This window comes from Streptomyces sp. NPDC050988 (genome assembly GCF_044456225.1).
Lineage (GTDB): Bacteria > Actinomycetota > Actinomycetes > Streptomycetales > Streptomycetaceae > Streptomyces.
Window position 1 is genome coordinate 1 of record NZ_JBITFQ010000045.1, and the last position, 55225, is coordinate 55225.

The 55225-nt window shown below is 71.7% G+C and carries 56 protein-coding genes; 13 read left to right on the forward strand and 43 right to left on the reverse strand.

The features are described from left to right. Window positions 1-236: 236 nt before the first annotated feature. The 4 genes from ACIBEI_RS46395 to ACIBEI_RS46410 form a co-directional block, all read right to left on the reverse strand. Window positions 237-1334 (reverse strand): MBL fold metallo-hydrolase, encoded by a 1098-nt coding sequence (locus tag ACIBEI_RS46395; protein ID WP_398897249.1) that lies wholly within the window; start codon window positions 1332-1334, stop codon window positions 237-239. Beyond that, window positions 1331-2572 (reverse strand): aminotransferase class I/II-fold pyridoxal phosphate-dependent enzyme, encoded by a 1242-nt coding sequence (locus ACIBEI_RS46400; protein WP_398897251.1) that lies wholly within the window; start codon window positions 2570-2572, stop codon window positions 1331-1333. The genes ACIBEI_RS46395 and ACIBEI_RS46400 overlap by 4 nt, the downstream gene beginning before the upstream one ends. A 174-nt stretch (window positions 2573-2746) precedes the next feature. After that, window positions 2747-3529, reverse strand: a complete 783-nt coding sequence (locus ACIBEI_RS46405) for a hypothetical protein (RefSeq protein WP_398897253.1) — start codon at window positions 3527-3529, stop codon at window positions 2747-2749. Between the two features lie 239 nt (window positions 3530-3768). Further along, window positions 3769-4485: an ANTAR domain-containing response regulator gene (locus ACIBEI_RS46410; RefSeq protein ID WP_398897255.1), complete on the reverse strand. Its 717-nt coding sequence runs from the start codon at window positions 4483-4485 to the stop codon at window positions 3769-3771. 111 nt (window positions 4486-4596) lie between these two features. On the opposite strand from ACIBEI_RS46410, the gene ACIBEI_RS46415 reads away from it, so the two are divergent. Further along, a complete protein-coding gene (locus ACIBEI_RS46415) occupies window positions 4597-5733 on the forward strand; it encodes a PAS domain-containing protein (protein ID WP_398897257.1) in 1137 nt (378 codons plus the stop codon). Between the two features lie 86 nt (window positions 5734-5819). Here the strand turns inward: ACIBEI_RS46415 and ACIBEI_RS46420 are convergent, their stop codons facing one another. Then, on the reverse strand, window positions 5820-6611 hold the full coding sequence (locus tag ACIBEI_RS46420; RefSeq protein WP_398897259.1) for an RNA polymerase sigma factor SigF: 792 nt from the start codon (window positions 6609-6611) through the stop codon (window positions 5820-5822). A 179-nt stretch (window positions 6612-6790) separates the two neighbouring features. Continuing rightward, on the reverse strand, window positions 6791-6955 hold the full coding sequence (locus ACIBEI_RS46425) for a hypothetical protein (protein ID WP_398897260.1): 165 nt from the start codon (window positions 6953-6955) through the stop codon (window positions 6791-6793). 185 nt (window positions 6956-7140) lie between these two features. On the opposite strand from ACIBEI_RS46425, the gene ACIBEI_RS46430 reads away from it, so the two are divergent. From ACIBEI_RS46430 to ACIBEI_RS46440, 3 genes are all read left to right on the forward strand, one after another. Then, window positions 7141-7560: a DUF2795 domain-containing protein gene (locus ACIBEI_RS46430; RefSeq protein ID WP_398897262.1), complete on the forward strand. Its 420-nt coding sequence runs from the start codon at window positions 7141-7143 to the stop codon at window positions 7558-7560. Window positions 7561-7644: 84 nt separating this feature from the next. Continuing rightward, window positions 7645-8085: a CBS domain-containing protein gene (locus tag ACIBEI_RS46435; protein ID WP_398897264.1), complete on the forward strand. Its 441-nt coding sequence runs from the start codon at window positions 7645-7647 to the stop codon at window positions 8083-8085. 105 nt (window positions 8086-8190) lie between these two features. After that, window positions 8191-8730 carry a type 1 glutamine amidotransferase domain-containing protein gene (locus tag ACIBEI_RS46440; protein WP_398897265.1) on the forward strand — a complete coding sequence of 180 codons (540 nt, stop codon included), beginning with the start codon at window positions 8191-8193 and terminating at the stop codon, window positions 8728-8730. Window positions 8731-8865: 135 nt separating this feature from the next. On the opposite strand, the gene ACIBEI_RS46445 is transcribed toward ACIBEI_RS46440, so the two are convergent. Next, the gene (locus tag ACIBEI_RS46445) at window positions 8866-9102 is read right to left on the reverse strand and encodes a DUF6158 family protein (protein ID WP_189840931.1); all 237 of its coding nucleotides are present in this window, start codon (window positions 9100-9102) and stop codon (window positions 8866-8868) included. A 131-nt stretch (window positions 9103-9233) separates the two neighbouring features. After that, window positions 9234-10853, reverse strand: a complete 1620-nt coding sequence (locus ACIBEI_RS46450) for an ABC-F family ATP-binding cassette domain-containing protein (RefSeq protein WP_398897266.1) — start codon at window positions 10851-10853, stop codon at window positions 9234-9236. Window positions 10854-11055: 202 nt separating this feature from the next. On the opposite strand from ACIBEI_RS46450, the gene ACIBEI_RS46455 reads away from it, so the two are divergent. From ACIBEI_RS46455 to ACIBEI_RS46465, 3 genes are all read left to right on the forward strand, one after another. Next, on the forward strand, window positions 11056-12549 hold the full coding sequence (locus tag ACIBEI_RS46455; protein ID WP_398897268.1) for a bifunctional phosphatase PAP2/diacylglycerol kinase family protein: 1494 nt from the start codon (window positions 11056-11058) through the stop codon (window positions 12547-12549). A 157-nt stretch (window positions 12550-12706) separates the two neighbouring features. Next, window positions 12707-13522 (forward strand): methyltransferase domain-containing protein, encoded by an 816-nt coding sequence (locus ACIBEI_RS46460; protein WP_398897269.1) that lies wholly within the window; start codon window positions 12707-12709, stop codon window positions 13520-13522. Window positions 13523-13565: 43 nt separating this feature from the next. Continuing rightward, a complete protein-coding gene (locus tag ACIBEI_RS46465; protein ID WP_055615376.1) occupies window positions 13566-13736 on the forward strand; it encodes a hypothetical protein in 171 nt (56 codons plus the stop codon). Between the two features lie 32 nt (window positions 13737-13768). Here the strand turns inward: ACIBEI_RS46465 and ACIBEI_RS46470 are convergent, their stop codons facing one another. The 14 genes from ACIBEI_RS46470 to ACIBEI_RS46535 all read right to left on the reverse strand — a co-directional run bounded on the left by ACIBEI_RS46470 (window position 13769) and on the right by ACIBEI_RS46535 (window position 24699). Next, window positions 13769-14080, reverse strand: a complete 312-nt coding sequence (locus tag ACIBEI_RS46470) for a gas vesicle protein K (RefSeq protein WP_398897335.1) — start codon at window positions 14078-14080, stop codon at window positions 13769-13771. Window positions 14081-14085: 5 nt separating this feature from the next. Then, window positions 14086-14274, reverse strand: a complete 189-nt coding sequence (locus ACIBEI_RS46475) for a gas vesicle protein (protein WP_143640948.1) — start codon at window positions 14272-14274, stop codon at window positions 14086-14088. Next, on the reverse strand, window positions 14271-15071 hold the full coding sequence (locus ACIBEI_RS46480) for a GvpL/GvpF family gas vesicle protein (RefSeq protein WP_398897271.1): 801 nt from the start codon (window positions 15069-15071) through the stop codon (window positions 14271-14273). The genes ACIBEI_RS46475 and ACIBEI_RS46480 overlap by 4 nt, the downstream gene beginning before the upstream one ends. Beyond that, complete coding sequence (locus tag ACIBEI_RS46485; protein ID WP_398897273.1) at window positions 15068-15430, reverse strand: gas vesicle protein; 363 nt, start codon at window positions 15428-15430, stop codon at window positions 15068-15070. The genes ACIBEI_RS46480 and ACIBEI_RS46485 overlap by 4 nt, the downstream gene beginning before the upstream one ends. Further along, window positions 15427-16566 (reverse strand): SRPBCC family protein, encoded by a 1140-nt coding sequence (locus ACIBEI_RS46490; protein ID WP_398897275.1) that lies wholly within the window; start codon window positions 16564-16566, stop codon window positions 15427-15429. Before ACIBEI_RS46490 ends, ACIBEI_RS46485 begins: the two co-directional genes overlap by 4 nt. Continuing rightward, entirely contained in the window at window positions 16559-17311 is a 753-nt protein-coding gene (locus ACIBEI_RS46495; RefSeq protein ID WP_398897277.1) for a DNA primase, read from the reverse strand. Before ACIBEI_RS46495 ends, ACIBEI_RS46490 begins: the two co-directional genes overlap by 8 nt. Continuing rightward, the gene (locus tag ACIBEI_RS46500; RefSeq protein WP_398897278.1) at window positions 17308-17574 is read right to left on the reverse strand and encodes a gas vesicle protein GvpG; all 267 of its coding nucleotides are present in this window, start codon (window positions 17572-17574) and stop codon (window positions 17308-17310) included. The genes ACIBEI_RS46495 and ACIBEI_RS46500 overlap by 4 nt, the downstream gene beginning before the upstream one ends. Window positions 17575-17617: 43 nt before the next feature. Then, complete coding sequence (locus ACIBEI_RS46505) at window positions 17618-18367, reverse strand: GvpL/GvpF family gas vesicle protein (protein WP_398897279.1); 750 nt, start codon at window positions 18365-18367, stop codon at window positions 17618-17620. Then, on the reverse strand, window positions 18364-18789 hold the full coding sequence (locus ACIBEI_RS46510; protein WP_307520226.1) for a gas vesicle structural protein GvpA: 426 nt from the start codon (window positions 18787-18789) through the stop codon (window positions 18364-18366). Before ACIBEI_RS46510 ends, ACIBEI_RS46505 begins: the two co-directional genes overlap by 4 nt. 71 nt (window positions 18790-18860) lie before the next feature. Next, window positions 18861-19220 (reverse strand): gas vesicle protein, encoded by a 360-nt coding sequence (locus tag ACIBEI_RS46515; RefSeq protein WP_398897280.1) that lies wholly within the window; start codon window positions 19218-19220, stop codon window positions 18861-18863. A 94-nt stretch (window positions 19221-19314) separates the two neighbouring features. Continuing rightward, window positions 19315-20244 (reverse strand): non-homologous end-joining DNA ligase, encoded by a 930-nt coding sequence (gene ligD, locus ACIBEI_RS46520; protein WP_398897282.1) that lies wholly within the window; start codon window positions 20242-20244, stop codon window positions 19315-19317. Between the two features lie 101 nt (window positions 20245-20345). After that, window positions 20346-22193: a transketolase gene (locus ACIBEI_RS46525; protein WP_398897284.1), complete on the reverse strand. Its 1848-nt coding sequence runs from the start codon at window positions 22191-22193 to the stop codon at window positions 20346-20348. Next, window positions 22190-23860 (reverse strand): FAD-dependent oxidoreductase, encoded by a 1671-nt coding sequence (locus ACIBEI_RS46530; RefSeq protein WP_398897286.1) that lies wholly within the window; start codon window positions 23858-23860, stop codon window positions 22190-22192. Before ACIBEI_RS46530 ends, ACIBEI_RS46525 begins: the two co-directional genes overlap by 4 nt. Window positions 23861-24120: 260 nt before the next feature. Further along, window positions 24121-24699 carry a phage holin family protein gene (locus ACIBEI_RS46535; RefSeq protein WP_398897336.1) on the reverse strand — a complete coding sequence of 193 codons (579 nt, stop codon included), beginning with the start codon at window positions 24697-24699 and terminating at the stop codon, window positions 24121-24123. A gap of 156 nt (window positions 24700-24855) precedes the next feature. On the opposite strand from ACIBEI_RS46535, the gene ACIBEI_RS46540 reads away from it, so the two are divergent. Further along, entirely contained in the window at window positions 24856-25209 is a 354-nt protein-coding gene (locus tag ACIBEI_RS46540; protein ID WP_398897287.1) for a VOC family protein, read from the forward strand. A 1-nt stretch (window position 25210) separates the two neighbouring features. On the opposite strand, the gene ACIBEI_RS46545 is transcribed toward ACIBEI_RS46540, so the two are convergent. The 19 genes from ACIBEI_RS46545 to ACIBEI_RS46635 all read right to left on the reverse strand — a co-directional run bounded on the left by ACIBEI_RS46545 (window position 25211) and on the right by ACIBEI_RS46635 (window position 48805). Continuing rightward, window positions 25211-27196 carry a DUF5107 domain-containing protein gene (locus ACIBEI_RS46545; RefSeq protein ID WP_398897288.1) on the reverse strand — a complete coding sequence of 662 codons (1986 nt, stop codon included), beginning with the start codon at window positions 27194-27196 and terminating at the stop codon, window positions 25211-25213. Window positions 27197-27236: 40 nt separating this feature from the next. Further along, window positions 27237-28136, reverse strand: a complete 900-nt coding sequence (locus ACIBEI_RS46550; RefSeq protein WP_398897337.1) for an arginase family protein — start codon at window positions 28134-28136, stop codon at window positions 27237-27239. A gap of 5 nt (window positions 28137-28141) precedes the next feature. After that, on the reverse strand, window positions 28142-28687 hold the full coding sequence (locus tag ACIBEI_RS46555; protein ID WP_398897290.1) for a GNAT family N-acetyltransferase: 546 nt from the start codon (window positions 28685-28687) through the stop codon (window positions 28142-28144). A 113-nt stretch (window positions 28688-28800) separates the two neighbouring features. Beyond that, window positions 28801-29049, reverse strand: a complete 249-nt coding sequence (locus tag ACIBEI_RS46560; protein WP_398897292.1) for a DUF1049 domain-containing protein — start codon at window positions 29047-29049, stop codon at window positions 28801-28803. Between the two features lie 156 nt (window positions 29050-29205). Next, window positions 29206-30129 carry an LD-carboxypeptidase gene (locus ACIBEI_RS46565; protein ID WP_398897293.1) on the reverse strand — a complete coding sequence of 308 codons (924 nt, stop codon included), beginning with the start codon at window positions 30127-30129 and terminating at the stop codon, window positions 29206-29208. After that, window positions 30126-32105, reverse strand: coding sequence for a prolyl oligopeptidase family serine peptidase (locus ACIBEI_RS46570; RefSeq protein WP_398897294.1), 1980 nt, complete (start codon window positions 32103-32105; stop codon window positions 30126-30128). The genes ACIBEI_RS46565 and ACIBEI_RS46570 overlap by 4 nt, the downstream gene beginning before the upstream one ends. A 6-nt stretch (window positions 32106-32111) precedes the next feature. Continuing rightward, window positions 32112-33464: a M20/M25/M40 family metallo-hydrolase gene (locus tag ACIBEI_RS46575; RefSeq protein WP_398897296.1), complete on the reverse strand. Its 1353-nt coding sequence runs from the start codon at window positions 33462-33464 to the stop codon at window positions 32112-32114. Then, a complete protein-coding gene (locus ACIBEI_RS46580) occupies window positions 33457-34293 on the reverse strand; it encodes a M55 family metallopeptidase (RefSeq protein WP_189840910.1) in 837 nt (278 codons plus the stop codon). Before ACIBEI_RS46580 ends, ACIBEI_RS46575 begins: the two co-directional genes overlap by 8 nt. A 46-nt stretch (window positions 34294-34339) precedes the next feature. Continuing rightward, complete coding sequence (locus ACIBEI_RS46585; protein ID WP_398897298.1) at window positions 34340-36157, reverse strand: immune inhibitor A domain-containing protein; 1818 nt, start codon at window positions 36155-36157, stop codon at window positions 34340-34342. Window positions 36158-36248: 91 nt separating this feature from the next. Next, window positions 36249-36926, reverse strand: coding sequence for a GntR family transcriptional regulator (locus tag ACIBEI_RS46590; RefSeq protein ID WP_398897300.1), 678 nt, complete (start codon window positions 36924-36926; stop codon window positions 36249-36251). An 86-nt stretch (window positions 36927-37012) separates the two neighbouring features. Then, complete coding sequence (locus ACIBEI_RS46595) at window positions 37013-38014, reverse strand: proline racemase family protein (protein WP_398897301.1); 1002 nt, start codon at window positions 38012-38014, stop codon at window positions 37013-37015. An 85-nt stretch (window positions 38015-38099) separates the two neighbouring features. Beyond that, entirely contained in the window at window positions 38100-39005 is a 906-nt protein-coding gene (locus ACIBEI_RS46600) for a dihydrodipicolinate synthase family protein (protein WP_398897303.1), read from the reverse strand. A 64-nt stretch (window positions 39006-39069) separates the two neighbouring features. Next, window positions 39070-40515 (reverse strand): NAD(P)/FAD-dependent oxidoreductase, encoded by a 1446-nt coding sequence (locus ACIBEI_RS46605; protein ID WP_398897304.1) that lies wholly within the window; start codon window positions 40513-40515, stop codon window positions 39070-39072. Then, a complete protein-coding gene (locus ACIBEI_RS46610; protein ID WP_398897305.1) occupies window positions 40508-40816 on the reverse strand; it encodes a (2Fe-2S)-binding protein in 309 nt (102 codons plus the stop codon). Before ACIBEI_RS46610 ends, ACIBEI_RS46605 begins: the two co-directional genes overlap by 8 nt. Then, window positions 40813-41991: an NAD(P)/FAD-dependent oxidoreductase gene (locus ACIBEI_RS46615; RefSeq protein WP_398897306.1), complete on the reverse strand. Its 1179-nt coding sequence runs from the start codon at window positions 41989-41991 to the stop codon at window positions 40813-40815. Before ACIBEI_RS46615 ends, ACIBEI_RS46610 begins: the two co-directional genes overlap by 4 nt. A 207-nt stretch (window positions 41992-42198) precedes the next feature. Next, window positions 42199-42921 (reverse strand): class I SAM-dependent methyltransferase, encoded by a 723-nt coding sequence (locus tag ACIBEI_RS46620; RefSeq protein WP_398897308.1) that lies wholly within the window; start codon window positions 42919-42921, stop codon window positions 42199-42201. 182 nt (window positions 42922-43103) lie between these two features. After that, window positions 43104-45551: a SpoIIE family protein phosphatase gene (locus tag ACIBEI_RS46625; protein WP_398897310.1), complete on the reverse strand. Its 2448-nt coding sequence runs from the start codon at window positions 45549-45551 to the stop codon at window positions 43104-43106. Between the two features lie 193 nt (window positions 45552-45744). Next, window positions 45745-48141 carry an MFS transporter gene (locus ACIBEI_RS46630; protein ID WP_398897311.1) on the reverse strand — a complete coding sequence of 799 codons (2397 nt, stop codon included), beginning with the start codon at window positions 48139-48141 and terminating at the stop codon, window positions 45745-45747. A 220-nt stretch (window positions 48142-48361) separates the two neighbouring features. After that, window positions 48362-48805, reverse strand: coding sequence for an SRPBCC family protein (locus ACIBEI_RS46635; RefSeq protein WP_398897313.1), 444 nt, complete (start codon window positions 48803-48805; stop codon window positions 48362-48364). Window positions 48806-48988: 183 nt separating this feature from the next. Here ACIBEI_RS46635 and ACIBEI_RS46640 point away from each other — a divergent pair, with 183 nt between their 5' ends. Then, window positions 48989-50023 (forward strand): Rv2578c family radical SAM protein, encoded by a 1035-nt coding sequence (locus tag ACIBEI_RS46640; protein WP_398897314.1) that lies wholly within the window; start codon window positions 48989-48991, stop codon window positions 50021-50023. Here ACIBEI_RS46640 and ACIBEI_RS46645 read toward each other — a convergent pair. Then, window positions 50010-50138 (reverse strand): hypothetical protein, encoded by a 129-nt coding sequence (locus tag ACIBEI_RS46645; protein WP_398897315.1) that lies wholly within the window; start codon window positions 50136-50138, stop codon window positions 50010-50012. The two genes, ACIBEI_RS46640 and ACIBEI_RS46645, sit on opposite strands and share 14 nt — an antisense overlap. A 205-nt stretch (window positions 50139-50343) precedes the next feature. Between ACIBEI_RS46645 and ACIBEI_RS46650 the strand changes: the two genes are divergently transcribed. The 3 genes from ACIBEI_RS46650 to ACIBEI_RS46660 all read left to right on the forward strand — a co-directional run bounded on the left by ACIBEI_RS46650 (window position 50344) and on the right by ACIBEI_RS46660 (window position 53077). Further along, entirely contained in the window at window positions 50344-51936 is a 1593-nt protein-coding gene (locus tag ACIBEI_RS46650) for an alpha/beta hydrolase (protein WP_398897316.1), read from the forward strand. Between the two features lie 66 nt (window positions 51937-52002). Beyond that, window positions 52003-52401 carry a RidA family protein gene (locus ACIBEI_RS46655; RefSeq protein ID WP_398897318.1) on the forward strand — a complete coding sequence of 133 codons (399 nt, stop codon included), beginning with the start codon at window positions 52003-52005 and terminating at the stop codon, window positions 52399-52401. Window positions 52402-52525: 124 nt separating this feature from the next. Continuing rightward, window positions 52526-53077 (forward strand): GNAT family N-acetyltransferase, encoded by a 552-nt coding sequence (locus ACIBEI_RS46660; RefSeq protein ID WP_398897319.1) that lies wholly within the window; start codon window positions 52526-52528, stop codon window positions 53075-53077. Here ACIBEI_RS46660 and ACIBEI_RS46665 read toward each other — a convergent pair. Beyond that, window positions 53050-54066, reverse strand: a complete 1017-nt coding sequence (locus ACIBEI_RS46665; protein WP_398897322.1) for an ATP-binding protein — start codon at window positions 54064-54066, stop codon at window positions 53050-53052. The two genes, ACIBEI_RS46660 and ACIBEI_RS46665, sit on opposite strands and share 28 nt — an antisense overlap. 373 nt (window positions 54067-54439) lie before the next feature. Here ACIBEI_RS46665 and ACIBEI_RS46670 point away from each other — a divergent pair, with 373 nt between their 5' ends. Further along, window positions 54440-55069 (forward strand): response regulator, encoded by a 630-nt coding sequence (locus tag ACIBEI_RS46670; RefSeq protein ID WP_398897323.1) that lies wholly within the window; start codon window positions 54440-54442, stop codon window positions 55067-55069. The last annotated feature ends 156 nt before the right edge of the window (window positions 55070-55225 follow it).

Consider the following 55225-nt stretch of genomic DNA (forward strand, 5'->3'; position numbering starts at 1 on the left):
CTTCCGCCGCGCCATGGTCACACCCCACAGAAGACGGGATCACATACCTCTCCACCGTGCCACAACACGATCTTTCTGCAAGGACCCCTAAAAGCCTGCGGGTCACCGTGCGCCTGAAGGGCCCTCCGCTCCCCGCGCGCCCAAAAGACCAGCAGGGCACCGCCGCCTGAAAGGCCCGCCACTCCCCCGCGCGCCCAAAAGACCAGCTGCTCACCGTGTCCCAGGAGACGGGGGCCTCAGTCGAGGACCCTTGAAGCGCCCACCGGCAGGTCCCACAGGTTCTCCCTCGCCAGACCTGCCTTCTCCCATGCCGTGCGTACGCGGGTCAGGGGTTCCAGGACCGGTTCTGCCGAGAGGACGAAGGTGGCCCAGTGCATGGGGGCCATGCGGTGGGCGCCCAGGTCCTGGGTGGCTCGGACCGCGTCCTCGGGGTCGCAGTGGACGTCGCTGAGCCACCAGCGGGGGTCGTACGCGCCGATGGGGAGGAGGGCGAGGTCGATACCGGGGTAGCGGGCGCCGATGCGGGAGAACCAGTGGCCGTAGCCCGTGTCGCCGGCGAAGTACACGCGTCGGCCGTCGGACGCGGTCAGGACCCAGCCGCCCCACAGGGTGCGGCAGGTGTCGTGGAGGCTGCGCTTGGACCAGTGGTGGGCCGGTACGAGGTCGAAGCGGACCCCACCCAGTTCGGCCGCCTCCCACCAGTCCAGCTCGGTGACGTGCGAGAAGCGGCGGCGCCGGAACCAGCGGCCGAGCCCGGCCGGGACGAACACCGGGGTGTCGCGCGGGAGTCGGCGCAGCGTCGGCGCGTCCAGGTGGTCGTAGTGGTTGTGGCTGATGACGACCGCGTCGATGCGCGGCAGCGCGCTCCAGGCCACGCCGACGGGCGTGATCCGGGCGGGAGTTCCGAGGATCTTGCGGGACCACACCGGGTCGGTGAGCACGGTGAGACCACCGATCCGGACCACCCAACTGGCGTGTCCCGCCCAGGAGACGGCGACGGTGCCCGCGTCCACCCGGGGCAACGGACCCGGCTCGTACGGAAGTCGGGGAATGTCGGCGAGTCCCTCGGGCCCGGGCCGCAGCGCGCCCTCGCGGGCGAACCGGGCGAAGCCGCTCAGGCCAGGCAGCGGGGCGGTCAGCCGGTCCGCGAACGAGCGGGGCCAGACGCGGCGTTCGCCGAGCGGACGGGGTTCGGTGACAGGGGTTTCGACGGCGGGCGCGAACGAGGCTGGGGGCAGTGAGGAGGAAAGGGGCGAGGGCGGAGGGGAGGTCGACGCCGGATCTTCGGCGTCCGTGGTCGTGGTGGTCGTGGTCGACTCGGACTGCTGCGTCATCGAGGGGACTCCCGTCGCCGAGCGTCATCGTCATCGCGGAGATCGGCGAGTACCGAGCCCAGCAGACTCAACGCGCGTTCCACATGCGGCAATTCCAGAGGTTCCGGTGACGAGAGAGACGCCATCCGCTCCTCGTGGGTTGTGCCGAGGAACGGGCCGGTGGCCAGGCGCACGCGCAGCGCGCCGAGGTCGTCGCCGAAGCGGTGGCCGCCGGGCACGGGCATGCCGAGGCGGTCGGTGAGGAGGTCCTCCAGTTCCTGGGCGTCGCCGACACCGCGCGCGGTGAGCGCGGAGCGCAGCGGGCCGAGGTCCGCGTACACGTGGCGGCCCGCGCGCGGGGGCCGGGCGAGGGCGCCCGCGGCCACGAGGGCCTGGTGCGCGGCGGTGGCCACGCGCGCGTGCAGGCGTACCGACGCGGCGAGGCGGTGCGTGATGTCGTCGGGCTCGGCGAGCGCGTACGCGGCCGCCGCGGCGACCGGGGCCGCGATCCGGGCGTCGAGCGCGGTCAGCACGTCGAGGACGCGGTCCCGCAGCCGGACGCCCATGTCGTTGGCGGGGAAGCGGGCGATCGCGGCGGGCCAGCCGGGCGGCAGGAAGGGGCCGGCGAGGTCGGCCAGGACCGTGACGTGCTCCGGCAGCATCTCGGCGGGGCTCAGGAACACGGTGTCGTGCGGGTCGTGCAGGGTGTCGCGCCAGGTCTCGTCGCTGACCACGTGCAGCCCCTCGCCCACGGCCGCCTCGATGGCCTCGTGGACCACCTCGGGCGGCGCGACGGTGGCGGTGGGGTCGTCGGCGACGGACAGGACGACCAGTCGTGGGTCGCCGCCTTCGGCGCGTACTCGGCGCACTGTCTCCAGGAGGGCGTACGGGTCCGGGACGCCTCCGCACTCGGCCGGTGTCCCCACGTGGAAGACGGATCTGCCCAGCAGACGTGCCTGCGGCGCCCACCAGGCCGCGCAGGGGCGCGGGACGAGGACGTCGCCGCCGAGCGCGGCGGTCAGCGCGAGGAGGAGTGCGGGGGCGCCGGGCGCCGCGGCCGTCCGGTGGCGGTCGGCGGACAGTCCGCGCCGGGCCCAGTGGGCGAGGGCGGCGTCCAGGAGCGCGGGTCCCCCGCCGGTCGGTTCGGTGTGCGCGCCCGTCGCGGCGGCGGCGAGTCCGGGCGGCACCGGCAGGTCCTGGCCGGGGAGCGGTGGGCCGTAACGGACGGGGCCGTGGCCTTCCGGATCGGTCCGCCGCATACGTGCCTCCGCGCAGTGATCCGTGGACCGGCCGTCGTTCCGTGGACCGGGCCTCCGTGGATCGCGGATCCGTGGACGCCGGTCCGTGGTCCGTCGTGGTTCCCACGGTGCCTGTCGTGCCCCTGTGCTTCGAGTACCCAAGGCTCTGCGTACCCAGTGGATCGCGTGGCCAACTCAGCCTTTCGAGGACGACTCCCGGCGGCGCAGTCTGTGGACGGCGGCACCGGCCGCGCCCGCGATGAGGACACCGCCCGTGACCAGGGCGAGGGTGGAGTCGGTGAAGGTGCCGCCCTCACCCGCGTGCACCCCGTGCTGGACCGCGGCACCTTCGTCACGGGATCCGCCGTCACGGGACGGCTCTCCACGGGACGCGTCTTCACGGGATCCGCCATCACGAGGACCCTCTTCGCGGGAACCCTCATCGCGGGAACCGTCGTGGGAGTCCTTGCGGGAGGAGCCCGCGCCGGAGGAGTCCTCGCCGGAGGAGTCCTCACGGGACGCCGAGAAGGACGCGCTCCACTGCTTTCCCTGGCCACCGGGCGCGGCCGGGCACGTGCCGTCGACGCTCCAGTCGGAGCCCTTGCCGACCGCGTCGTCCATGCCGGTCCCACCGTCCTTGTCGACCGAATCGGGCCCGCCCTCCTCGAAGTTCGCGGCGGGCGCGATTCGAGCGGTGCCGGTGTAGGCAGGGCCGCCCTCGGCGTCCTCCTTGCCGTCGTCGCCGCCGTCCTTGTTCAGCTGGACGGTCCCGTGCTCGAAGGCCCGCGAGGTGGCGTCGATGGTCTCGGGTGCGGGACCGCCCGTCGGTTCGCAGGCCACGGAGACGGTGACCGTGCCGCCCGGGGCCACGGTGCGGGGGCTGACCTCCGCCCCCGGGTTCTCGGCGGCCGCCACGGTGGTGCCCAGGGCGACGGCGGTGAGGGCGGTGGCGGACAGGACGCGGACGGTACGGCGCATGGGCTCGGGCTCCTTCGGCCGGCGGCTGGGGACCCCCACGCCCATGGACGGCGGCGGAGGCGGGGCACGACCGACATGCCCCGCAGCCCATCAGAGCCCGGCCGCCGCCCGGGCGCGCGCGGCCGGACACCATTCGTGCCACGCGGACGCCCGAGCGGGTGACACCGACGGACGCCGCACCGGTTCGGTCCGGCTTCGGTCCGGCTTCGGTCCGGCTTCGGTCCGGCTTCGGTCCGGCTTCAGTTCGACAGCGAGACCAGCTCCTGTTCCAGGCCGCGGCCGCGTGAGTCCACGAGGGCCGAGGCGACCTCGGAGAGTTTGCGGTTGGTTCCCTGCGAGATGCGGCGCAGGACCTTGAAGGCCGCGTCCGCGTCGCAGGCCAGCACATGCATGACGATGCCGCACGCCTGGTCGACGACGGGGCGGGTGCGCAGCGCGGCGCCGAGCTGGTCGAGTTCGGTGAGCGCGGCGCGGTAGGAACGGTCCCGTACGAGACAGGTCGCGGCGAGATCACCGAGGGCGCGGGCGGGTCCGTGCGGGGCGTCCTCCAGGCCGCCCGCGCGGAAGCTGTAGAGGCTGAGCGTGACCGTCAGACCGGCCCGGCGGAAGGGAAGGGTGACGCTGGAGCGCACGCCCGAGTCGAGCGCCATGGCCCGGTACTGCGGCCAGCGCTCCTCGCGCAGCAGGTCGCCCGACTCGACGGGCTCACCGCGTTCCAGTGCGGCCGGGATCGGGCCCTCGCCGGAGCGGAGCTGCATCGACACGAGCGCGGCGAGGTCCGGGTGGGTCACCGAGGCCGGCCGCTCCGTGCCACCGTCGGAGACCGTGGTGCCCGCGCCGCAGCAGTCGGTGGTGCAGCGGACGGCCTGCTCGGCGAGTTCCGACAGCCGACGACCCGGAAGTGCAGATTCCGGGGATGCCGACCCCCGGGGGCCCAGATGTTCCGTATCCGGCATACTTCGCGCCTCCTCTTTCCTCCGCCTTCCCGGTCACCTGCGGAGAAAACGGGATCGAGGCGTCCCGCCACGGCCTCCCCGGACGCGGGCGTGAGAAGCTACGTTCGTCGCATGGCGCAGACAGAGGAATTCGGTGAGGAACTTGCGGATTTCGTGCGCCGTGTCGCGGAGCTGAAGGCGGCACGATCCGTGCCCCACGACGATCTGCCCACCGTGCTGGACACGGCGATCTTCGAACTCGACCACGTGGCCGACCAGTTGTGGCCGTGGTACGAGCGGCTGACGGCCACCGGCGCCGCGAACACGTCCTCCGTCGACCGTCAGGAGCAGCAACTCCTCAAGGCGATCTTCCAACGGCTGCCGCTGCCCGTCGCCCTGATCGACCGTGAGACGGTGGTCCGCAGGCTGAACTTCGCGGGAACCAACTTCACGGGCGTCAGGGCGGGTTACGCGACGGGCCGCCCGCTCAGCGGCTTCCTCGCGCACGCGGACCGGGCCGCGTTCCGCTCACAGACCGCGGCGGTGGCACGCGGTGACGGCGACCGCAGCCTCACGGTCCATCTCCAGCAGCGCCCCGCCGCTCCCGTCAGGGCGACGCTCACCGCGCTGCGCCCGAGCGGCGAGCCGCGTACCACCGTACTCGTGGTGCTCCAGTCCGCCGGGTCACGGGCACCGTCGGCCGGGGGCGGGCCGGGCCCCGTGCCGGACCTCGGCGAGACGACACGGCACGCGGCGCTGATGGACCTGCTGGACGCGATGACCACGGCACTGCTGAGCGAGCCCGCCGGCACCCGGGCCGCCGTGCTGGAGCGGGCGGCCCGGGTGCTGCACGGGCGGTTCGCGGACTGGGTGGTGGCCGACGAGGGGGCCGCACGGCTACGCCGTACGACCGTCCTCGGACCACCGGACCAACAGGACGTACGAGTTGAGGACCTGGAGGCGCAGGACCCCGCCGCGTGCCCCCTCGTCGTCGAGGCGGCACGCGGCGGTTCCACGGCCCTCCAGGTACGCCCGGAGGACCCGGACGCCTTCGGCCGTGACGCCTCCGACGCCCCCGTCCTGGTCCGCGCGAACGTCACGTCCCTCCTCTGCGTCCCCCTCACCCTCGACCTCGACGGTACGGTCCAGGGCGTCCTCACCCTCTTCCGCACCGGGCCCCGCCTGGCCTTCTCCATGGCGGAGGCCCAGACGATGGACATGATGTCCCGTCACATGGCCCTGGCGCTGAGCAACTTGGGGCGCCCCTGAAAGGGGGGCGGGGAACTGCGCGACCAGCCACGACCGGCCCGCAGCCGTCCACGACGCCCAGTACCCCGCCCCCAACCGCCGGGGGTCTACCCGACGTCGTGCAGAACCTGCTCCCGCAACCGGCTGCAGCACCGGCTGATCAGCCGAGAGACATGCATCTGCGAGATCCCGAGCTGCTCCGCGATCCGGCTCTGCGTCATGTCCGCGAAGAACCGCATGTACAGGATGGCCCGTTCACGCTCGGGCAGCGCCTCCAACCGAGGCTTGACCGCCTCACGGTCGATGACGATGTCGAGCGCCGGATCGGCCGAGCCGAGCGCGTCGCTCAGCGAGTATCCGTCCTCGCTGCCCGGGAGTTCGGCGTCGAGCGAGAGCGCGGTGAAGCTCTCCAGGGCCTCCAGACCGTCGCGTACGTCCTCCTCGCTCATCTGCGCGTGCTCGGCGACCTCGGCGACGGTGGGCTGTCGGCCCGGGATGGTCTGGGAGAGGTCCTGGCGGGCGAAGCGGACGCGGTTGCGCAGGTCCTGGACCCGGCGAGGCACGTGCAGGGTCCACATGTGGTCACGGAAGTGACGCTTGATCTCACCCGTGATGGTGGGTACGGCATAGCTCTCGAAGGCGTTGCCGAGTTCGGGGTCGTAGCGGTCCACGGCCTTGACCAGGCCCATGGCCGCCACTTGCCGCAGGTCGTCGTAGTTCTCGCCACGGTTGCGGAAACGGCCTGCCAGGCGGTTCGCCATGGGCAGCCAGGCCTCGATGATCTGTTCCCGGAGGGTGTCGCGCAGCTGGCCCGGAGGCAACGAAGCGAGCCTACGGAAGTCCTCCGCGGTGTCCGGGGCGTCGTCGTGGGGGTGCTTGGCGCTCGCGTGAGTTCGCATGGTGCGTGCAACTCCCTTGAGTGGTGCCTTGGTTGGGCGGTCACCGTGGGAGCGCACCCCGAACCGGACGGGCACACCCGTGGTGGGGGGATACACCACTCCCACGGACGTGCCTCCTGTCCGAAGCACTGTGTCTTCGCCTGCCCCTCGACTTCCCGGGCAAACGCGCCTTGTCCGGCTCAGTGGCTCAGCGTGGCGCCGTCGGTCGCGCCGGGCCGCTGAGCGGGCGCGGGCGGAGCCGGAAGCGGCCAGTCCTCGTTCGGGAGCAGCCATTCCTCGTAGCGGCCGAGTGCCAGGACGACGCCGAGCATCAGGACCGGAATGATCACAGCGAGCACCGCCATGGTCCTGTCCTTCCCCAAGGGGATCACAGTGGAGGGCGGAGACCGGGTCTCCCGCTCTCGGGCGGACAAACCCCCTGCGCACGAGCCGGTGCCCGCGCCACTGCGAACCCCCGGCGCAAACCCTCCGTGTCGATGTTCGACAGACGGGTACGCGAGGGTCCACCCCCGAACATCTGGAGGGACACATGGAGCGAGGCAGCAACCGCCTCAGCGTCCACCGGGACGAGGAGATGAAGCACGAACTGCAGGGCCTGCTGAGGTCCGGCCGTCCGACCCGCATGGAGGACTGGCACGATCCGGAGCCGATCGCCGACGACGATCCGCCGGTCGCCGGCGGCCCGGTGACACCGGGCTCGGGCCGGGGCTCGGTGGCCGCCGTACGCCTCGATCTGGCGCGTCACCTGGGCCGTACGTCGTTCCCCGCGGGTCCCCGTGAGCTGATCGGGGTCCTGCGGGCCCAGTACGCGCCGGACACGCTCGTCGCCGCGGTGGAGCGGCTGCCGGGCGGCACGCGCTACGCCAACGCCCAGGAACTGGCCGACGCCGTCGTGCGCTCCGCCGAGAGCGGGGCCGAGGCGCCCGAAGGGCCGGCGCCGGACGCATGACCTGCCGTCTCAGGGGTACTGCGGGCGACATCACGCCGGCGTAGCCGTACCCCTTCGCCGGGGAACGCAGGAAGGCCCACAGCCATGGCTGTTTTCGTGAGGGAAGTCATGACGCCAGGCGTCGTCTCGGTCCGCCCGGACGCCTCGCTCGTCGAAGCCGCCCAGCTCATGCGGGCCCAGGACATCGGCGATGTCCTGGTGGCGGGCGACCACGCTCTCATCGGCGTCCTGACCGACCGCGATATCGCGCTGCGCGCGGTCGCGAACGGTGTCGACCCGCTGACGGTGAGCGCGCAGTCGGTGTGCACGCCCGATCCGGTCGTGGTGGGCCCGGACGACGGAGTGGCGGCGGCGGTCGCGCTGATGCGCGACCACGCCGTACGCCGGCTGCCGGTCGTCGAGGACGGACAGGCGATCGGCATGGTCAGCCTGGGCGACCTGGCCATCTCCGAGAACCCGGAGTCGGCCCTCGCTGAGATCAGCCGCGCCGCCCCGGACGGTCACCGGGGCACGGCCCCCGCGTGACCCGGACAGACCCCGTGCCCCGAACGGACCGCCAGAACCCGCGGCCGGAGACGAGAGCACAGGCCGCGTGACGGACCGCGCGGCCGGAAAGGACGTGGAGGACCCATGCGCATCGCGTTCCTGATGGCGCCGGAGGGCGTCGAGCAGATCGAACTCACCGACCCCTGGCACGCCGTCCACGACGCGGGCGGCGAACCCGTGCTGCTGTCGACGAAGCCGGGGCAGATCCAGGCGTACGACCACCTCGACAAGGCGGACGTGTTCCCCGTGCAGCAGGTCGTGGGCGACGCCTCGGCCGACGCCTTCGCCGGTCTGGTGCTGCCGGGCGGCGTGGCCAATCCGGACGCGCTGCGCATGGACGAGCAGGCCGTGTCGTTCGTCCGGGACTTCTTCCGGCAGGGCCGTCCGGTCGCCGCGATCTGTCACGCCCCGTGGACGCTCATCGAGGCCGACGTGGTCCGCGGCCGCACCCTCACCTCGTGGCCGAGCCTGCGTACGGACATCCGCAACGCGGGCGGCACCTGGGTCGACGAACAGGTGGTCGTCTGCGAGGCCGGACCCGCGACACTCGTCACCAGCCGCAAACCGGACGACCTCAAGGCCTTCACCGAGGCGTTCCTGCCGGAGTTCCTGAAACGGCGCTGACCACAGCCCGTGGAGGTGCCGCGACCACGGCCTGTAGAGAGGGCAGACGCCCGGGAACCAGGGCCTATGCCCGTTCAGCAGAGCCGGCACCCTTTCGGCGAGGCCGCCGTCCCTCAGCAGGGCCGGCCGCGGGCGTCACCGGCTCGCGTCCGGATGCCTCTCCCGCGCCCCCGCCCGTGTCCGGCCCAGGGCGACCGGGCGGCGCGGGTTGCGGCGCAGATACTCGCCCTCCAGTTCCGCCATCCGGACGTTGTGCGTGCGCAGCGCGTCGTTCGAGCCGTGCAGCAACGTGTCGTGGCGGGTGCGATGGATCGTCTCCAGCTCTTTCATCAGCTGCTGATCGTCCAGGCTGCCCGGGTCGACTCCGGTCATGGCGCTACCCCGATCGTCGTGTCTCCCTCCACACTACGAACACCCGGGGCACAACGCGCCCCAAAGGGGCGCGGGGAACTGCGCGACCAGCCCCATCCGACCCGCGGACAACGAACGCCCCCCCCAGTCGCCTAGCGAACCCGTTCCACCCGCCGCTCGTCCCACACCGGCTCCGCCGACTCCCGCACCCGCCCATCGCTGCCGAACACCAGATACCGATCGAACGAACGAGCGAACCAGCGGTCATGAGTGACCGCGAGAACCGTGCCCTGGAAAGCCTCAAGACCCTCCTGAAGCGCCTCGGCCGACTCCAGGTCGAGGTTGTCCGTGGGCTCGTCCAGAAGCAGCGCCGTGCAGCCCTCCAGCTCCAGGAGGAGAATCTGGAAGCGAGCCTGCTGGCCACCCGAGAGCCGGTCGAACCGCTGCTCGGCCTGGGCCGTCAGCTCGTACCGCCGCAGCCGCGACATCGCCGCCCCACGGTCCTGGGAGTGCTCGGTCCACAGGATGTCGAGCAGGGGACGCCCCTCCAGCTCGGGATGGGCGTGGGTCTGCGCGAAGTGGCCGGGCACGACGCGCGCGCCGAGCTTCCACTCCCCCGTGTGCGTGACGTCGCCGCCCGCGAGGAGCCGCAGGAAGTGCGACTTGCCGGAGCCGTTCGAGCCGAGCACGGCGACCCGCTCGCCGTAGAAGACCTCCAAGTCGAAGGGTTTCATCAGCCCGGTGAGTTCGAGCCCCTCGCAGGTCACGGCCCGTACGCCGGTGCGGCCGCCGTGCAGGCGCATGGTGATGTCCTGCTCGCGCGGCGGCTCGGGCGGCGGTCCCGCCTCCTCGAACTTGCGGAGCCTGGTCTGCGCGGCCTGGTAGCGGGAGGCCAGCTCATGGCTGATGGAGGCCGCCTGCCGCAGGTTGAGCACCAGCTTCTTCAGCTGGGCGTGCTTCTCGTCCCAGCGCCGCCGCAGCTCCTCGAAGCGGGCGAAGCGTTCGCGCCGTGCCTCGTGGTACGTGTCGAAGCCACCGCCGTGCACCCAGGCGTCGGCGCCGGCCGGCCCGGGCTCGACGCTCACGATCTTCTCGGCGGAGCGGGCGAGCAGCTCCCGGTCGTGGGAGACGAACAGGACCGTCTTACGGGTCTCCCGCAGCCGCTCCTCCAGCCAGCGCTTGCCGGGGACGTCGAGGTAGTTGTCCGGCTCGTCGAGCAGCAGCACCTCGTCGGTGCCGCGCAGCAGTGCCTCCAGGACGAGCCGCTTCTGCTCACCGCCGGAGAGCGTGCGCACCTCGCGGAACTGCGCCTTGTCGTACGGGATGCCGAGCGCGGCCGTGGTGCACATGTCCCAGAGGGTCTCGGCCTCGTACCCCTGCACCTCCGCCCAGTCGGAGAGCGCCTGCGCGTAACTCATCTGGGCGGCCTCGTCGTCGACGGTCATGATGAGGTGCTCGGCGCGGTCGACGGCCTGGGCGGCCTCCCGGATCCGCGGCTGGGCGACCGACACGAGCAGGTCCCGTACGGTCGACTCGTCCCGTACGGATCCCACGAACTGGCGCATCACGCCGAGCCCGCCGCTCACCGTGACGGTGCCGCCGTGCGGCTTCAGCTCGCCGGAGATCAGCCGCAGCAGTGTCGTCTTCCCGGCTCCGTTCGGCCCGACCAGCGCGACCGCGGCCCCCTCGCCCACCCGGAAGGACACATCGCCGAGCAGCGCCCTCCCGTCGGGAAGGTAGTACTCCAGGTGCGCGGCTTCCAGATGTCCCATGGTTGGGCATTGTCCGGGGTGTGCGGGGCGCGCGGCAAACGGGTTACGCGACCGACGGACCGGAGCGGCCGACCGGAGGTGCGGTCGAAGCGGCGGTCGGAGCGGCGGACCCTCGCGACGGCCGGAGGACAGACAGGTCACACAACCTGATCTCGTCGGACCGACATGCGCGGCAGAGCCGTGTCTGGGTACACGATGGTGCATGACCGCAGACCTGGATCTCACCGTCACCGGACCCGGCCACGCCCTGCGCGACCGGCTGCTGGCCCTCGACTGCCGCATGTTCGAAGCCGTTGCGGCGCGGCACTGGCCGGGCGCCGACCCGCTGCTGCCGAAGCTGAGCCACAGCGCGAACCACGGTCTGCTGTGGTTCGGCACGGCTGCGGCGCTCGCGGCGACGCGTTCACCGCGGGCCCGCCGCGCGGCCGTCCGCGGTGTCGCCTCGCTGGCTCTGGCCTCGGCCACCATCAACACCCTCGGCAAGCGCTCGGTGCGCCGCCCGCGCCCCCTGCTGGACGCGGTGCCGATCGTCCGGCAGCTGAAGCGTCAGCCGATCACCACCTCGTTCCCGTCGGGGCACTCGGCGTCGGCGGCGGCCTTCGCGACGGGCGTCGCGCTGGAGTCCCGTCCCCTGGGCGCGGTGGTGGCCCCCGTGGCCGCCGCGGTCGCCCTCTCCCGTATCTACACGGGCGCGCACTTCCCGAGCGACGTGCTCGTGGGGGCGGCGTTCGGCGCGGGCGCCGCCTTCGCCGTGCGCGGCCTGGTGCCGACCCGCGACCAGCTGCCCCCGCCCGGCCGTCCGCGCGCGGACGCGCCCGCGCTGCCGGACGGGGAGGGCCTGGTCATGGTGGTCAACAAGGCGGCGGGCAGCTCGGACCGCGTCCGCGCCCTCGGTGACGCCCTGCCGCGCGCCGAGCTGGTGGAGTGCGAACCGGCCGATCTCCGGGCCGAGTTGGAGAAGGCGGCGGCCCGCGCCGAGGTGCTGGGCGTCTGCGGCGGCGACGGCACGGTGAACGCCGCCGCCACGGTGGCCCTGCGCCACCGCCTCCCGCTCGCCGTGCTGCCCGGCGGCACGCTCAACCACTTCGCGCAGGACCTGGGCGTGGAGGACGTACGCGATCTGAGCCAGGCCCTGCAGGAAGGCGATGCCGTACGGGTCGATGTGGGCCTGTTCTCCGCCGCCGGCACGGAGGGCTACTTCCTCAACACCTGCAGCCTCGGCGTCTATCCGGAGCTGGTGCGCGAGCGGGACCGCTGGTCGAAGCGGATCGGCGGCTGGCCGGCCGGAGTGGTCGCGACCCTGCGCGTGCTGCGCGCCGACCGGCACCCCCTCAAGGCCGAACTCAGCGGCAAGGAGCACCCGTTGTGGCTCCTGTTCGCCGGAAACGGCACGTACCACCGGATGGGTCCGGTGCCCGCCCGCCGCTACGACCTCGCGGACGGCCGCCTGGACGTCCGGGTCGTGCACGGGGGGCGTTTCCCTGCCGTACGCCTTCTCGCGGCGGCCGTCGCCGGGCCGCTCACCCGCTCCCCCGCCCACGCGGCGGTCCGCGTCGGCGCGCTCCGCGTGGAGGGCGTCGAGCCCGGCACCCTGCTGGCGTACGACGGTGAAGTCACCACGGTGGAGGGCGAGGTGACGCTGCGGAAGCTCCCCGAGGCACTGACGGTGTACCGCCCGCTCCAGCAGCGACGCTGACCACGCGCCACCCGCCCCCCATTTCCACCATCCGGCATCGAGTCCATATATCAAGACGCGGGTCTCATCATTCGACATGGCGGCGTACGGTGACACGTATCGCTCGCGGAGCAGCTCCGCAGGCCCGGTCCGAGGGTTACGAGGGAATGGGGACGCCATGTCGAAGGAGACCGCCGTCTACACGCACGGCCACCACGAGTCCGTGCTGCGCTCGCACACCTGGCGCACGGCAGTGAACTCGGCGGCCTACCTCCTCCCCTCGCTGAAGCCGCACATGAAGATCCTGGACATCGGCTGCGGGCCCGGGACCATCACCGCCGACCTGGCGGAACTTGTCCCGGACGGGCACGTCACCGCCGTCGACCACGCGCCGGGCATCCTGGACCGGGCCCGGGCCACGGCCGCCGAACGGGGCCTGGAGAACGTCGAGTTCGCGGTCGCGGACGTCCATGCGCTGGAGTATCCGGACGACACCTTCTGCGTCGTCCACGCACACCAGGTGCTGCAGCACGTGGGCGACCCGGTGCGGGCGCTGCGCGAGATGTACCGGGTCACGAAACCGGGCGGCTTCGTGGCCGTCCGGGACTCGGACTACGCGGCGATGACCTGGTACCCGCTGTCGCAGGGCATGGACGACTGGCTGGACCTCTACCGGCGGGTGGCGCGCGCGAATGGCGGCGAGCCGGACGCCGGGCGGCGCCTGAGGTCCTGGGCGCTGGCGGCCGACTTCACCGACGTCACCAGCTCGTCGAGCACTTGGTGCTACGCCACCGCCGAGGAGCGCGCCTGGTGGAGCGGCCTGTGGGCGGACCGTACGGTCGCCTCCGCGTACGCGGACCGCGCCGTCGAGGGCGGCCACGCGACGGCGGAGCAGCTGAACGCGGTCTCGGAGGCATGGCGGGAGTGGGGCCGGCAGGAGGATTCCTGGTTCTCCGTCCTGCACGGGGAAATTCTCTGCCGGAAACCGGCCTGAATTCCTTGATTCGGGAAACCCGGCCAGCAGGAGGTAATAAACTATGGTTCCCATCCTGCTGGTACTGCTTCTGGCGCTCATCCTTTTCGGCGCCGGATTCGCGTTGAAAATCCTTTGGTGGATCGCACTGATAGTGATCGTGGTGTGGCTACTGGGATTCCTGGTGCGCGGCACGAGCGCGAGCGGTTCCAGGGGCCGCTGGTATCGCTGGTAGTTCTGCCGGCATTTCCGTACCCACCGGTGGTTCTACTCCCTGGGAAGTAGCGGTCCGAGCGGCCCGAGGTCCAGATTCAGGTCCTCGGGCCGCAACCCGTAGCGGTCGCGCAGTTCGGCCATGCGGTCGTCCAGGAGCATCAGCGTGAGACCGATCCGCTCCTCCTGGTCCTCCGCGAGATCCCCCGTGTCGAACCGGCGCAGCGCCTGCCGCTCCATCAGCTGCCGCAGCAGCTCGACCACGGTCAGCACCAGCTTGACCAGGTCCTGCTCCACGGTGTCCGGATCGAGATCCAGCCGGTTCCGCGGGGCACTCCCGGCGGTGTCGCCGCTCAAGTCGCTCAAGTCGCTCACTCCAACTCCCTCCAGGGCGAGGGGACCTGTTCGTTCACCGAGCTGATGAGCGCGTTCAGATCGATGCGTACGAGATCGACGTCCGCGATCCGCAGCGTGAGGTCGCCGGTGATGACGACCCCGCCCGCGAGCAGCCGGTCGAGCAGGTCGACGAGAGCTATCTCCCGGCGTTCCACGACGGTCACGAGTCCTCCCCGCTGAACGAGTACGCCGCCCACGGCCCGGTGAGTTCGACACGGAGTCCGGGAGAGTCGTCCTTCGTGCGGTCCACCAGTTCCACGAACGCCTCGGATTCCGAACGCGGCACCAGATAGGCGGCGTTGAGCACGTTCCGGCCGGACGCTTGGGAGAGCGCCGCGTTCTGCGGCGCGTGGATCCGGGTGTCCTCCGCGTACCCGGAAAGGGTTTCGTGCAGTCGGCGCGAGAATTCCTCGGCCTGTTCCCATTTCTCCTCGTGCGCCCTGTGCCGGCCGCGCCGCTGTCGCAGATAGTCGCGCCCCGAAACGGGTTTGGCAGGAGAGGGTGCCGGCCGGGCCGCCGAATTCCCGGCGGATTCCGTGCTCTCAGAAGACTCCGGGGATGCAGGCGATTCCACGTAGACTTTCACTCCCCATTCGACCCGCCCGTCGAGCCGGTCGAGCGTGCGCAGGAAGGTCTCCTCGCGCTGTTCCATCATCGTGCGGACGCCGCTGTCGTCCAGGAACACGGTGGCGAGCCGGAGCGGCAGCGGCGAGGTGACGACGGTGAGCGCGTCGATCACGTTCTGGTGCGCCCGCGCGGTCGCACTGAGCCAGTCCAGGTCCTCCAGATGGGCCCGCAGCGGCCTCTCGGCGAAGTCCTCCTCCGGCACATGACCCACCACGGCGACGAGGCCGTGGTGGGTCAACTGCTTGGGCGGGACACCCGCGACGCCCGTCAGCTGCGCCGACAGTGGCGTGCCGAAGGGGCGGCAGACGGCGTAGACGTAGCGCAGACCACTCATCCCTGAGCTTCCTCCTCCGTGGGTTCGCGCTCGCGCGCGGGGGCGACCTCACGACCGCGTTCCAGTTCGGCGACGTGCGCGCGCAACTCGGCGTTCTCCCGTGAGAGTTCGTTGCGGCGCGCGTTCGAGGACAGCTCCGGGTCGGACTCCCACCAGTCGATGCCCATCTCCTTCGCCTTGTCGACGGAGCACACGATGAGCCTCAGTTTGATGGTGACCAGCTCGATGTCGAGCAGGTTGATGCGGATGTCTCCCGCGATCACGATGCCCTTGTCGAGCACCCGTTCGAGGATGTCGGCGAGGTTGGCACTGCTGCCCTGCTGGCCGTAGGGGTCGGGGAAGCGCTGGGCCGTGGTCATCGGCGGCTCCGGGGTTCGGCGGCCTCGGCCTCCTCTTCGTCCGCTTCCTCCTCGGGCACGTCCTCGTCCTCCGCGTACGCGTCGTGCTCGTCGTCGTACGCCTCCTCGTCCTCCTCCTCGTACTCGCCCTCCGGGGCCTCCTCGTCCTCGGGAACCTCCTCGTCCTCGGGGAGTTCGTCGGCCGCCTCGGTCTCGTCGGCGGCTTCGGTCTCCTCGCCGTCGTCGAGTTCCTCGGACGCCCCGGTGTCGTCGGCCTCCTCCTCCGCGAGCGCGTCCTCGTGGGTGACGACCACTTCGCCGTCGCGGATCTCGCCGCGCCAGCTGTCGCTCGCCTCGCCCTTGAGCGTGATGAAGCGGGCGAAGTTCTTGAGGTCGAGCCGGGCCCTGCGGCCCTGGGCGCGCCAGATGTTGCCGGTCTTCTCGAACAGGCCCTTGGGGTAGTACTCGATGATCAGCAGGACCCGGGTGAGGTTGTCGGCAAGGGAGTGGAAGGAGACGACACCCTTCGTCGTGCCCTTGGCGCCCTCGGACGTCCAGGAGATGCGGTCGTCCGGCACCTGGTCGGTGGTCTTCGCCTTCCAGCTCCGGTTGGACCAGAAGATCTTCATCTGCCAGTCGGAGGTGGTGTCGTCGGCGCGGTTCGCGCTCTTGACGCCCTTCGCGAAGGTGCTGAAGTCCTGGAACTGGGTCCACTGGTCGTAGGCCGTACGCAGCGGCACACCGACGTCGACGTACTCGAGGATGACCGTGGGCTTCTTGCCCGCGCCGCCCTTGCGCTTGCCCTTGCCGCCGGTCAGGTTCTTGAACGCGCCGACGACGCTGTCCTTGGCCCGGCCCGCGCCGAGTTCCACGGCGGACCTCAGCGGCCCCTTGCCATCGGCCAGCTTGCGGCCGCCGTCGAGGGCCAGCTTGGCGAAGCCCGGGCTGTTGCCCTCGGCGATGTCGTTGAGCTTGCCCGTCGTCTCGCCGAGCTTGTGCCCGACGCCGACCAGCAGCCGCTGGGCCTGGGCGGCCAGATACGCCTGGACCTCTTCCTTGAGCCGGTCGGCCGCCGCGCTCTGGGCGACGGAGGTGAGCGGGTTGTCCTTCGCGTGCTTGGTCGCGTGCTTGGTCGCGGATCCGAGGGTGTCAGTCATTGTCTCCGCCTCCCCTCGGCAGCCGGCCCCGCGAGGCGCTGCGCCCGGCGGTCTTCGCCGCGGCCGTCTTCTTCGCGGGAGCCTTCTTCGCGGCCCTGGCCGCTGTCTTCTTGGCCGCCGTCTTCTTGGCCGGGGCCTCCTTGCGGGGGCTCCGCTTCTCGGCGGCCTTCTTGGCGGGCGCCTTCTTCGCGGCCTTCTTGGCCGGGGCCCTCTTGCGCGGCCGCGGCCGTTCCTCGTCGCCGACGTCCTCGGCCCTCTCGGCGGACTCCCGCTCCGCGCCGTCGTCCTCCGTGGGCTCCGTGGACTCCGAGGGCTCCGAGGGCTCCGGGTCGCGTTCGTCGTACTCGTCGTAGTCCTCGTACTCGTCCTCGGGCTCGTCCTCCCGGTCGCCACGGGACGTGCCGCCGACGCCGGGCACATCCGGAACCACGCCCGAGAGCTGGTCCCGTACCTGCGCGGTCCGTCCGTGCAGCCGGTCGGCGAGACCCTCGATCTGCCGCTCGACGAGAGCTCCGGACGCGGCCTTGCCCACGCCTCGCAGGTCCTCGCGCAGCTGGTCCCCGATCTCCTTGAACTGCGGGTTGTTCTGCAGCTGCCCGGACACCAGATCCGCGAGCGCCCGCGGGCTCAGGTGCATCCGCTTGCCGGCCACCATCGTGCCGACGGCGAACGCCAGTTTCATCTTCTTGGTACGCCCGAGGACGTATCCGGCCCCTACCGCGAGGCCCAGTCCCAGTCGATTCATCGTGTAGTCCCGTTGTTGCCTGTTCCGGTGCCCCTGGTCATGGCGATCTCCAGCCTGTCCAGGAGCTCGTCCTCCATGCGGTCGAACTCCGCGTCGTCGATCTCGCCCGCCTCAAGGCGCTGCTCGAGGCGAGCGAGATCGGCGCGGACCGCCGCCGGGTCGTAGTACTGGCGCTCTGCCTCCGCCACTACCTGTTGGATGGCCCAGAGGCTGCCGCGAACGGGGGCGAACGGCAGCAGCAGGACCTCTCCGATCAGCCCCATGTCCTCGGCTCCTTTGTCTCGGCTCTCTCGGCTCTCTCGGCCCTCAGTGGTGTGTCTCTGCGGGCTCGGACGGCCCGGGTTCGACGAAGCTGTAGGGCGGCAGCGGCCCGTGGAGCCGCACCTCCAGATGCGGTTGCGCCTTGCGGAACTCCTCGACCGCGGCGATGAAGTCCTCGGCCGACGCGCGCTCCACGAGGAACGACAGGTTGGCCAGCCACCCCGTGGACTCCGGTCCGACACTCACCGCGGCGGCGACCGGTTCCAGGGCGCGCTGAAGCTCGGCGGCGTCCTCCGCCTCGCGGTGCTGCACTGCGGCGACCACGACCTCGCCGAGCCGCAGCTTGTCGTCGTAACTGCCGCCGCCCGCCTGACGGTTGGCCTCGGTGAGCGACCGGACCTCGGGATTCTCGGACATCACCCGGTGCAGTACGGCCTCTTCGTCGTGCGTGGCCTTGACGTTGTACTCGACCTTGCCCGACAGCGCCTCCAGGCGCTCCTTGAAGTGGTCGGCGCGCTCGGCGAGCACCCCGGCCACGGCCGCGTCGTCCGGTGAGACGCTGCCGAACCGCATGGGCAGCACCGCGGCTGCCGCGCCGGTCTCGGCCAGCACGTTCTGGTGGGCGAGCAGGTCCCTGCGCTTGGGCCGCAGCCCTTCGGGCGCGTCGCTGACGACCGCGGCGAGGTCGCCCTCCTTGATGATGCGCACCTGCCGGGCCGGCTCGCCGACGCCTTCCATGCCGTCGGGGAGCGAAGGATGCGAGCCGGACGTGATGCCGTAGACGTACGTACTCACTCCTGCTCCTCCTTCCGGCGTGCCGCGGTGGACTTGCGGGCGCGCGGCCTGGACTCGGTCTGGCCTTCCTCGCGGGCCTCCTTGAAGGCACCGGAGATCGTCTCGGCGGCGCCGGACAGCGCCCCCTTCGACTTGCCGCGCGCGCCGGACTCGGTGATCTCGCCGACCAGGTCGGGGAGTCCGGGGCTGCGCTTGGGGCCGGCCTCCAGGTCGAGCCGGTTGCACGCCTCCGCGAAGCGTAGATAGGTGTCGACGCTGGCGATGACGACGCGCACGTCGATCTTCAGGATCTCGATTCCGACCAGGGAAACCCGGATGAATGCGTCGATGACGATCCCTCGGTCCAAGACGAGTTCCAGGACGTCGTAGAGGCCGCTGGTGCCGCCTCCGCCGCCACTCTGTTGTGCCGGGACAACGGTCATGCCGACCGTGCCTCCTTGTCTGTTGTGGGTGTGTGGACGAAGCGCCGAACGACCGGGGACGGGGCCGTTGCCTACCGGCCGCCCGGCCTGTTGCTGTCGGCCCTTCCGCGTTCGTAGCGGCGGACACGCCGATATCCGGTGAGCTCGCCGTCGGGGTCGCAGGTCGCCTCGTAGCTCGCGAGCAGGCTCATCGTGTCGGGGACCCTTTCCAGTTCCAGGACCTCGATCTGCAACGTCCAGCCGTCCTCTGCGCGTTCGAAGGACGACACGGACTCGGCCACCATTCCGGTCAGCTCAGAGAGCTGGGTGCGCGCCTTGCGCAGCACCTCCATGGGGCCCGGTACGTCCTGTTCGTCCGCCGCGTCTTTCGCCTTGCCCTTGGATGAGTTCGATGAACTCTGTGAACCTGATGTGTTGGATGTGTTCGACATGGCCACCTCGGACTCCGAGTGGCCCGGCGGACGTTGGCCAAACCTCCAACGGTACGTTCCTCGGCCGGTTGTTCGTCCCCGGCCGGTACGGGCCTCAGCCCCGCAGCGCGTTCAGCCGGCGCCGGGCCGGACCGAGCGCGCGCCCTCTGCGGAGCAGCCCCGCCCAGGGGTCGGTGCGGGCCTGCTCGACGGCGTCCGCGAGGGTCCATCGGCGGGGGCCGGTTCCGGGGTCGTCGAGCTGCTCCCAGGTGAGCGGTGTGGCGACCGGAGCACCGGGCTTGGCGCGGACGCTGAAGGGGGCCACCGAGGTCTGGGCGTAGGCGTTGCGCTGGATGTCCAGGTAGAGGCGGTCGCCGCGGTCCTTCTTGCGGGCGGCCGTGGTGAGCCGCTCGGGGTGTGCCTCGGTGAGGGTGTCGGCGACGGCCTTGGCGAACTCCCGTACCTCGTCGAAATCGTGCCGTCCGTCGAGCGGCACGACGACGTGCAGTCCGCGGGAGCCGGTGGTCATCAGGGCGGACGGCAGCCGGAGTTCGTCGAGCAGCTCGCCGAGCAGCCGGGCCGCCTCGCGCACCGGCTCGAAGTCGTCGCCGGAGGGATCGAGGTCGAAGACCAGCCGGTCGGGACGGCCGACCCGGCCGTCCTGGGAGACCCGGGACAGCCATCGGTGCAGGGTCAGACAGGCCTGGTCGGCGACGTAGACGAGGGTCGCGGTGTCATCGCACACGGGGTGCACGACGGTGCCGCCCTCCTTGGGCACCTCGACCCGCCTGACCCAGTCCGGGTCGTGGTCCTGGACGTTCTTCTGCATGAACCGGGGCCCGCCGAGCCCGTCCGGGTACCGCTCCAGCATCAGCGGCCGCCCCCGCAGGTGCGGCAGCATGTACGGGGCGACCTCCCGGTAGTACGCGACCAGGTCGGCCTTCGTGTACTCCTTCGCCGCCCCGTCGCCGGGGAACAGCACCTTGTCGGGCCGGTGGACCTCGACGGTCCGCCGCCCGGCCCGTACGGACCGTGTGCCGGCCATGGTCACTCCTTCCGGACGTCCGTGTCCCGTACGGACCGGGCGGGACGCGTCATCGCATGTACCGGTCGGGACGCGTCATCCCATGTACCGGTCGGGACGGGTCATCGCACGATCGCGTTCTCCACCAGCAGCTTCGCCGAGGCCGCGATCGACTCGGCGTCGATTCCGGCGGCGTGCAGCTGCTCCTCGGGCGAGGCCGAGCCGGGCATGGTGCGCACGGCGAGCCGGACCAGCCGGGGCACGGGGCGTCCGTCGAGGAAGGCGTCGAGGACCGCGTCGCCGAGGCCGCCCTCCTCGTGGTGGTCCTCCACGGTCAGCAGGCAGCCGGTGCGCTCGGCGGCCTCGCGCAGGGTGCGACGGTCCACGGGCTTGACCGAGTACAGGTCGATGACCTGCACGGAGATGCCGTCGGCGGCCAGCGCGTCCGCGGCCTTCAGCGCCTCGTGCACGGTCGCTCCGGCGGCGACGACGGTGAGCCGGTCCTGCGGGGAGACCCGAAGCACCTTGCTGCCGCCGACCGGGAACTCCTCGTTCGGGCCGTACAGGACCGGCATCTCGCCGCGCGAGGTGCGCAGATAGCGGACGCCCTCGCAGCCCGCCATCTCGGCGACGAGCTTGGCGGTCTGGTTGGCGTCGCACGGGTAGAGCACGGTCGAGCCGTGTACCGCCCGGAACATCGCCAGATCTTCGAGACCCATCTGCGAGGGTCCGTCCTGCCCGATCGCGACACCCGCGTGGGAGCCGACGAGGTTGATGCCCGCCCCGCTGACGGACGCCATCCGGACGAAGTCGTGGGCGCGCGTGAGGAAGGCGGCGAAGGTCGACACGTACGGCACCCAGTCCCGCGCGGCGAGCCCGACGGCGGCCGCGACGAGCTGCTGTTCGGCGATGTAGCACTCGAAGAAACGGTCGGGGTGCTCCTTCGCGAAGAACTCGGCGCGCGTCGAGTCGCTCACCTCTCCGTCGAGGGCGACCACGTCTCCGCGCGCGGTGCCGAGCGCGGCGAGCGCCTGCCCGTAGGCGTTGCGGGTGGCGACCTCGTCACCGGTCTCGTAGCGCGGCAGTTCCAGGTGCCCGGCGCGTACGGCGTGGAGCATGCGCGCGGCGGGCGGCTGCCGGACCTCGATGCGGAGGTCGCGCTTTCCGCCGAGCTCCTGGATCGCCTCCTCGGCGTCGGGCAGCGGCTTGCCGTGCAGGCCCTCGCGGTCCTGGACGGACGCGACGCCCTTGCCCTTCAGGGTGCGGGCGATGATCGCGGTCGGCTGTCCGGCGGTGGAGACCGCCTCGCCGTACGCGCGGTCGATCGCGTCCACGTCGTGGCCGTCGACCTCGACGGTGTGCCAGCCGAAGGCCCGGAAGCGGCGGGCGTACGCGCCGAGGTCGTGGCCGTGCCGAGTGGGGCCGCGCTGGCCCAGCCGGTTGACGTCCACGATCGCGACGAGGTTGTCGAGGTGCTCGTAGCCGGCGTGCTCGGCCGCCTCCCACACGGAGCCCTCGGCCATCTCGCTGTCGCCGCACAGCACCCACACCCGGTAGCCGACCCGGTCGAGCCGCTTGCCCGACAGCGCGATGCCCACGCCGACGGGCAGGCCCTGCCCGAGCGATCCGGTGGCCGTCTCGACCCACGGCAGCCGGCGCGGTGTCGGGTGCCCTTCGAGGCGGCTGCCGAACTTGCGGAACGTCATCAGCTCGGTGTCGTTGATCGCCCCGGCCGCCTTGTACGCGGCGTACAGCAGCGGCGAGGCGTGCCCCTTGGACAGGACGAAGCGGTCGTTGCCGGGGTGGGCGGGGCGGTCGAAGTCGTAGCGCAGATGGTTGGCGAACAGGACCGCCACGAGGTCGGCGGCGGACATCGAGGAGGTGGGATGCCCGGATCCCGCCGCGGCGGCCGCGCGGACACTGTCCACGCGCAACTGCTGCCCCAGTTCGGTGAGTTGACGGGTGTTCATGACTCTCCTTCGTCGGGGCGTACGGGGCTGGGGGCGGCGGGCTTGTCGGTGTCGGTGCCCGCCTGGTCGGCGGGGCCGCGAGACGTCGGGCTGTCGGGGGCCGCGCCTGCCGGGCGGGCGGAAGCACTGCCCGCCGGGCGGCTCCCGGCCGGGCCCGCGGGACGGCCGGGAGCCGGAGGCCGGGGGGCGTCGGGATCCCGGGCCGCGAGGGCGTCCGGATCCGGGGCCGGGCGGTTGCCCGGGTCACGCACCGCGGACGCCTCGGCCTTGGGCACCCGGGCCGCCCCGGACCCACCGGGGCCGCCCGCCCCGGAGTCCGCGGGGCTCCCGTCACCGCCCGCGGCGCCCGCCGGCTTCTCCGGGCCGCCCGCCACCCTCGCCAGCTCCGGTGAAGCGGATTCCAGCGGTACCGACCAGGAGCGGACCAGGCCCAACTGGACGCCCTGGCGCGGGAGTACGGCGTCCAGGAGCCAGTCGGCGGCGACCCGGACACGGTTGCCGGGCATCGCGGCGAGGTGGTAGCCGCGGGCGACGGCTCCGGCGAGCGGCCCGGACAGCGGGACGCCGAGCGGGTTGGCGGCGGCCTTCACCCCGCCGAGGTCGACGACGAAGCCGAGGTCGCGGTGGCGGTAGACACGCCGGGTGCCGACGCCGAACGAGGCGGCGACGTTGTGGCCCGCGACCTTGCCGTGCCGCCAGGCGTGCTGCGCGGTCATCGCCGTGTACTCCCCGGGCTTCTCCAGATCGGGCACGGCGGCCGCGTCACCACAGGCGAACACCTCGGGATGGCCCGGGACTTGGAGGTACGGGTCGACGAGCAGCCGGCCTCGCTCCATCGGCCGCCCGACCCCTGCCACCAGTGGATCGGGCCGCACACCCACGCACCACACGAGGGTCCGGGTGTCGACGAACTCCCCGTCGCTCAGCCGCACTCCCGTCGACGTGGCCTCCTCGACGGACGTACCGGTGCGCACGTCGACACCACGCTCGCGCAGCACGCGGTCGGCGGTGCTCGACAGCCGTTCGTCGAGTTCGGGCAGCACGCGCGGGGCGATGTCGAGCAGCAGCCACCGCGGCCGCATCCCTTCCCTGAGCGGCCGCTTGCGCACCAGCTGGTCGGTGAACAGCTGCCCCTGCGCGGCGACTTCGGTGCCGGTGTATCCCGCGCCGACCACCACGAAGGTGCAGCGCGAGGAACAGTTCTTGGAGTCGTCGGCGGCGGCCGCGAGTTCGATCTGCCGGGTCACGTGGTCACGCAGGTACAGCGCCTCGGGCAGTCCGCGGAAGCCGTGCGCGTGCTCGGCGACACCGGGTACGGGCAGCAGTTTGTTGACGCTGCCGACGGCCAGCACGAGCCGGTCGTACGACAGGGTGCCGCCGTCGCCCTCGGGGTCGGTGTAGTGCACGGTCCGCGCTTCGAGGTCGATGCCGTCGGCCTCGCCCAGCACCAGCCGTACGCGCGGCAGGGTGCCCGTCAGCGAGACGGTGACGCGGCGCGGCTCCAGGACACCCGCGGCGACCTGGGGCAGCAGGGGAAGATAGAGAAAGTAGTCCGTGGGGTTCAGCAAGACGATGTCGGCCTTGTTCCGGGTCAGCCGGGAGAGGGTGCGCGCCGTCTGGTATCCGGCGAATCCTGCTCCGACGATCACGACACGAGGTCGGCTCATGGGGCGCCTCCGGCGGAGTCATCCTTCAGGGCCTTCCGCGTCCCCCCGGCAGGGACGCCGAAACGTCGAGATCCACGCGATCCCCGCGCGAGGGCGTTTCGCGCCGGGTGCCGGGCAGACCGGAGGGCCGGCGGGACCCGTCGGGCTCGGTTCCGGCCGTGCGGGGCCGCGGACGGTGTCTCCTCCCGATTGTCCGGGGCGCGGCCCGTCACCGCATCCCGCGCGACGGAGGCGCACCGGTTCGGTACGCCTCCGTGGGGTCACCGGGCCGGGTGATGCGGTCCCTCGGAATCCGTCGCGCCCGCTACCGGGGGCGTGCCCGCACCGGAGGGTCCGGGCGCCGCGCTCACGCCGCCGGGGGCGACGGGCGCAACGGAGGGGGCGGGCGGGGCAGGCGGGGCGGAGGGCCCGGCGAGCCCGCCGGGCGGCGTGCCGGGAGCCGTGCTGCCGGCGACCCTCGTACTCTGCTCCTCGGCGGCCTGCGCCGCGGCGGCCCGCCCCTCAGCGGTGCGTCCCTCGGCGGCCTGCGTCGGCGCGGGCCGGGGTGCCGTCGGCCTCGCCGCGTTCCGCAGCGCGTAGGCCCCGGCCCCGAGCAGGACGGCGGTGATCAGCGCGGCCACCCAGTCGGGCAGCCCGAGCGCCAGGACGAGGCCCACGGTCAGCGCGAGGGCCGCGCCCGCGTACAGGGCGACGGCGCCGGACGCCGCGTACAGCGAGGCCGTACGGCGCTGCTTGAGGGTCTGCTCCCGCAGTTCCTCGCGTATGGCGTCGCGGGCCACCTGTGCCATTTCGTCGACCAGGTGTTTGTCCAGATGTTCCAGATGTTCCAGATGTTCCATGTGTTCGATGCGGTCCATGGCGGCCGGGTACCCGCGCCCCTTCGCCCGTAACGCCGGGCGCCTCCGGCTCCGTTCGCCCGGCAGGACCCCGGCCCGCGTCCCGGGATCCGTACGAAACGATCTCGTTCCCGGCCGGCCCCAACTAGGCTCGTCCGCATGGACATTCTGGGAGCCACGCTGCGCATCTGCGTCGACGACCTGGAGACTGCGGTCCCCTTCTACGAGAAGCTGGCGGGCGGACCGGCGCTCCGCTTCGAGCGCGGCGGGGTCTCCGTCGCCGCCGTCGGCTGCTTCTTGTTGATGAGCGGACCGGAGTCGGAGTTGGAGGTGCTCCGCAAGGTCTCGGCGACCATCGCCGTGACGGACGTCGACGAAGCCCACCGGGTGCTCACCGACTCGGGCGCCCACGTTGTGGCGGGCCCGGTGGCGACACCGGTGGGCCGCAACCTGATCGCGATGCACCCGGACGGCTATATCTACGAGTACGTGGACCGCCGCGCGGCCGAGTAGGTCACCCGGCGCCGTCGGAGCCGGGCGGCCGCATCCGGAAGTCGTAGCGCGCGGGCAGCGGTTCGTCGGTGATCCGGGACCAGAGCACCCCGATCGCCTCGGCCCCTTCACGCAGGTCGGCGACCTCGAACCCCGCGTCGAAGACGGCGCGTGCCGCGCCCCTGTCGCCCTCGGCGAGCAGCAACTCCGCCTCGATCAGCCGGAACCGGCCGCGTTCGCGGGTCGCCGGGCGCAGCCGCTCCCACACGGAGCGCGCGTCCGCCGTCCGCCGCACCGCGAGCAGCGCGGCGATCGCCTCCCGCCCGAGCGCGGCCGTGGCGGCCGTCCAGACCTCCCCGTCGTCGCGCCGCTCCCGGCACAGGTCGTCGAAGGCTTCCGTGTACCGGTCGGCGGCCCGTTCCCGGTTGCCCGCCTCCTGGTCGGCGACGGCGAGGCAGCGCAGCAACGGCCAGAGGGACGGGGCGAGTTCCAGGGCCCGCTCCCAGCTGCGCACGGCCTGTGCGCGGTCGTCGGCGTGCCACTGGGCGACGCCCAGGTGGTACTCGGAGAGCGGCTTCGCGGGTGCCGTCTCCAGCATGTCCCGCCAGTGCCGGGCGACGAGCGTCTCCCCGGGCGGTGCCACCCGGCGCGGCTCCGGGAAGGCCCCGGAGCGGAGCAGCTCCAGCCAGGGCGCCTGCGCGTCTCCGAGCGTGTCCTCCTCGAAGGGTGTGCCGGGCAACTTGAGGTCGCCGCGCAGGACTTCGAGCGCGCCCCAGCCGGATCCGACGGCCAGCACCTCACCGGGTTCGGTGTCGGCGGACGCCCGCCAGTTCTCGTACGCCGTCTCGAACTCCCCACGTGGCAGGACCTGTTGGAGCCGTTCCTCGACTCCCGAGCGGGCCGCGGCCCAGTCAGGGCCGTGCACGGTCTCCGCGTCGGCCGTCAGCGGTCCGTACGCCTCCAGCCATGCCACCTCGCTCTCGGCGTCGAGGCGGAGGTGCTCCAGCTGGGTGCGGGCGAGCCCGGCCTGGATCTCGCAGTAGCCTCCGGTGCCGGGCTCGGTGAGCCACTCCTGCCAGCGCCGGCCGCCGGTGCCCGACCCCCACACGAAGAGCTTGCGTCCGCGGAGCGCGTCGGTGGACGTCTGCACGAGCCCCTGCCCCGTCTCGTCCAGGGCGGCGATCCAGCGCCGCTGCCCGTCGGGCACCTCGTAGAAGTAGTCGGCCGGGTGCTCGCCGCGCAGCGGGTACGTCCGGTCGGCGCCCTCGCACTCCGGAACCGGCACCCGGCGCAGCCGCCGCTCGTAGCCGAAGTGCCAGGCCTCCTCGGCGGGCGCGAGCACCCGGCGCTCCTCGGGGACGGCGGTGTTGGACCACCAGTAGAGCGGCGCGGCCTTCTCGTGCGGATTGCGGACGCGTACGCCGACGTACAGGAAGTCGGAGCCCTCGGGCAGCCACAGGTCGACCTGGAACGGCAGGTCGCGCAGCCGTTCCCACTCCCACAGGCGCAGCATCTCGCCTCCGTCGGGAGCGGTGACGCGGGCCGCGTGCAGGGGTGCGCAGGCGAGGGTCGAGTGGCCGGTGGCGCCGATGTTCCATTCGATGCCGCCGGAGAACCAGGCGCCGTTGAGCGCGAAGTCGGCGGGCTGCAACACCGGGTTGCGGTAGAGGAGTTCACGGTCGGACGGCTTGTGGAAGAGGGACACGACACGGCCGCCGTGGCCGGGCAGCACGGTCGCGCGCAGCCGGTCGTTCTCGATGACGAGCGCCTCGACCTCGCGGGGTGCCCGCGTTCTCCCGTATCCGTCGCGGACCCGTTCGGGCAGGAGGCTGCGCAGTGGCTCGTAGCCGATCTGGCGGGCCATGTCGCGGGGCAGGCCGTCACGTTCCCGCTCGTCCACGTGGTGCGTCTCGTCGAGCGGACGCAACGGAGGGAGCGGGTTGGTGGGGCCCAACTCCGCGACCGGCAGCGTCAGTACGTCACGTCGGATGGTCGTCACGTCGACCATGGAACAGCGTGGACGGCGAGCCGACCAGGGGCACTCCCGGTCAGGATTGCGCAAAGGCCGCGACGACGATGTCGGCGAGCAGTGCGCCGGCGGTCCCGTCCGGGTCCAGGTCGGGGTCGTAGATGGTGACGTTGAAGCCGACGCAGTGCGGTGAGTTCACCAACGGCCGCAGCAGCGCGGTGAGTTCGTCGGGCAGCAGTCCGCCGGGGTCGGGGCTGTCGACGGCGGGCATCACGGACGGGTCGAGCACATCGGCGTCGAGGTGCACCCAGAAGCCGTCCAGCTCGGGCACGTCGAAGGCTTGGGCGGTGGCCCGGGCCAGGGCGTCGGCGCCCCACTCGCGCACATCGCCGACGGTCACCGTGGGGATCTTCAGCGCGGCGAGTTCGGCCCGGTCCTCCTCGAACTCGTCCCGGATACCGAAGAACCGCACGTCCTCGTCCCGCAGATAGGGCTTCAGCCCCTCCAGATCCGTCAGGTCGTCCTGCCCGCGCCCGGTCGCCAGGGCCACCTCCTCGCCGCCCGCCGCGCCGACCCTCTCGGAGTTGCCCGGGTGCCGGAAGTCGTGGGAGGCGTCCACCGCAACGAGCCCGTACCGGCCGATCCGCCGCAGCGCGAGCGAGGCGCCGAGCTGGATGGAACAGTCGCCGCCGAGGACGACGGGCAGTTCCCCGGCCCGTACATGCCCTTCGATGCGGTCGGCGAGCTTGCGGGTGTAGGTGGCGATCGCGGCGGCGTTGAAGACTCCGTCGCCCTCCTGCCAGTCGCCCCGGTCGTAGCGCGGCGGTACGACCACGCCGCCCTCCAGGGCGCCCAGCCTCCGCACGATCCGCTGCTCGCGCAGGGCTCCGGCAAGCTTGTAGCAGCCGGGGACGGTGCCCGGGGCCGGTGGGCGAAGGCCCAGGTTCGACGGGGCGTCCAGGACGACAAGGCTCCGGATGGGACTCATGTTCGAATCATATCGGCGGTGACGGCCCATCGTTCGTGGTCCCGCCAGGCCCCGTCGATGAAGAGGAACTCCGGCGAGAAGCCCTCCAGACGGAAGCCGCAGCGGCGGGCCAGGGCGATCGAGGCGGCGTTGTCCGGCTGCACGTTGATCTCCAGCCGGTGCAGTCCGAGCCCGCCGAACGCGTACCGCACCACCAGGTCGAGCCCCTCCCCCATCAGTCCGCGTCCGGCCGCGTGCGCGAAGGCCCCGTAGCCGAGCGCCCCGCACTGGAAGGCGCCCTCGACGATGTTGTTGATGTTGATGAACCCGGCGATCCCTCCGCCGTCCCTCTCACAGACCAGGAACCCGGCCTTCGTCGGGTCCTCGATCAGCCGCCCCGCGTACGAGGCGTAGGCGGTCGCGTTGGCCGGCGGGAACAGCCAGGGCTGGTGCAGCGCCTTGCTCTCGCGGGCCCGGGCGACGAACTCGGCACCGTCCTCGGGGGTGTAGTGACGTATGCCCACGCGGGTGCCTTCGGCGAGGTATGGGGTCGTGCCGTCCATCCCACCACGGTACGCGCCGGGATGGAGAACCTGCGGGTCCGGTGGGGGCTGGGCGCGCAGTTCCCCGCGCCCCTTGAAGGGGCGAGGCCCCCTTCAAGGGGCGCCCCGGGCGGTCAGCTTCGGCGCTTCATGAAATACGCCCCGCACAGCGCGCCGATCACCGTCGTGCCGAGGAGTGCCATCCACAGGGGCATGGTGACCTCGGGGATCAGCAGGCGGATCTTGGTGGCGCGGGTGTTCTCGAAGATGAAGATCAGCGCGAGCACGGCCAGCGCGATGACGGACACCCGCCCGGGCGTCATCAGGGTCCCGCCGCCTGCCTTGCCGCCGCCACCGCTGCTCTCCGAGGTCTTCGGGCTCATGCGCCCAGGATGGGCCGGGGAGCGGGACTCACGCGCGGTGAGAGGTTCCTCCGGGTGAGGCAGGGGGCCACAGGGGTGACTCGACCGCCAGACCGTCATGGCCCTCACGGTCGTCTCCGGCATCACGGCACGGCCGTTCACCCGCGTCAGGCCACGTCAGGCCAGCGCCGGCACGTCCAGTGTCAGCGTCCCGGCCTCGGCGTCCAGCTCCGCCGGTACCCCGAAGGGGACCGTCAGCGCCCCCTCGCAGTGTCCGAAGCCGAACTCCTCGGCGATCGGCACCCCGAGCCCGCCGAGCCGGTCGAGGACGAGGGCCCTGATCCGGTCGTACGGGTCGCATCGCTCCCAGGAGCCGAGCAGGATCCCGGTGACGCCGTCGAGCCAGCCGGCGCGCAGGAGTTGGGTCAGATAGCGGTCCAGGCGGTAGGTCTCCTCGTTCACGTCCTCCAGGCAGAGGAGGCCGCCGCGCGCCGAGGGCCGGGCGTGGGGTGTGCCGAGGTCCGCGGCGAGCAGGCTGAGGCAGCCGCCGAGGAGGACGCCCCTGGCCCGCCCCGGCACCAGCGCGCCCCCGCGCGAGTGCAGGGTCCGCACCGACTCCGGTTCGAAGAGCGTCGCCCTCAGATGTTCCTGGGCGCGGGCGTTCTTGACGAAGTCGATGCCCGCTGCCATCGGGCCGTGCAGTGTCACGAGCCCCAGCCGGGTCGCGAAGGCCTCGTGCAGGGCCGTGATGTCGCTGAAGCCGAGGAACACCTTGGGGCCGACGGCCCGCAGCGCGTCCCAGTCGAGCAGCGCGGCCATGCGCTGCACGCCGTAGCCGCCGCGGGCGCACAGCACCGCGTCCACGCTCGGGTCGCACCAGGCGGCCTGGAGGTCGGCGGCCCGGTCGGCGTCGGTGCCCGCCAGGTAGTCGAACGTGCCGTGCCGGTCGAGGACATGGGGTGCCACGACCGGTTCCAGGTCCCAGCCGCGCAGGATGTCGAGGCCCGCCTGCAGCCGCTCCTCGGGCACGGGACCGCTCGGCGCGACGACGGCGACACGGGCTCCGGGAGCCAGCCGCCGAGGTCGCACAAGTGCCTTCACTTGGCGAGTTCCAGGGTGGGGACGCCGGGCGGATTCAGGCCGAACACCTGGGCGTACAGGGAGAGTTCGGACTCCAGGGCGCGCACCATCGTGTCGGCCCGCCGGAAGCCGTGGCCCTCGCCCTCGAAAGCGATGTAGGCGTGCGGCAGCGGCCGCGCCCGCTCCTCCATCCTCGCCAGGAACCGCTCGCACTGCGCGGGCGGGCAGATCACGTCGTCGAGGCCCTGGAGGAGAAGGAAGGGCACGGTGACGCGGTCGGCGTGCTCGGTGGGCGAGCGCTCGGCGTACCGCCCGGGGACCTCGGCGAGCGGTCCGACCAGGGTCTCCAGGTACTGGGACTCGAAGTCGTGGGTCTCGCCCGTGCCCCAGCCCGCCAGGTCGAGGATGGGGTAGATGATGGTCCCGCAGGCGTACACGTCGGTGCTCACCAGGGACGCGGCCGTCGTCCAGCCGCCCGCGCTGCCGCCGCGGACGGCGAGCCGGTCGCGGTCGGCGGTGCCCTCCTCGGCCAGGGCGAGCGCGACAGCCGCGCAGTCCTCGACGTCCACGACACCCCACTGCTCGCGCAGCCGGTTGCGGTACTCGCGGCCGTACCCGGTGGATCCGCCGTAGTTGACCTCGGCGACGCCGATGCCGCGCGAGGTGAAGTACGCGATCTGCAGGTCGAGAACGAGCGGGGCACGGCCGGTGGGGCCGCCGTGCGCCCAGACGACGTACGGCGGGAGTTCGTCGCCGGGGGCGACATGGCCGGGGTGGTGCGGCGGGTAGATGTGCGCGTGGATCTCGCGCCCGGCGGGCCCGCTGAACGTACGGATCTGCGGTTCCGGGTAATAGGCGGGGTCCACCGGGTCGTCGTGCGGGGCGCCGACGACCCGTGCCCGGCCGGTTCGGGCGTCCAGTTCGACGACCTCGTAGGCGCTTCTCGGGCTGGCCGCGACGGCGGCGACCCGGCTGCCGTCGGCGGCGAGCGTGGCCGCGTACTCGGTCCAGGGTCCGGCCGCGTCGACGACCTCGCCGGTCTCGGGGTCGAGGATGCCGAGCGCGGTGGCGCCCCGGCCGTGCACGACGGCGATCAGTCCGCTGTCCAGCGGCGCGAACCAGCGGCGGCCGACCGTCCACAGCGGCCCGGCGAACTCCTCATCGCGGGTGCAGATCGGCTCGCCGTCGCGGTAGAGGTTCCACCAGCCGGAGCGGTCGCTCGCGTACAGCAGGGTGCCGTCGGCGGACCAGTCGGCCTGGGCGATCGACTCGTCGGGGCCGCCTGCGGCCTTCCGGGCCCCCCGGAACGTGCCGTCGGAGCCGACCTCGGCCACCATCAGTTCTGTCCCGTCCCACGGCATCCGCGGGTGGTCCCAGGCCAGCCAGGCCGCGCGCCGCCCGTCGGGCGAGATACGCGGTCCGGTGACGAACCGGTGCTGCCCGTCGGTGAGTTCACGTACCGCGTCCTGGTCCTGCGCGGCCGAACCGTCCAGCGGCACCGCGGCGACGACCCGGCGCACGTCGGTCGGCCCGTCGCCGGTGAACTCCTCCAGTACGCACCAGACTTCGCCCAGTTCGAGACGCATCCGCAGATCCACCCACCGCAGTCCGCCGCCCACCGGCGACACGGGGGTCAGGGGGCGCGGCTCCTTGTCGGGGCGGGCGGGCTCGTACGCGTACAGCCGCTGGTCGGCGAAGTTGACGAAGACCACCAGCGGGCCGTCCTCGCCGACCGCCCCGGCCCAGGGGTGTCCGCCGTACTCCATGACGCGGCTGCGCACGTTCCACGGGGCGGCCAGGACCGATTCCTCGGTGCCGTCGGCGCGGCGGCGCACCAGGGTGCGGCGGCCGCCCTCGGTGGGCCGGGGCTCGGTCCACCAGATCTCGTCGCCGACGAAGCCGACGAAGTCGGGGTGTCCGTCGTGCGCGGCGGCGAGCGACGCGTCGATGGGCGAGGGCCAGGAACCGTAGGCCAGGGTCTGCACGATGTCCCCCATTTTTCCCTAGGCCGTGCGCAGAAAGCGGTCGAGTACCCGGACGCCGAAGTGCAGCGCCTCGACGGGCACACGTTCGTCGACCCCGTGGAAGAGGGCCTGGTAGTCGAAGCCCGGCGGGAGCTTCAGCGGCGCGAATCCGTATCCGGTGATGCCGAGGCGCGAGAACTGCTTAGCGTCTGTGCCGCCCGACATGCAGTACGGCACGACATGCCCCTCGGGCGCGAACTCCTCCACAGCGGCACGCATGTTGGCGTACGTCGTCGAGTCCACCGGTGCCTGCAGAGCCACCTCACGGTGGTGGAACTCCCACTCCACGTCCGGACCGGTGAGATGGTCAAGGGTCGCGCGGAACTCGTCCTCGGTGCCGGGCAGATAGCGCCCGTCGACGAACGCGACGGCCTCCCCCGGAATCACGTTGACCTTGTAACCGGCGTTCAGCATGGTCGGGTTGGCGCTGTTGCGGACGGTCGCCTCGACTAGCGAGGCGGCAGGACCGAGCTTGTGCAGCAGAACATCCACATCGTCGAGGTCGGGCGCGATGCCGTACACCGCGGCCATCTCGGTGAGCGCGGCGCGGACCGTCGGGGTGAGCCGTACGGGCCACTCGTGGGCGCCGATCCGGGCGATCGCCGCGGTGAGCCGGGTCACCGAGTTCTCCCGGTTCACCTTGGAGCCGTGACCGGCCCGGCCGCGTGCGGTGAGCTTCAGCCAGCCGGTACCGCGCTCGCCCGCCGCGACGGGATACAGCTCGCGGCCCGAGCCGTCGTGGAAGGTGAAGGCGCCGGACTCGCTGATGCCCTCGGTGCACCCCTCGAAGAGCCCGGGATGCTCGTCGGCGAGGAAGCCCGAGCCGTCCTCGGCGCTGGCCTCCTCGTCGGCGGTGAAGGCGATCACGATGTCACGCCGGGGGCGCACGCCCGCGCGGGCCCACTGCCGTACGACCGCGAGGATCATCGCGTCCATGTTCTTCATGTCGACCGCGCCCCGGCCCCAGACGACCCCGTCACGGACCTCCCCGGAGAACGGGTGCACGCTCCAGTCCTCCGCCTGCGCCGGTACGACGTCCAGGTGACCGTGGACGAGCAGGGCGTCGGCGGACGGGTCGGTGCCCTCCAGGCGCGCGACGACGTTCGCACGCCCCTTCGTGCGCTCCAGGAGTGTCGGCTCCAGGCCGGCCTCGGCGAGCAGCGCGGCCGCGTACTCGGCGGCCGGCCGCTCCTGGCAGTCCCCGCCGCCGCGGTTGGTCGTGTCGATCCGGATGAGGTCGGAGGTGAACCGGACGACCTCGTCGAGGGCCTGCCCGTCGACCGCTCCGCCCTTGGCCGTGTGCTCGTCGGTCACGCCCCTGCTGTCAGCCATAGGTCTCCTCCACGGCGGCCGAGACGATCGTGGTGACCGCCTTGAAGGTACGAATGCCCTCGTACATGGTCGGGCTGGTGTACGCGACCTTCCGCTCCCCGATGCGCTCGACGCCCGGGACGACGGTGGCCGCCATCGCGAGGTGCTCGGCGTCGAACTCCAGCGCCACGGTGAACGGGCCGCCGTCCACGGGCTCGTGCCGCACCGCGAGCCGCGTGGCCTCCTTGGCGGCGGCGCGGATGTCGGACGCCGTACGCGCCGGTGTGCGGCACACGGCCGCGTACCGCGAGACATGGTCCTTGACGGCGACCTTCAGCGCCTCGGGGGCGTAACCGAGCGCGTCCTCGCAGGCCACGTCGTCGCCGGTGACGAGGACGACGGGGACGCCGTACTCGGCGACGACGTGCGCGTTGAGCAGGCCCTCGCTGGCGCGTACGTCGTTGATCCAGACGCCGGTGATGGAGTTGGCGAGGTAGGTGTGGGCGAGGACGCCCTCCATGCCCGCTCCCGCGTGGTAGCCGACGAAGGCGATGCCGTCGACGTCGCCGTGCTGCACGCCCTCCACCATGGACAGCGACTTGTGCCGCCCGGTGAGCATCTGCGCCCGCTCGTCCAGCTGCTCCAGGAGCAGGTTGCGCATGGTCCAGTGGGCCTCGTTGATGAGGACCTCGTCGGCGCCGCCGTCGAGGAAGCCGAGGACCGCCGCGTTCACGTCCGAGGTGAACATCGACCGGCACCGCTCCCACTGCGGTGTGCCCGGCAGGACGTCCGCCGGCCAGGTCACCCCGGTGGCGCCCTCCATGTCGGCGCTGATGAGGATCTTTGCCATGCTCCAGTTGTATCGCAGTCGGGAGGAGCCCCACAGGGGAGGGCGGTCAGCCGGACGAACCGACCGAAACCTTCACTCGGCCGTCGGTGTACTCCTCGTCCACGGTGACCGTGGTGCCGTCGGGTCCCGCGAGGACCGGGACACCCGGCCGGGACGGGATCGTCGTCTCCACGCCGTTCTGGTGGAAGGTGAGCGGAAGGGTGGGCCGGCGGCCGAAGGGGGCGTCGTACGTCTGGAGGCGGCCCCGGATCACGGACCCTGAGGTGTCCAGGGCGGGCTCGGCGTGTGCGTCGACCGGCAGGATCTGACCGTGGCCCCCGTTCGCCTTGGTCCTGTTGTCCCGGTACTTGGTGTTCCAGTACCAGATCAGCGTGCCGCTCTCGTAGTGCAGGCGTTCCTTGAGCCTGGGAAGTGTTGAGCGCCAACCCAGTTGGAACGGACCGGACTTGAGGTACGTGTCCTCGCCGACGTACTGCCGGTTCTCGACGACGTAGTAGCGCGCGTTGCCCTCCGCGTCCGCGGGGAGCTTCACCAGGAGGGCCTCCTTGCCCTGCGTGGAGGAGTGGACCGACAGCGGGTTCAGGACGACGGTCGAGGCCGTACCGGCCTGCGCGGTCGCATGGTCTAGCCAGCCGAGCCGCAGTTTGGCCCAGGCGCCCAAGTCGGCGGGGTGGACGGACAGTTCGGCCTCCTCCGACAGCAGTGAGCCGTGCGACATGACCGACCAGAAGCCCGTCGAGTTCTCGCCGCCGGAGGTGTCGTACAGATCGGGCAGCCCCAGGTCGTGGCCGTACTCGTGGGCCAGCGTGCCAAGTCCCCTGTTCTCGTTGGTCATTGTGTAGTCGTTGACCCAGATGCCCGAGTCGCCGACCTGACTGCCGCCGTCCCTGTTTCCGTTGGCGGGGCCCAACTTGCCCGCACCGGACTGGAGATAGCTGACGGAGCCGCGGTGGGAGCCGATGGCATCGGTGCCGTTGACACCGCCTCCATTGGCCTGCGACTCCCCCGCGAACGTGACCATCACGCGGTCGAGATAGCCGTCGGGTTCGTTGAAGATCCCGTCCCGGTCGTGGTCGTTGCGGTCCCAGGTGTCGTACGTGGCAAGGTACTTGGCCAGCGACGCCACGGTCCGGCCCCTCGCGCGCTGGTCCTCGTACCAGCTGTTGAGGCCGTCGGTGACGAGCTGCTCGTTGCAGTAGTACGTCGAGACGGCGACGCCGTTCTTCCGGCAGGTGTCGGTGCCGTAGCGCGCGAGGGGGTGGTCGACGCGGGTCCAGTCGTGGACGGTGCCGGTGATCGAGTAGACGCCGCTGGACTGTCGCTGGAGGTACGACCTGAGGGTGTCGCCCGCGGTCTCGTCCGCCGTGCCGAAGATCTGCCGCTGGTAGTAGGCACGGCTGTAGTCCCGGGTCCACACCGTGGCGTTGTCGGTGGTGCGGTCGGGCTGGGGGATCCGGTTGTGCGTGTAGTCGCCGAACTCCACCGGCAGCACGAAGATCCGGTCCGCGGTGCGGGCCGTCTCCGCGTACGAGCCCTCGCGGTACTCGATCCGCTGCGAGGAACCGCGCGTCTCGGGCGTCGCCTCCCCGGCTGCGACCTTGGCGACGGCGAGAGCCTGGGCGCGCTGCGTCCGTTCGCCCCTCTCGCTCAGCAGATCGTGGTTGGGGGCCTCCGCGGCGGCCCCGGACTCCGGGGAGGCGGCCGCGACGGGGTCGGCGGCGAACGCGGCGGAGGCGCCCGGGGCGGGGACGGCCAGGGCGGCGACAGCGGCTGCGGTGGCGACCAGGGACCCTCGGAGGCGCGGGGATCCGCGGAGGAACGCGGATCTGCGGAGGAGCGGAGACCTGCGGATGCGCTTGCTCAACGTGCGTCCTTCTCGCGGCTGCCGGGGCGCACTCAGGAGAGCATGGAGGTGCGGATGAGGCGGGTTGCCCGGCAGCGTGTCGCCGCCGAGGTCACTCGGCCGCCCACAACCCCCGTACGTGTCCGAGGTGACGGGTCATGACGTCCCGTACCGCCTCCTCGTCGCGGGCGATGAGCGCGTCGAGGATGTCCAGGTGCTCCGCGGCGGAGGCCTCCAGGCGGCCCGCCTTCACCAGCGCGTGCAGCCCGTAGAGGCGGGAGCGCTTGCGGAGGTCGCGGACCACCTCGACCAGGTGGTCGTTGCCCGCGAGGGCGAGGAGGCCGAGGTGGAAGCGCATGTCCGCCTCGACGTGCGCGATCAGGTCACCGGTCGCGGCCGCCGTGACGCTCTCCTCGGCGGCCGGGCGCAGCGCCTCCAGGGCGACGGGGTCGGCGGTGGCGGCGAGCGCGACGGTCGTGGGGATCTCGATGAGCGAGCGGATGTGCGTGTACTCGTCGAGCTGCTTCTCGGACACGGCCGTGACCCGGAAGCCCTTGTTCGGCACGGTGTCGACCAGGCCCTCCTTGGCGAGGTCGAGCATGGCCTCGCGGACGGGAGTGGCCGAGACACCGAAGCGGGCGGCGAGGCCCGGTGCGGAGTACACCTCGCCCGGACGCAGTTCCCCGGCGATGAGGGCGGCCCGCAGCGCGTCCGCGACTCTCTCGCGGTAGCTGGGCTTCTTGCCGCCCAGCGTGGGCAGGGCGGGGGCGCTGGCGCGCTGGGCGGGCATCGGGGGGTCTCCTTGGAACGGGCGGTGCGTGAGGTGGAGCGGCGGTGCGTGGGGCTGGGTGGGAATCTCGCGAGGTTCCGGGGGCTTCAGAGGACGAAGCCCGCCGGGAACGGGTCGCTGGGGTCGAGCAGATACTGGGCCGTGCCGGTCACCCAGGCACGCCCGGTGAAGCTTGGCAGCACGGCCGGGATCCCTGCGACCTCGGTGGTGTCGAGGAGCCGGCCGGTGAAGTGGGTGCCGATGAAGGACTCGTTCAAGAACTCGGTGTTCAGGGGGAGTTCGCCGCGTGCGTGCAGCTGCGCCATGCGCGCGGAGGTGCCCGTACCGCAGGGTGAGCGGTCGAACCAGCCGGGGTGGATGGCCATCGCGTGCCGCGAGTGCTGGGCCGTCGAGCCCGGCGCGGTGAGCTGCACATGGTGACAGCCCCGGATGGACGGATCCTCTGGGTGGACGGGCTCCGCCTCGGCGTTGATGGCGTCCATCAGCGAGAGCCCGGCCACCAGGATGTCGTCCTTGCGGGCCCGGTCGAAGGGCAGCCCGAACTGGTCGAGCGGCAGGATCGCGTAGAAGTTTCCGCCGTACGCCAGGTCGTACGTCACAGTCCGCCCGTCGGCGAGCTGAATCTTGCGGTCCAGGGCGACGGAGAAGGACGGCACGTTCTTGAGCGTGACCGCCTTGGCGGCGCCGTCCTCCACCGCCACCTCGGCGACGACGAGCCCCGCCGGGGTGTCGAGGCGGATGGTGGTCACCGGTTCGACGACCTCGACCATGCCGGTCTCCACGAGGACGGTCGCGACCCCGATGGTCCCGTGCCCGCACATCGGGAGGTAGCCCGACACCTCGATGTAGATGACGCCGTAGTCGCAGTCCGGACGGGTCGGCGGCTGGAGGATCGCACCGCTCATCGCCGCGTGGCCGCGCGGCTCGTTCATCAGCAACTGCTTGATGTCGTCGCGGTGTTCACGGAAGTACAGCCGTCGCTCGTTCATGGTCGAACCCGGGACCGTGCCGATGCCTCCGGTGATCACCCGGGTCGGCATGCCCTCGGTGTGCGAGTCGACGGCGTGCAGGACGAGTTTGCTGCGCATGGGGCTCCCTGGGTGAGGTCTCCTACGAGGCAGAGATCGAGGCCGCGAGCCTTCGGGCCGACGTCCGGGATTGCAGGACAGCGGCTCAGGCGAGCCCGGCAGCGACAGCCCTCTCGGTGGCCTCGCGCACGGCCTGCTCCTGCTCGGGAAGGAGCGGCACGCGCGGCGCCCGTACCGGACCGCCGTGCCGCCCCACGATGTCCATCGACAACTTGATGGCCTGCACGAACTCGGTCTTCGAGTCCCAGCGCAGCAAGGGGTGCAGCTGGCGGTAGAGCTTGCCCGCGGTGTCCAGGTCTCCCGCGACGGCGGCGCGGTACAGCGCGACGGACGCGGAGGGCAGCGCGTTCGGGTAGCCGGCCACCCAGCCCTTGGCCCCGGCGACCGCCAGTTCCAGCAGTACGTCGTCGGCGCCGATCAACAGGTCGAGTTCCGGGGCGAGTTCGGCGATGCGGTAGGCACGGCGTACGTCACCGGAGAACTCCTTCACCCCGTGGATGTACCCCTCGCCGTGCAGCTTCGCGAGCAGCTCGGGCACGAGGTCGACCTTGGTGTCGATGGGGTTGTTGTACGCGACGACCGGCACGCCCGCCTTGGCCACCTCCGCGTAGTGGGCGAGGACCGAGCGCTCGTCGGCGCGGTAGGCGTTCGGCGGCAGCAGCATCACGGAGGCGCAGCCCGCGTCGCGCGCCTGCTCTGCCCAGCGGCGGGCCTCGGCGGACCCGTACGCGGCCACGCCCGGCATCACGCGCCGCCCGCCGATCGCGGCCACCGCGGTCTCGACGACCTGTGCCCGCTCCTCGGGGGTGAGCACCTGGTACTCACCGAGCGAGCCGTTCGGTACGACCCCGTCACAGCCGTTCTCGACGAGCCACGTGCAGTGCTCCGCGTACTTGTCGAGGTTGACGGAGAGGTCGTCGTTCAGCGGGAGGGCGGTGGCGACGAGGACGCCGCGCCAGGGGCGGTTGTCGGTGACGTTGTCATCGGTCATGAGGGGTCCCATCCGGTTTCGGTAGACGGATTTCAGTGGACGGTTTTCGGTGGAGGGTGACGCGTCATGAGGGTTCGCCGGGCTCTCGAGCCAGCACCCCGAGGGGCACCGGCCGGGCGAACGGCCGTCGGGAGGGTGTCTCCGGACAGCGCGCGAGCCCTGCCACGGCAGGCCCGCACATCCGTCCCTGGCACCAGCCCATCCCGGCCCTGGTCAGCAGTTTCACGGTGCGTACGTCCCCGGCGCCCAGCTCGTCCACGGCCTCCCGGATCGCGGAGGCCGGCACCTCCTCGCACCGGCACACGACGGTGTCGTCGGTGACCTGCTCGGTCCAATGGGCGGGCGGGGCACAGACCGTGTCGACAGCGGCGAAGAACTCCCGCAGCCCAGCACGCGCCTTGGCCGCCGACGCGTACGAACTCCTTTCGGGAGTACGGGAGTCGAGCCGCGCCGCGATGGACAGTCCGGCGATCCGGCCCTCGGCCGAGGCGAGGGCCGCGCCGCCGATCCCCGTAGCCTCGCCGGCGGCCCAGACGCCGTGCACGTCGGTGCGCTGTTCGTCGTCCACGGCGACGGCGACCCCGTCGAGACGGCAGCCGAGCGCTTCGGCGAGGTCGGTGTGCGGGAGCATGCCGTGGCCGACGGCGAGGGTGTCGCAGGGGACCCGCCGCCCCGTTCCCGGCCGGACCCGTCCGTCACGGTCGAGGGCGGCGACGGTGACGGCTTCGAGCCGGCCGGTGCCGTGCGCGGCGACGACGGTGCTGCTGACCTGGGCCCTGACGCGGTGGCGTGCCAACTCGGCCGCGTACCGGGCGCCTTCGGCGAGTTTCGCGGGATGGGCGGCGAGCACGCGGGCCTGCCGGGCGAGGTTCCGGGGATCGGCGGACTCCACGAGGGCCGCGACCTTCGCCCCGGCCGAGGCGAGCCCGACGGCCACGGGCAGCAGCAAGGGCCCTGTCCCGGCCACCACGGCGGTACGCCCCGGCAGCACGAGCCCGCCCTTGAGCATGGCCTGCGCCCCACCCGCGGTGACCACTCCGGGGAGGGTCCAGCCGGGAAAGGGGAGCACCTTCTCGTACCCACCGGTGGCGAGCAGTACGGCGTCCGCGTGAACGGTGACGGGCTCCTCCTGCTCGGGCCCGAGCAGAGCGTGGACGGTGAAGGAGTCCTGGCCGGTGTCATCGGCAGTGCTCGGTGGCTCCGGTCGCCGGGAGGTGCCGGACTGCCGTTCCACGAACCACACATGATGATCCGTCAGGTGAGTGACGCGGCCTGCGGCGATGTGCGCCGCGAGTCCGTCCCGAAGCCGTTCCCAGGTACGCCACTGGTGATGCAGGGCTTGCGGACGGCGGGCCCCGAGCCCCGGAGCGGTCTGTCGGTAGAACTGCCCGCCCGCCTGCGGGGCGGAGTCGACCAGGGTCACCCGCACACCGCGAGCCGCGGCGGCGAGGGCGGCCGTGAGTCCGGCGGGGCCGGCACCGATCACCGCGAGGCGGCGTCGTTCAGTCATGGTGACCGGTCCCTTCCTGCGTGCGGATCACGTCCCCGGCCTCGGCGGGCACCAGACAAGCCCGTTGGTTCACCCGCCCGTTGACGCTCACCAGGCAGTCGAAGCACACCCCGATGCCACAGAAGACTCCGCGCGGCTCGCCGCTCCCCCGGGTCGTACGCCAGGACGTGATGCCCGCCGACCAGAGCGCGGCGGCGACCGTCTGACCGGGCAGGACGGTGATCTCCCGGCCGTCGAAGGTGACGGTGAAGGCGGGCCCGGGCCGGGCGTCGGCCAGGTCGAGCGGCGTGCGGGGCGTCACGGGGCCTCCTCGGTCACCGAATCCGGAAAGCGGTCCGGGCGGAACGGCGCGAGGTCCAGATCGGGGGTCTTCTCCGCCAGCACCTGGGCGATCAAGTGGCCCGTCCCGGTGGCGAGTCCGATGCCGGCGCCCTCGTGCCCGCACGCGTGGAAGAGCCCGGGCACGCGCGCGTCCGGCCCGATCGCGGGCAGGTGGTCGGGCATGTACGGACGGAAGCCGAGGTAGGCGCGCATGGCCCTGACCTCCGCAAGGAAGGGGAACAGCCGGGTCGCCCCCGCCGCGAGCGCCCGGGCGACGGGCAGGGAGAAGGAGCGGTCGAAGCCGACCCGTTCCCGGCTCGCCCCGATCAGTACCGGTCCCGCCGCAGTCCCCTCGACCACCGGGGAGGTCTGCAGCGCGGCCGAGTCACTGGCCACGTCGGCCACGTAGTCGGCGGCGTACACCTTGTGCCGCACCCGGCGGGGCAGCGGCTCGGTGACCAGGACGAATCCACGCCGGGGCAGCACGGGCAGGGACACCCCGGCCAGCGCGGCCAGCTCCCCGCCCCAGGTCCCGGCGGCGTTGACCACGGCAGGAGCGTGCACATCACCATGAGATGTCCGGACTCCACGCACCGCCCCGGCCGCCGTGCGCAGCACCTCCGTGACCGTCCACCCGGTCCGCAACCCGGCACCGGCCGCGCGGGCGAGTCGTACGAGATGGGCGGCGGCCAGTGTCGGCATCACCTGGGCGTCCTGCGGATAGAGGACCCCGCCCGCGAGCCCCTCCGCCAAGCAGGGCTCCAGTTCATGGAGTTCACCGGCGCCGACGGACATGGCCTCGACACCGGCTGAGCGCTGCCCGACGGCAAACAGCTCCAGCGCCGCGAGCCCCTCAGGCGCGGATGCCACGACGACCCCACCCTTGGCCTCGTACTCGACGGCCCCGGCCACTCCGGTCTCGGCGGCAAGATCGGCCCACAACCGCCCAGAGAGCAGGGCGAGTTCGAGCTCGGGCCCCGGTTCCTTGTCCGAGACGAGCAGGTTCCCCTCCCCGGTCCCGGTCGTACCCCCGGCCACCGGCCCCCGGTCCACCAGGACGACACTCAGCCCCGCCCGAACGGCGTACAAAGCACTGGCCGCCCCGACCATCCCGGCCCCGACGACCACAACATCGCAGGTCAGCGACTTGGTCACGCCAGTACTATGTCACATACCTCTGGAGGGGCCAAGGGTGCGCCCACTTGCGTTCAGCACGCGTCGCGACGCTCGGACCCGATCACCGGCGCCTCTTCGGGCGTGCGGCAACCTGCGCCCCGATAGGGGCGCGGGGAACTGCGCGACCAGCCCCCACACACCCGCACCCGACCGCGATCCACACCGGCGCCCCACAACCCCCGACAGTCAGCCGCGCCCCACCACAACCCACTTCGACGGCAACTCGATCCGCGTACCGTCCGCCAGGAACTCCGTCGTCACAAGCGGCAACTCCCCACTCGCCAGCACGGCGAGCCCCGCAGCCCGCAGATACTCGGGCACGGCGGCGTCAGCCACTTCCCCCGGCGCGATCCCATGCCGAAACACGGGCGCCAGCTTGGCCGGCGGCCCACCGGGCCCCTGCGCAAGCCCCCGCAGGATCACCCCCGCCGCCTCCGCAAGCTCGACGACAAAGGCCCGCCCCCGGTCACCCACAAGGGCGGCAAGCCCATCGACCAACGGCTGCCGATCGTCCGGCTCGCACTGATGCAGAACACCCCGCATGTACACGTTCGCGTCACCCAGCTCCGCGTGCAGCGTCTCGGCCTCGGCCTTCTCGGCCGCGTCGAACAGCCGGTAGGAGGCCTGCCCGGCCGGGTCCGCGAGCCGGGCGTGATCGAGGGCGGCAGCCGACAGATCGGCACCGATGACCCGCGGATATCGGTCGGCGAGGAACCGGGTCTGGGTCCCGTTGCCGCAGCCGAGGTCCACGAGAGGCAGGCCGGGCGCCGCCAACTGCGGTTCGAACAGCCCGAGGTGGATCCCCGCCGTAACCGCGGGCTCGGCGTCCCAGAAGACGGCCCCCTGCTCGCCGGGGGCCTCCCGCCAGAAGCCCTCCCAGGCCTCTCTGTACCGAGTCGTCACACTCATGCCAGCTCCCCAGGACGCGACCACGGACCGCCGAAAAGTGACGGGCAGTCCGGTTTATCGCGCCCGGCGTGAAGCGACAAGCGGGCGGCGCACACCTTCACCGCTCATTCGACTGCCGCACGCCGATGTGCGCCCCTCGTGCCCCTCGTTCCCCAAGAAACAGGCGGTACGGCCGACAGCGGCTAGCGACCCGGCAGGGGCAACTCGAACCACACCGTCTTGCCGGAACTCGTCCGGCTGGTCCCCCACTCGCGCGCCAGTGTGCTGACCACACGCATCCCGCGCCCGAACTCGTCGAGCCGGCGCGTGCTGAGCAGCGTCGGCAGGGTGTGGTCGTCGTCGTCCACCTCGCACAGCAGCGTCTCGCCCCGGACGAGCCGCAGCTCGATGGGCCGGCTGTGGGAGTGCCGTACGGCGTTGGTGACGAGTTCGCTGACCATCAACTCGGTCGAGTCGACAAGGGAGTTCAGCCCCCACACGTGAAGCTGTTCGCGGACCACTGAGCGTGCCCTGCCGACCTCCGTCCGGTCGTGGCCGATCCGCCACTGGGCGACGTCCTCGGGCTCGATGCCGTTGAGCCGGGCCATCAGGAGCGCCACGTCGTCCTTGCGTCCGCCGCGGGTGTTGAGTGCGCGGATGATGGTGTCGCAGGCGTCGTCCATGGAGGCGGCCGGGTGCGCGGCGGACTCGCAGAGCGTGGCGAGTCCGACACCGATGTCCTCACCGCGGACCTCGACCAGTCCGTCGGTGCACATCACGAGCCGGTCGCCGGGCGCAACCCGGACCTCTACGGACTCGAAGGGCACTCCGCCGACGCCGATGGGCGCTCCCGTGGGCAGGTCGAGCAGATCGCTGCGGCCGTCCTCGGCGCGGACCAACACTGGTGGGATATGGCCCGCGTTGGCTATCCGCAACTCGCTCCTGATGGGGTCGTACACCGCGTACAGGCAGGTCGCGAGGTAGTGCTCGCCGAGGCGCTGCGCCAAGTCGTCGAGGTTGCGCAGGAGTTGGGCCGGCGGCAGGTCGAGGGCAGCCATGGTCTGGACGGCGGTGCGCAACTGGCCCATCATCGCGGCCGAGTTGAGCCCGTGCCCCATGACGTCGCCGACGACGAGCGCGGTCCGTGACCCGGGCAGCTTGACCGAGTCGAACCAGTCGCCGCCGACCCGTCCGAGCAGCGTGCCCGGCAGATAGCGGGTCGCGATGTCGCAGCCCGCCATGCGCGGCGCGATGTGCGGCAGCATGCTGTCCTGGAGGGTCTCGGCGACGCTCTCCTGGTACGTGTACATCCGGGCGTTGTCGAGCACGAGCCCGGCGCGGGCGGCGAGTTCGGCGCCGGTGACGCGGTCCATGTCGTTGAACTCGACGCGCTCGGGGTGCCGCAGCAGGATCATGAAGCCGAGGACCACGTTGCGGGCCTTGAGGGGCACGACCAGCATGGAGCGGCCCGTGATGAGGGGCCGGATGTCGCGCTTCTCGAACTGCGCGGCGATCATGTGCCCCATCTGCTCGCTGATGCGGGGCACGAGGACGGGGTCGCCGGTGGTCATGCACTGGAAGAACGGGGTGTGGGCCGGGAACGGCATGGCCTCGCCGACCGGCACGACGTCGTCCCAGCGGCCCGGTTCGTCCGTGTGCTCCACGGCGACCCGGTGCCACATGGTGGTCGTGTCGGGCACGCCCTCGGGGAAGCCCTCACCCGCGACGACCTGCTCGCGGAGGTAGGTGCCGGCCACGTCCGTGAAGCGTGGGACCACGGCCCGGCTGACCTCGACGATGGTGCGGGACAGGTCGAGCGAGGTGCCGATCCGTCCGCTGACCTCGTTCAGGAATTCCAGACGCTCACGGACGGCGGCGTATTCGAGGTCTTCGCCCTCGTCGTCCGCCTCCTGTGGCAGGGGCGCGCCGGATGCGACCGCCGCAGCCGCCCGCTCCTGACGCGCCTTGCGCTCGGCGCGCCGGGGCACGCCCCAGTCGGGAGTGACGGGCACCCGGTCGTTCTGGCTGAACTCCAGGACGGGATAACCCAGTTCGAGGACCTGGGCGACGATGCGGGCGCTCTCGCCGACGCTCATGCTGGGCAGGATCTCGGGCAGCCTGCGGGCCAGTTCGTCGGCGCCGGGGAAGTCGGTGTGCAGCGCGAACCCTGGTGCGATGCGCTCCATGGTCAGCCCCACGCCGGTGTCCTCGTGGCGCAGCCCGCCGGCGTCGGCGGCGAGCACCAGCAGCCGCTCCGGGCCCGGCCCCACCAGGGGATACGCCCACCACAGCACATCGATCCGGTCACTGTCGGGCGCCGACAACCGTGCGCGCCCCGCCGCCGGATAGGACAGCCGCCCGTCGAGGGACGACTCCAGGTCGGGCCCGAGACCGTCGTACGGCGAATACGCCCCGTAGGGAGCGACCTCGTCGTCGTCGGGCAGGGCACCGGACACGGGCAGCAGATCGACTGCCGGCCGTCCGACCGCCTCGTCCTTGGCGGCCCCGAACAGCCGCCGGGCGCCCCGGCTCCAGTGCGAGACCAGGCCTTCACGGTCGACGACCACCACGGCCAGCGGAATCCGGCCCGCCGCGACCCCGTTCCCGCCCGCACGGCCGTGAGCTGTGCCCCTCTCGGTGCCACGGTCCATGGCCCAGGCCCTCTCTCCCCACGGTCCGCAAGATCTGTACCGTCACAACCACGGTACGTCCGCGCCTGGTTGCCATGTGTGGCATTGACCTAAATAACTCCGGCGCACACCAGCGCCCCGACAGGGGCGTCTTTCAAGGGGCGCGGGGAACTGCGCGCCCAGCCCCCACCGGCCCGCGGCCGACGCACAACCCTCAATCCTCGTGCCCCAACTGAAGATCCCGCTCGGTCCTCCCACCCCCGGCCACCTGCAAAACGGTAGCCACCGGCGGGTACCCCGCGGCGATCACCGTGTACTCCCCCGAGGAAAGATCAACGAACCGGAACGTTCCGTCACCCCCGGTGGTCAACGTGTCCACCACATTCCCCGCGGCGTCCAGCAGCGTCACCCGCGCGTCCTCGACGGGCCGCCCCCCACTGGCCCGCACGGTCCCCCGAAGCACGGCCCCGCCCGCCAGCTCGACGTCCTGCCGGGTCTCTCGGGCGGCCTGCACGCTCACGGGCAGGGCAGCGGGCCGAAAGGCCGGCGCACTCGCCGCCAGCGTGTACTCCCCCGCCACCAACTCCGAGATGACGTAACCCCCTTCGCGCCCACTGCGTGTCGTGGCGACGACCTCACCGTGCACATTGGTGAGCGTGACGGTCGCGTCCCGCACCGGCGTCCCGTCCGCCGTCACCACGCTCCCGGCCAGCCGTCCGGCGCCGCCGAGCACGACGTCCAGCTCGACCGGCCGCTCCCCGACGGTGACGCTGACGGCCTGCGGCTGATGCCCGCCGGCCGCGGCGATGAGGACGTACGACCCCGATCCGGGCGTCGACAGCGCGTACCGTCCGTCGTCCCCGCTCGCGCCCCGGCCGATCTGCTGTCCCGCGACGTCGATGAGGGTGAGCGCGGCGCGGGGCACGACGGTGCCGTCGGGGTGCTGGACGGTGCCGCAGACGGGCACTCCGGCGGCGTACGACGAACGCGCTTGCGGGACCGAGGAGTTGTAGGACGCGGTGGTCTCGGGGGCGGCAGAGGTGTGGTGGGACACCAGCGGTTTCTCCTTGAGGAAGAAGGCGACGAGCAGGCCCAGGACGAGCACCGGCACGAGGTAGAGGAAGATCCGCGGCATGGCGTCGGCGTAGGCCGCGATGTAGCCGTCGCGAAGCTCGGCGGGCAGTGCGTGGACGAGCTGCGGGGTGATGGACTCGGGGTCGGGCAGGCCGGCCCCGGCGGGCAGCCGTTCCGCGAGGGAGTCGGCGAGCCGGTCGGCGAAGAGGGTGCCGAAGACCGCGGCGCCGACGCTGCCGCCGATCTGTCGGAAGTAGTTGTTGGCGCTGGTCGCGGTGCCGAGGTCGCGGGGGTCCACGGAGTTCTGCACGGCGAGGATCAGTACGGGCATGACGAGGCCGATCCCGGCGCCGAGTACGGCCATCCAGATGCTGTAGTGCAGCCGGGGCGTGTCGACGTCCATCCTCGACAGGAGCCACATGCCGAGGACGGAGAGGAAGCCGCCGAGGATCGGGTGGATCTTGTAGTGGCCGCTGCGGCTGATGAGTTGGCCCGAGACGACCGAGGCGCCGACGATGCCGGCCATCATCGGGAGCATGAGCAGGCCGGACTCGGTGGCGGTGGCGCCGTCGACCATCTGCAGGTACGTGGGCAGATAGCTGGCCGCTCCGAAGAGGGCGACCCCGACGATCACGCCTACCAGAGCGGTGACATTGAAGACCCCGTCGCGGAACAGCCGCAGGGGGATAAGGGGTTCGACCGCGAAGTGCTCGACGACGAGGAACAGGGCCGTCGAGGCGACGGCTCCCGCTCCGAGCCCGAGAATGACGCGCGAGTCCCACGCGTACTCCGTTCCGCCCCAACTGGTCAGCAGCACCAGGCAGGTGGAGGCGACGGCGAGCAGCAGGGCGCCCAGGACGTCGAGGCGGGGCCGGGCGGCCGGCTTGGGGAGTTTGAGCACGACGGCCACGACGACGAGCGTGACCAGGCCGAAGGGCACGTTGACGTAGAAGCACCAGCGCCAGGAGAGGTGGTCGGTGAAGTAGCCGCCGAGCAACGGGCCGGCGACCGACGCGAGGCCGAAGGCGGCGCCGATCAGACCCATGAAGCGGCCGCGTTCCCTGGGCGGCACGATGTCCGCGATGATCGCCTGAACGCCGATCATGAGTCCGCCGGCGCCGACGCCCTGGAGTGCGCGGAAGGCGATCAACTGGTCCATGGTGCGCGACCATCCGGCCAGCGCGGAGCCGATCACGAAGACGACGATCGCGAACTGGAAGACGCCCTTGCGGCCGTACAGGTCGCCGAGCTTGCCGTAGACGGGCAGTCCGACGGTGGCCGTGAGCAGATACGCGGTGATGGCCCAGGACATCCGGTCCAGACCGTGCAACTCCCCGACGATCCTGGGGAGGGCGGTGGCGACGATCATCTGCTCCAGCGCGGCGAGCAGCAGCGCCAGCATCAGCGCGAAGAACACCATCCGCACGCGGGCCGGGCTGAGCGCCTCGAACTGCTGTGGTTCCGGCGGCCCTTGGGGTGTGTCGGGGGCCGGGGCCGAAACGCCGCGTTCGCCCGCCGCCAGAGTCGTCCCGCCCACGTGCTGCTCCCCTCGTCGCGCCTGCGCGGCCCATTTCTCGCATTACGCGACAACTGGGAGCAAGCGCGACGAGTCGCCCGTCAGTAGGGCTCAGCAGGCGTAACCGCCGGTGGGAGCCCTACGGCGTACGACGGAGCCATACCGAAAACCACTCGAAACGGTGAGCGTGAGAATCGCCCGGTCGAGCGCCTCCATACGCCCACCGGGACCGCACCGAGGGCTACTTCTCCACCTCGGTGGCGAGCTTCGCCAGCACCTCGTCGTAGATCCGCCCGAGACCCTTGGGCGCGAAGGTCTTCTCGAAGAAACCGCCGATGCCGCCGGCGCCGTTCCAGACGGTGGTCACGACGACACGGGACTTGCCCTCGCCGGCCGGGGTGACCCGCCAGGTCGTCACCATCGTGGAGTTGCGGTCCTTCTCGACGAGTTCACCGTCGGTGGGCTCGCTCACCTCGAGCAGGCAGTCGCGGACGCGCTTGCTCGTGGCCTGGAGCTTCCAGTGGACGAGGCTGCCCTCGCCGTCACCGCCCTCACGCACCTCGTACTCGCTGAAGTGCTCGCTCAGGACCTTCGGACGCGTGCCGGTGTAGTCGGCCAGCGCGTCGAACACGTCGTCGGGCTGAGCCGCTACGACTCGCTCAGTGGTGGCCTCGACCTGCGCCATTGCGTTCCTCCAGCACTCGGGATCTCGGGGGTCAGCGCTCAGCCAACCATCAGGCGGTCGAGCCGCCCAAATCGGGGTCCCCTCAGGGCCCGGAGCCTCGGACGCCACGCCCGTCGAAAGTGAGTTCGCACGATCAAGGGAACATGTGTTCTATTCTGTGTCCAGTGCTACCGAGGAGGCGTCATGCGCTGGGAGAACCTCACAGTGGAGTCCGGCGGCAACCTGCCGAGGGACGCCGCGCTGTTCGGCGCGGACGCGGTGACCACACGTACGTTCGACACTCCGGAGTTCCGTGGAATCACGTTCCACGAGATCCGGGCCAAGTCGATCGTGAACCGGGTGCCGGGCGCCTCGCGCATGCCCTTCGAGTGGACGGTCAACCCCTATCGGGGGTGCACGCACGCGTGTGTCTACTGTTTCGCCCGCAAGACCCACAGCTATCTGGACCTCGACACGGGCCTCGGCTTCGACAGCCAGATCGTGGTGAAGGTGAACGCCCCGGAGCTGCTGCGACGGCATCTCGGCTCACGGCGCTGGCTCGGCGACCACATAGCGATGGGCACGAACGTGGACTGCTACCAGCGCGCCGAGGGCCGCTACCAGCTGATGCCCGGCATCATCGCGGCCCTGCGCGACCACGCGAACCCCTTCTCGATCCTCACCAAGGGCACGCTGATCCTGCGTGACCTCGACCTCCTGAAGCAGGCGGCCGCGGTGACCGAGGTCGGGATCTCCGTCTCGGTGGGCTTCACCGACCACGAGCTGTGGCGGACCGTGGAGCCGGGCACCCCCGCCCCCGAGCGCCGCCTCGACGCCGTCCGCACGCTGAGCGAACACGGCATCGACTGCGGGGTCCTGATGGCCCCGGTGATCCCCTTCCTGGGCGACGACCCGTCCCAGCTGCGCGCGACGGTACGGGCGATCGCGGCCTCCGGCGCCACCTCGGTCACACCGCTCGTGCTGCATCTGCGGCCGGGGGCGCGCGAGTGGTTCATGAGCTGGCTGGCACACCACCACCCGTATCTGGTGCGCCGCTACGAGCGCCTGTACGCCGAGGGCGCCTACGCCCCGAAGTGGTATCAGCGCCGGATCACCCGTCAGGTCCATGAACTGGCCGAGGAGTACGGGATAGGTCCCACGCGCGCGGGGATGCCGCGCAGGATCCCCGCACCCGTCGAACCGGCCGTCCCGGAGCCGACCCAGCTCACCCTTCTCTGACCGGCAGCGACACAGACTCCGGCACCGGCACCGGCACCAGGACGAGCAGCAGCACCAGGACGAGCATCGCCACCCACTCCGACCAGGACGTCTCAGCTGCATCCGGGCGCATCACGCGGCCCGATCGGGTCAAACTCCTGCCGGAATCGCTTCTTCCGGGTGCCCGCTCCGGGACGATACGGCGAAGGCCGTGGCGTGCACGGCCCACACCCTCCGTCCTGGGAGGTCCGATGCTGCATCTCCCCGGGGGACCCCCGGACCCCCGGCCCGAGGATCAGGCCAGAATCCCTGCCCGGAACATCCATGCGAGGCGATTCATCGTGAACCGACGCGCAGCTGCTCTGTGCGGTGCCGCTGCCGTGGTGGCCGGAATGATCACCGCGATCCCGGCCGGCGCGAACGCGGACTCCGCGACCGCACCGCGCACCACGCTCTCCGCCGACCAGGCGAAGCTCACCTGGAAGAAGTGCGGCACCACCTCCTATCCGACGCTCCAGTGCGCGTCCCTGAAGGTGCCGCTCGACCACACGGACCCGCACGGCGAGCGCATCACGCTCGCGCTGTCGCGGGTCCCGCACACCGCGAAGAAGTCCCAGGGACCGCTCCTGGTGAACCCGGGCGGCCCCGGCGGCAGCGGCCTCACGCTCGCCGGCTTCATCGCGGCCACGCTGCCGAAGGCGGTGGCCTCGCAGTACGACGTCATCGGGTTCGACCCGCGCGGCGTCGGCGCCAGCAAGCCCGCCCCGAACTGCAGGCCGGGGCACTTCAAGCCCGTACGCCCCGACTCGGTGCCGAGCACCCCCGCCCTGGAGAAGGCCAACCTCGACCGGGTCAAGGCCTTCGCGAAGGCGTGCGGCGCGAAGTACGGGAAGCTGCTGCCGTACCTCGACACCGTGAGCGCGGTCCATGACATGGACGCGATCCGGCACGCGCTCGGCGCCAAGAAGATCAACTACTTCGGGTACTCGTACGGCACCTACCTGGGCGCCGTCTACGCGAAGCTCCACCCGGACCGCGTACGGCGCATGGTGCTCGACTCCATCGTCGACCCCACCGGAGTCTGGTACGAGGACAACCTCGCCCAGGACCACGCCTTCAACGACCGTCACCGGGCCTTCATGGCCTGGGTCGCGAAGAACAACGCGAAGTACAGGCTCGGGACCGATCCGGAGAAGATCGAGACCAAGTGGTACGCAATGAGGGCCGCGCTGGCGAAGAAGCCCGCGGACAAGACGGTGGGCGCCTCCGAACTGGAGGACACGTTCGTCCCCGGCGGCTACTACAACGGCTACTGGCCGTATCTCGCCGAGGCGTTCGCGGCCTTCGTCAACGATAAGAACGACGACCCGCTGGTCGAGGCGTACCAGAACTTCGGTGCCGTCGACACCGCGGGCGACAACAGCTACAGCATCTACACCTCGGTGCAGTGCCGTGACGCGTCCTGGCCGCGCGACTGGGAGACGTGGCGCGAGGACAACTGGGAGGTGTACGAGAAGGCGCCCTTCATGACCTGGAGCAACGCCTGGTACAACGCGCCGTGCGCGTTCTGGCCCACGGACTCCCTGGAGCCCGAGGACGTCTCCAACGACTCGGTGCCGCCGGTGCTGCTGTTCCAGGCGACCGACGACGCGGCCACCCCGTACGAGGGCGGTGTCATGGTCCATCACCTGCTGGGCGACTCCAGCCTGGTGGTCGAGCAGGGCGGCGGCAACCACGGCATCACGCTGAGCGGAAACACCTGCCTGGACAAGCACCTGGCCACGTATCTGGCCGACGGCAGGGTGCCGCGCAGCGGCGGTGAGGTCGACGCGGTGTGCAAGCCGCTGCCCGACCCCAAGCCGCTGAGCAAGAAGGCCTCGGCCTCGGGCTCGCGCGGCGCGACGCTGCACGGGCTGCTCGGATTCCGGGGCTGAGCCCCGGCAGGTGAGCGGCGGCCGCCCGTCGGGGGCGTTGTCAGTGCCGTGGTGCAGGATTGATCCATGGCCGAACTGACGCGCATCTCCGCCCCCGACGGGGTCGCCCCCGCCGCCGCGTACACCCACGTCGTCATGGGCACAGGTCGCTTCGTGGCGGTCTCGGGCCAGCTCGCGCTCGACGAGAACGGCAAGCTCGTCGGGAAGGGCGACCCGGCGGCGCAGGCCCGTCAGGTCTTCGAGAACCTGCGGCGCTGTCTGGCCTCGGCCGGGGCCACCTTCGACGACGTGGTCAAACTGACCTTCTTCGTCACGGACATGGCGTACATGCCGGCCGTCCGCGCGGCCCGGGACGAGCACATATCCCCTGACCGCCTCCCGGCCGCCTCAGCCGTGCAGGTCGCCGCGCTGGTGAGCCCGGACTTCCTGATGGAGATCGAGGCGTTCGCGCTGCTGCCCGAGTGAGCCGAGAGTGCCGCCCGAGTGAGCCGAGGGTGTCGCCCGAGTGGGTCGCGGATTCGGCCCGGGCGATCCACGGGCCCGCCGTAATTCACGGGACCCCTCCCCCACGGCCGCCTAGGGTGCCGCCATGGACGAACGCCTCCGCACCACTTCCGCCACTCTCCACGTCCGGGAGATGGCCCTGGCCGACTGTCCCCGGGTGGCCGAGATCCGGGTGCGCGGCTGGCAGACGGCGTACAAGGGGCTGATGCCGCAGGCGTACCTCGACGGGCTCGACCCGGCGGAGGACGTCGCGCGTCTGCGGGCCCGCTTCGAAGGAGCCGGTGAGGGCGTGGTGAGCCTGGTCGCGGAGTGGGACGGTGACGTCGTCGGCTGGGCGTGCCACGGTCCGTACCGGGACGGTGAAGTCCGCACCGCGGAAGCCGAGTTGTACGCGATCTACGTGGACCCCGACCGGCTGGCGAGCGGTGTCGGCCGCGCCCTGCTGCGGGAGTCCGTCGCCCGCTGCACGGCCGCGGGGCACGGCCGGATGCTGCTGTGGGTGCTCCGCGAGAACGTGAGCGCGCGGCGCTTCTACGAGAAGGCCGGTTTCGCTCCGGACGGCGCGGAGGAGCCTTTCGAGGTGGACGGTGTCGAGGTGCCGGAGGTGCGTTACGCCCGTGTGCTGGGGGGCTCCTGAGGGAGGCTCACGCAGAACACGGCGCCGCTCGGCCGGCCAGGCTCGTACCAGGCGTCGCCGCCGTTCGCGCGGGCCAGGCTGCGGGCGATCCACAGGCCGAGGCCGGTGCCCTCGGTGGCCGCCGCCGTGGCGGGGTCGCGGCGGTAGCACTCGAAGAGGTGCGGGACGAAGGACTCGGGAACACCTGGACCGTGGTCCGCGACGGACAGTTCGATACGTCCGCCGGTGGCGCGCGCCGTGATCTCGACCGGCTCCCGGCCGTAGGCGAGGGCGTTCTCCAGGCAGTTGGTGAAGATCTCGGCGAAGGCCACCCGGTCGACGCGCGCCACCAGATGCGCCGGGACGGCCAGCCGCAGATCACGGCCGCGGGCCGCGGACTCGGCGAGGCGTTCCAGGAGGAAGCCCAGCACCGGCACCGCTTCCGGCACACCCTGCTGCCACGATCCGTCGATGCGGGCGGCGGTGAGCAACTTGCGGACGAGCGACTGCAGTCGGTCCGTGCGCTCGGCGATCCGCTCGACCAGTTGCGCCCGCCCCTGGTCCGTCAGGTCGGGTGGCGGCTCCTTCAGTACGTGCACCAGGGCGCCCAGGGCCGCGAGCGGGTTGTGCAGTTGGTGTGCGGCCACGGCTACGACCACGCTCTGGTGTTCGAGGGCGGACTGGAGGACGTGGTCGGCCTGCCGTCGGCGGGTTCCGTCGCGCAGCGCTGCCACGTACAGCCGGCGGTCGTCGAGCCGGGCCAGGGTGACCCGCATCTCGACGACCTTGCTGCGGCCGTTCGGCAGGGCCAGCGTGACCTCGGTGGCCTCGCCGTGGACCAGCGGGAAGCCGAACGCCGAGCCGATCAGTTCGTCCGCGGGGCGCTCCAGCAGTGTGGCCGCGGCCGGGTTGCAGGCTCGTACGCGGCCGTCGGTGTCCACCGCGACGATGCCGTCCGGGGCTGCCAGTGCCATCGCCTCGTACAGGTTCCGCGGCCCCTCGTCAGTCATCCATTTCGCCCCCGCCGCCCCTACCCATTCCCGTCCCTTTCTGGGGGCTGCCGCCCCCAGACCCCCGCCATCGGCCTGAACGGCCTCGTCCTCAAACGCCGGACGGGCTGGGTATTTCAGCCTCTCCGGCGTTTGAGGAGCGGGGGTTCGGGGGCTGGCCCCCGAGTAGTGACGGGAATGGGTAGGGGCGGCGGGGGCGAAGAACCACGCTTCCGCCTCAACTCTGGACTGACACAACGCCGTTGGGCCAGACACGGGGAACACATTTCCGAGTACGGCCGGGTCCTGACGGCGCCGCACGGCACTACGCTCGAAAGCGCATCGCCACAACCGGCCCAGGGAGAGCCGGCCATCCGGAGGGGGAGGATCCGGGATGATCCGCGTGCTCGTGGTCGAGGACCAGCGCGCGCTGGCCGACGCCCTGGCCATCGCCATCGCGGCGCAGCCCGACCTGGACTGCGGTGACGCGGTGGGCACGGTCGACGAGGCGTTGCGGGAGGCGGTCCGTCGGCCGCCCGCCGTGGTGCTCATGGACATCCATCTGCCGGGCAGGGACGGTATCGAGGGCACCCGGCTGCTGAAGGCCGCGCATCCCTCGACCCGGGTGGTCGTCCTGACCGCGGACGCGACCCCCGACCAGCTGGCCCGGGCGGTGACGGCGGGCGCCTCGGCCTTCCTCGCCAAGCACAGTGCCTTCGGGGACATCCTCACCGCGATCCGGACCACGGCCGACGGCAAGCTCCTGGTGGAGGAGTCGACCCTGGCGGCGCGGCTGCCCGAGCAGCGGTGGGAGCGGAGCGGGCTGACCCGCCGGGAGCACGAGGTGCTGGCCCTGCTCGCCCAGGGGCACGGTCTCAAGGTGATCGCGGACCGGCTCGTGCTCAGCAGGCACACGGTGCGCGGGCATGTGAAGAGCGTCCTGGTGAAGCTGGGCGCCCACAGCCAGCTGGAGGCCGTGGTCACAGCGACGCGCCTGGGCATCCTGCCGCGCCCGACCGCATGACAAGGTCCACGAGGTCCGACCGTAGAACGGTGAATCAGCCCATCTGAGGGGGCCGTTCGCCCCGCCTGGGGGATGCCCGGTCCCCCGCCCGCTGCCTATGGTGCGAAAAGTGCGGCCCCGTCGACTGGGGCCGCCGGGGAGCAGGACCCGGGCCAG

Coding starts and splice junctions, on each gene's coding strand:
- ACIBEI_RS46395 (WP_398897249.1), bottom strand. CDS start 1,334: ATGACGCAGCAGTCCGAGTCGACCACGACCACCACGACCACGGACGCC.
- ACIBEI_RS46400 (WP_398897251.1), bottom strand. CDS start 2,572: ATGCGGCGGACCGATCCGGAAGGCCACGGCCCCGTCCGTTACGGCCCA.
- ACIBEI_RS46405 (WP_398897253.1), bottom strand. CDS start 3,529: ATGCGCCGTACCGTCCGCGTCCTGTCCGCCACCGCCCTCACCGCCGTC.
- ACIBEI_RS46410 (WP_398897255.1), bottom strand. CDS start 4,485: ATGCCGGATACGGAACATCTGGGCCCCCGGGGGTCGGCATCCCCGGAA.
- ACIBEI_RS46415 (WP_398897257.1), top strand. CDS start 4,597: ATGGCGCAGACAGAGGAATTCGGTGAGGAACTTGCGGATTTCGTGCGC.
- ACIBEI_RS46420 (WP_398897259.1), bottom strand. CDS start 6,611: ATGCGAACTCACGCGAGCGCCAAGCACCCCCACGACGACGCCCCGGAC.
- ACIBEI_RS46425 (WP_398897260.1), bottom strand. CDS start 6,955: ATGGCGGTGCTCGCTGTGATCATTCCGGTCCTGATGCTCGGCGTCGTC.
- ACIBEI_RS46430 (WP_398897262.1), top strand. CDS start 7,141: ATGGAGCGAGGCAGCAACCGCCTCAGCGTCCACCGGGACGAGGAGATG.
- ACIBEI_RS46435 (WP_398897264.1), top strand. CDS start 7,645: ATGGCTGTTTTCGTGAGGGAAGTCATGACGCCAGGCGTCGTCTCGGTC.
- ACIBEI_RS46440 (WP_398897265.1), top strand. CDS start 8,191: ATGCGCATCGCGTTCCTGATGGCGCCGGAGGGCGTCGAGCAGATCGAA.
- ACIBEI_RS46445 (WP_189840931.1), bottom strand. CDS start 9,102: ATGACCGGAGTCGACCCGGGCAGCCTGGACGATCAGCAGCTGATGAAA.
- ACIBEI_RS46450 (WP_398897266.1), bottom strand. CDS start 10,853: ATGGGACATCTGGAAGCCGCGCACCTGGAGTACTACCTTCCCGACGGG.
- ACIBEI_RS46455 (WP_398897268.1), top strand. CDS start 11,056: ATGACCGCAGACCTGGATCTCACCGTCACCGGACCCGGCCACGCCCTG.
- ACIBEI_RS46460 (WP_398897269.1), top strand. CDS start 12,707: ATGTCGAAGGAGACCGCCGTCTACACGCACGGCCACCACGAGTCCGTG.
- ACIBEI_RS46465 (WP_055615376.1), top strand. CDS start 13,566: ATGGTTCCCATCCTGCTGGTACTGCTTCTGGCGCTCATCCTTTTCGGC.
- ACIBEI_RS46480 (WP_398897271.1), bottom strand. CDS start 15,071: ATGAGTGGTCTGCGCTACGTCTACGCCGTCTGCCGCCCCTTCGGCACG.
- ACIBEI_RS46485 (WP_398897273.1), bottom strand. CDS start 15,430: ATGACCACGGCCCAGCGCTTCCCCGACCCCTACGGCCAGCAGGGCAGC.
- ACIBEI_RS46490 (WP_398897275.1), bottom strand. CDS start 16,566: ATGACTGACACCCTCGGATCCGCGACCAAGCACGCGACCAAGCACGCG.
- ACIBEI_RS46495 (WP_398897277.1), bottom strand. CDS start 17,311: ATGAATCGACTGGGACTGGGCCTCGCGGTAGGGGCCGGATACGTCCTC.
- ACIBEI_RS46500 (WP_398897278.1), bottom strand. CDS start 17,574: ATGGGGCTGATCGGAGAGGTCCTGCTGCTGCCGTTCGCCCCCGTTCGC.
- ACIBEI_RS46510 (WP_307520226.1), bottom strand. CDS start 18,789: ATGACCGTTGTCCCGGCACAACAGAGTGGCGGCGGAGGCGGCACCAGC.
- ACIBEI_RS46515 (WP_398897280.1), bottom strand. CDS start 19,220: ATGTCGAACACATCCAACACATCAGGTTCACAGAGTTCATCGAACTCA.
- ligD (WP_398897282.1), bottom strand. CDS start 20,244: ATGGCCGGCACACGGTCCGTACGGGCCGGGCGGCGGACCGTCGAGGTC.
- ACIBEI_RS46525 (WP_398897284.1), bottom strand. CDS start 22,193: ATGAACACCCGTCAACTCACCGAACTGGGGCAGCAGTTGCGCGTGGAC.
- ACIBEI_RS46530 (WP_398897286.1), bottom strand. CDS start 23,860: ATGAGCCGACCTCGTGTCGTGATCGTCGGAGCAGGATTCGCCGGATAC.
- ACIBEI_RS46535 (WP_398897336.1), bottom strand. CDS start 24,699: ATGGAACATCTGGAACATCTGGAACATCTGGACAAACACCTGGTCGAC.
- ACIBEI_RS46540 (WP_398897287.1), top strand. CDS start 24,856: ATGGACATTCTGGGAGCCACGCTGCGCATCTGCGTCGACGACCTGGAG.
- ACIBEI_RS46545 (WP_398897288.1), bottom strand. CDS start 27,196: ATGGTCGACGTGACGACCATCCGACGTGACGTACTGACGCTGCCGGTC.
- ACIBEI_RS46555 (WP_398897290.1), bottom strand. CDS start 28,687: ATGGACGGCACGACCCCATACCTCGCCGAAGGCACCCGCGTGGGCATA.
- ACIBEI_RS46560 (WP_398897292.1), bottom strand. CDS start 29,049: ATGAGCCCGAAGACCTCGGAGAGCAGCGGTGGCGGCGGCAAGGCAGGC.
- ACIBEI_RS46570 (WP_398897294.1), bottom strand. CDS start 32,105: ATGGGGGACATCGTGCAGACCCTGGCCTACGGTTCCTGGCCCTCGCCC.
- ACIBEI_RS46575 (WP_398897296.1), bottom strand. CDS start 33,464: ATGGCTGACAGCAGGGGCGTGACCGACGAGCACACGGCCAAGGGCGGA.
- ACIBEI_RS46580 (WP_189840910.1), bottom strand. CDS start 34,293: ATGGCAAAGATCCTCATCAGCGCCGACATGGAGGGCGCCACCGGGGTG.
- ACIBEI_RS46590 (WP_398897300.1), bottom strand. CDS start 36,926: ATGCCCGCCCAGCGCGCCAGCGCCCCCGCCCTGCCCACGCTGGGCGGC.
- ACIBEI_RS46595 (WP_398897301.1), bottom strand. CDS start 38,014: ATGCGCAGCAAACTCGTCCTGCACGCCGTCGACTCGCACACCGAGGGC.
- ACIBEI_RS46600 (WP_398897303.1), bottom strand. CDS start 39,005: ATGACCGATGACAACGTCACCGACAACCGCCCCTGGCGCGGCGTCCTC.
- ACIBEI_RS46605 (WP_398897304.1), bottom strand. CDS start 40,515: ATGACTGAACGACGCCGCCTCGCGGTGATCGGTGCCGGCCCCGCCGGA.
- ACIBEI_RS46620 (WP_398897308.1), bottom strand. CDS start 42,921: ATGAGTGTGACGACTCGGTACAGAGAGGCCTGGGAGGGCTTCTGGCGG.
- ACIBEI_RS46625 (WP_398897310.1), bottom strand. CDS start 45,551: ATGGACCGTGGCACCGAGAGGGGCACAGCTCACGGCCGTGCGGGCGGG.
- ACIBEI_RS46635 (WP_398897313.1), bottom strand. CDS start 48,805: ATGGCGCAGGTCGAGGCCACCACTGAGCGAGTCGTAGCGGCTCAGCCC.
- ACIBEI_RS46640 (WP_398897314.1), top strand. CDS start 48,989: ATGCGCTGGGAGAACCTCACAGTGGAGTCCGGCGGCAACCTGCCGAGG.
- ACIBEI_RS46655 (WP_398897318.1), top strand. CDS start 52,003: ATGGCCGAACTGACGCGCATCTCCGCCCCCGACGGGGTCGCCCCCGCC.
- ACIBEI_RS46660 (WP_398897319.1), top strand. CDS start 52,526: ATGGACGAACGCCTCCGCACCACTTCCGCCACTCTCCACGTCCGGGAG.
- ACIBEI_RS46665 (WP_398897322.1), bottom strand. CDS start 54,066: ATGACTGACGAGGGGCCGCGGAACCTGTACGAGGCGATGGCACTGGCA.
- ACIBEI_RS46670 (WP_398897323.1), top strand. CDS start 54,440: ATGATCCGCGTGCTCGTGGTCGAGGACCAGCGCGCGCTGGCCGACGCC.